Origin of the sequence: Pseudomonas sp. CFBP 13602, assembly GCF_014842725.1 — a bacterium.
Classification (GTDB): domain Bacteria; phylum Pseudomonadota; class Gammaproteobacteria; order Pseudomonadales; family Pseudomonadaceae; genus Aquipseudomonas; species Aquipseudomonas baltica.
The window spans coordinates 401,753-459,423 of the sequence record NZ_JACYVT010000001.1 but is presented as its reverse complement, the minus strand read 5'-3'; the positions used below and the strand labels follow the sequence as shown (position 1 = coordinate 459,423).

General features: G+C 57.8%; 44 protein-coding genes (2 of these 44 running past the window's edge). 24 read left to right on the top strand and 20 right to left on the bottom strand.

Annotation, left to right across the window (positions count from 1 at the left end):
- Positions 1-569 carry the 3' portion of a hypothetical protein gene (locus tag IFU31_RS01915; RefSeq protein ID WP_192102116.1) on the top strand. Its footprint begins 1,096 nt before the window's first position, so 569 of the gene's 1,665 nt are visible here — the last part of the coding sequence; the start codon falls outside the window, past its left edge; it ends in the stop codon at positions 567-569.
- 87 nt (positions 570-656) lie between these two features.
- On the opposite strand, the gene IFU31_RS01910 is transcribed toward IFU31_RS01915, so the two are convergent.
- Positions 657-1,745, bottom strand: coding sequence for an acyltransferase family protein (locus IFU31_RS01910; RefSeq protein ID WP_192102115.1), 1,089 nt, complete (start codon positions 1,743-1,745; stop codon positions 657-659).
- A gap of 488 nt (positions 1,746-2,233) precedes the next feature.
- Here IFU31_RS01910 and IFU31_RS01905 point away from each other — a divergent pair, with 488 nt between their 5' ends.
- Positions 2,234-2,920, top strand: coding sequence for an acyltransferase family protein (locus tag IFU31_RS01905; RefSeq protein WP_342345276.1), 687 nt, complete (start codon positions 2,234-2,236; stop codon positions 2,918-2,920).
- Positions 2,921-2,989: 69 nt separating this feature from the next.
- Here the strand turns inward: IFU31_RS01905 and IFU31_RS01900 are convergent, their stop codons facing one another.
- The gene (locus IFU31_RS01900; protein WP_192102113.1) at positions 2,990-4,084 is read right to left on the bottom strand and encodes an FkbM family methyltransferase; all 1,095 of its coding nucleotides are present in this window, start codon (positions 4,082-4,084) and stop codon (positions 2,990-2,992) included.
- A 799-nt stretch (positions 4,085-4,883) separates the two neighbouring features.
- Here IFU31_RS01900 and IFU31_RS01895 point away from each other — a divergent pair.
- Complete coding sequence (locus IFU31_RS01895; RefSeq protein WP_192102112.1) at positions 4,884-6,227, top strand: WcbI family polysaccharide biosynthesis putative acetyltransferase; 1,344 nt, start codon at positions 4,884-4,886, stop codon at positions 6,225-6,227.
- Between the two features lie 48 nt (positions 6,228-6,275).
- Here the strand turns inward: IFU31_RS01895 and IFU31_RS01890 are convergent, their stop codons facing one another.
- From IFU31_RS01890 to IFU31_RS01850, 9 genes are all read right to left on the bottom strand, one after another.
- Entirely contained in the window at positions 6,276-8,390 is a 2,115-nt protein-coding gene (locus IFU31_RS01890; RefSeq protein WP_197979551.1) for a GSCFA domain-containing protein, read from the bottom strand.
- A gap of 206 nt (positions 8,391-8,596) precedes the next feature.
- Positions 8,597-9,274, bottom strand: a complete 678-nt coding sequence (locus tag IFU31_RS01885) for a DUF4214 domain-containing protein (RefSeq protein ID WP_192102111.1) — start codon at positions 9,272-9,274, stop codon at positions 8,597-8,599.
- 15 nt (positions 9,275-9,289) lie between these two features.
- Positions 9,290-10,414: a glycosyltransferase family 4 protein gene (locus tag IFU31_RS01880; protein WP_192102110.1), complete on the bottom strand. Its 1,125-nt coding sequence runs from the start codon at positions 10,412-10,414 to the stop codon at positions 9,290-9,292.
- The gene (locus tag IFU31_RS01875) at positions 10,411-11,715 is read right to left on the bottom strand and encodes a glycosyltransferase (RefSeq protein WP_192102109.1); all 1,305 of its coding nucleotides are present in this window, start codon (positions 11,713-11,715) and stop codon (positions 10,411-10,413) included. The genes IFU31_RS01880 and IFU31_RS01875 overlap by 4 nt, the downstream gene beginning before the upstream one ends.
- 65 nt (positions 11,716-11,780) lie before the next feature.
- On the bottom strand, positions 11,781-13,613 hold the full coding sequence (locus tag IFU31_RS01870) for a glycosyltransferase (protein WP_192102108.1): 1,833 nt from the start codon (positions 13,611-13,613) through the stop codon (positions 11,781-11,783).
- A 40-nt stretch (positions 13,614-13,653) separates the two neighbouring features.
- Positions 13,654-16,032 (bottom strand): glycosyltransferase family 2 protein, encoded by a 2,379-nt coding sequence (locus tag IFU31_RS01865; protein ID WP_192102107.1) that lies wholly within the window; start codon positions 16,030-16,032, stop codon positions 13,654-13,656.
- On the bottom strand, positions 16,029-18,386 hold the full coding sequence (locus IFU31_RS01860; protein ID WP_192102277.1) for a glycosyltransferase family 2 protein: 2,358 nt from the start codon (positions 18,384-18,386) through the stop codon (positions 16,029-16,031). The genes IFU31_RS01865 and IFU31_RS01860 overlap by 4 nt, the downstream gene beginning before the upstream one ends.
- A 150-nt stretch (positions 18,387-18,536) precedes the next feature.
- Complete coding sequence (locus IFU31_RS01855) at positions 18,537-20,051, bottom strand: DUF4214 domain-containing protein (RefSeq protein ID WP_122478364.1); 1,515 nt, start codon at positions 20,049-20,051, stop codon at positions 18,537-18,539.
- A 17-nt stretch (positions 20,052-20,068) separates the two neighbouring features.
- Positions 20,069-20,887, bottom strand: a complete 819-nt coding sequence (locus tag IFU31_RS01850) for a hypothetical protein (protein WP_163007613.1) — start codon at positions 20,885-20,887, stop codon at positions 20,069-20,071.
- A 728-nt stretch (positions 20,888-21,615) separates the two neighbouring features.
- Here IFU31_RS01850 and IFU31_RS01845 point away from each other — a divergent pair.
- The 13 genes from IFU31_RS01845 (at position 21,616) to IFU31_RS01785 (ending at position 37,835) form a co-directional block, all read left to right on the top strand.
- On the top strand, positions 21,616-23,439 hold the full coding sequence (locus tag IFU31_RS01845) for a type I secretion system permease/ATPase (protein WP_192102106.1): 1,824 nt from the start codon (positions 21,616-21,618) through the stop codon (positions 23,437-23,439).
- Between the two features lie 58 nt (positions 23,440-23,497).
- Positions 23,498-24,778 carry an HlyD family type I secretion periplasmic adaptor subunit gene (locus IFU31_RS01840; RefSeq protein WP_197979569.1) on the top strand — a complete coding sequence of 427 codons (1,281 nt, stop codon included), beginning with the start codon at positions 23,498-23,500 and terminating at the stop codon, positions 24,776-24,778.
- Positions 24,775-26,193 carry a TolC family outer membrane protein gene (locus IFU31_RS01835; protein ID WP_342345275.1) on the top strand — a complete coding sequence of 473 codons (1,419 nt, stop codon included), beginning with the start codon at positions 24,775-24,777 and terminating at the stop codon, positions 26,191-26,193. Before IFU31_RS01840 ends, IFU31_RS01835 begins: the two co-directional genes overlap by 4 nt.
- Before the next feature lie 297 nt (positions 26,194-26,490).
- Positions 26,491-27,522 carry a GDP-mannose 4,6-dehydratase gene (gene gmd / locus IFU31_RS01830; protein ID WP_122714154.1) on the top strand — a complete coding sequence of 344 codons (1,032 nt, stop codon included), beginning with the start codon at positions 26,491-26,493 and terminating at the stop codon, positions 27,520-27,522.
- Positions 27,522-28,418 (top strand): GDP-mannose 4,6-dehydratase, encoded by an 897-nt coding sequence (locus tag IFU31_RS01825; RefSeq protein ID WP_192102104.1) that lies wholly within the window; start codon positions 27,522-27,524, stop codon positions 28,416-28,418. The genes gmd and IFU31_RS01825 overlap by 1 nt, the downstream gene beginning before the upstream one ends.
- Complete coding sequence (locus tag IFU31_RS01820; protein ID WP_192102103.1) at positions 28,419-29,564, top strand: glycosyltransferase family 4 protein; 1,146 nt, start codon at positions 28,419-28,421, stop codon at positions 29,562-29,564.
- Complete coding sequence (locus tag IFU31_RS01815) at positions 29,561-30,676, top strand: glycosyltransferase family 4 protein (protein ID WP_192102102.1); 1,116 nt, start codon at positions 29,561-29,563, stop codon at positions 30,674-30,676. Before IFU31_RS01820 ends, IFU31_RS01815 begins: the two co-directional genes overlap by 4 nt.
- A gap of 24 nt (positions 30,677-30,700) precedes the next feature.
- Entirely contained in the window at positions 30,701-31,672 is a 972-nt protein-coding gene (locus IFU31_RS01810; RefSeq protein ID WP_192102101.1) for a UDP-glucose 4-epimerase family protein, read from the top strand.
- Positions 31,669-32,679 carry an MraY family glycosyltransferase gene (locus tag IFU31_RS01805; protein ID WP_192102100.1) on the top strand — a complete coding sequence of 337 codons (1,011 nt, stop codon included), beginning with the start codon at positions 31,669-31,671 and terminating at the stop codon, positions 32,677-32,679. The genes IFU31_RS01810 and IFU31_RS01805 overlap by 4 nt, the downstream gene beginning before the upstream one ends.
- Positions 32,680-32,779: 100 nt before the next feature.
- On the top strand, positions 32,780-34,780 hold the full coding sequence (locus tag IFU31_RS01800) for a polysaccharide biosynthesis protein (RefSeq protein WP_192102099.1): 2,001 nt from the start codon (positions 32,780-32,782) through the stop codon (positions 34,778-34,780).
- A 446-nt stretch (positions 34,781-35,226) separates the two neighbouring features.
- Positions 35,227-36,123 (top strand): glycosyltransferase family 2 protein, encoded by an 897-nt coding sequence (locus IFU31_RS01795; RefSeq protein WP_192056208.1) that lies wholly within the window; start codon positions 35,227-35,229, stop codon positions 36,121-36,123.
- Positions 36,124-36,139: 16 nt separating this feature from the next.
- On the top strand, positions 36,140-36,775 hold the full coding sequence (locus tag IFU31_RS01790) for a CatB-related O-acetyltransferase (protein WP_192102098.1): 636 nt from the start codon (positions 36,140-36,142) through the stop codon (positions 36,773-36,775).
- A 169-nt stretch (positions 36,776-36,944) separates the two neighbouring features.
- Positions 36,945-37,835 carry a glycosyltransferase gene (locus IFU31_RS01785; RefSeq protein WP_192102097.1) on the top strand — a complete coding sequence of 297 codons (891 nt, stop codon included), beginning with the start codon at positions 36,945-36,947 and terminating at the stop codon, positions 37,833-37,835.
- A gap of 327 nt (positions 37,836-38,162) precedes the next feature.
- Here the strand turns inward: IFU31_RS01785 and IFU31_RS01780 are convergent, their stop codons facing one another.
- On the bottom strand, positions 38,163-39,368 hold the full coding sequence (locus IFU31_RS01780) for an O-antigen ligase family protein (protein ID WP_192047217.1): 1,206 nt from the start codon (positions 39,366-39,368) through the stop codon (positions 38,163-38,165).
- A 298-nt stretch (positions 39,369-39,666) separates the two neighbouring features.
- On the opposite strand from IFU31_RS01780, the gene IFU31_RS01775 reads away from it, so the two are divergent.
- On the top strand, positions 39,667-39,990 hold the full coding sequence (locus IFU31_RS01775) for a ComEA family DNA-binding protein (RefSeq protein ID WP_122478336.1): 324 nt from the start codon (positions 39,667-39,669) through the stop codon (positions 39,988-39,990).
- Positions 39,991-40,005: 15 nt separating this feature from the next.
- On the opposite strand, the gene IFU31_RS01770 is transcribed toward IFU31_RS01775, so the two are convergent.
- Positions 40,006-41,286: a glycosyltransferase gene (locus IFU31_RS01770; RefSeq protein WP_192102096.1), complete on the bottom strand. Its 1,281-nt coding sequence runs from the start codon at positions 41,284-41,286 to the stop codon at positions 40,006-40,008.
- 449 nt (positions 41,287-41,735) lie between these two features.
- Between IFU31_RS01770 and IFU31_RS01765 the strand changes: the two genes are divergently transcribed.
- From IFU31_RS01765 to IFU31_RS01735, 7 genes are all read left to right on the top strand, one after another.
- Positions 41,736-42,197, top strand: coding sequence for a histidine kinase (locus IFU31_RS01765; RefSeq protein ID WP_192056215.1), 462 nt, complete (start codon positions 41,736-41,738; stop codon positions 42,195-42,197).
- Positions 42,198-42,385: 188 nt separating this feature from the next.
- Positions 42,386-43,681: an MFS transporter gene (locus tag IFU31_RS01760; RefSeq protein WP_122478330.1), complete on the top strand. Its 1,296-nt coding sequence runs from the start codon at positions 42,386-42,388 to the stop codon at positions 43,679-43,681.
- Positions 43,682-43,949: 268 nt separating this feature from the next.
- Entirely contained in the window at positions 43,950-44,948 is a 999-nt protein-coding gene (locus IFU31_RS01755) for a 2-dehydro-3-deoxygalactonokinase (protein ID WP_122478327.1), read from the top strand.
- 1 nt (position 44,949) lies between these two features.
- Entirely contained in the window at positions 44,950-45,573 is a 624-nt protein-coding gene (locus tag IFU31_RS01750; protein ID WP_122478325.1) for a 2-dehydro-3-deoxy-6-phosphogalactonate aldolase, read from the top strand.
- 173 nt (positions 45,574-45,746) lie between these two features.
- Positions 45,747-46,895 (top strand): galactonate dehydratase, encoded by a 1,149-nt coding sequence (gene dgoD / locus IFU31_RS01745; RefSeq protein WP_122478323.1) that lies wholly within the window; start codon positions 45,747-45,749, stop codon positions 46,893-46,895.
- Between the two features lie 98 nt (positions 46,896-46,993).
- Complete coding sequence (locus tag IFU31_RS01740; RefSeq protein WP_122478321.1) at positions 46,994-48,304, top strand: MFS transporter; 1,311 nt, start codon at positions 46,994-46,996, stop codon at positions 48,302-48,304.
- A 58-nt stretch (positions 48,305-48,362) separates the two neighbouring features.
- The gene (locus IFU31_RS01735) at positions 48,363-49,154 is read left to right on the top strand and encodes an IclR family transcriptional regulator (protein WP_192057186.1); all 792 of its coding nucleotides are present in this window, start codon (positions 48,363-48,365) and stop codon (positions 49,152-49,154) included.
- 564 nt (positions 49,155-49,718) lie between these two features.
- Here IFU31_RS01735 and IFU31_RS01730 read toward each other — a convergent pair.
- The 7 genes from IFU31_RS01730 to IFU31_RS01700 form a co-directional block, all read right to left on the bottom strand.
- A complete protein-coding gene (locus tag IFU31_RS01730; RefSeq protein ID WP_185793475.1) occupies positions 49,719-50,210 on the bottom strand; it encodes an REP-associated tyrosine transposase in 492 nt (163 codons plus the stop codon).
- Positions 50,211-50,735: 525 nt separating this feature from the next.
- Positions 50,736-51,563, bottom strand: a complete 828-nt coding sequence (gene efeO / locus IFU31_RS01725) for an iron uptake system protein EfeO (RefSeq protein ID WP_192102095.1) — start codon at positions 51,561-51,563, stop codon at positions 50,736-50,738.
- A 27-nt stretch (positions 51,564-51,590) separates the two neighbouring features.
- Positions 51,591-52,904: an iron uptake transporter deferrochelatase/peroxidase subunit gene (gene efeB, locus IFU31_RS01720; protein ID WP_192102094.1), complete on the bottom strand. Its 1,314-nt coding sequence runs from the start codon at positions 52,902-52,904 to the stop codon at positions 51,591-51,593.
- A gap of 296 nt (positions 52,905-53,200) precedes the next feature.
- Positions 53,201-54,394, bottom strand: coding sequence for an iron uptake system protein EfeO (gene efeO, locus IFU31_RS01715; RefSeq protein WP_192102093.1), 1,194 nt, complete (start codon positions 54,392-54,394; stop codon positions 53,201-53,203).
- A 7-nt stretch (positions 54,395-54,401) separates the two neighbouring features.
- Positions 54,402-55,244 carry an iron uptake transporter permease EfeU gene (gene efeU, locus IFU31_RS01710; protein ID WP_122476866.1) on the bottom strand — a complete coding sequence of 281 codons (843 nt, stop codon included), beginning with the start codon at positions 55,242-55,244 and terminating at the stop codon, positions 54,402-54,404.
- Positions 55,245-55,349: 105 nt separating this feature from the next.
- Complete coding sequence (locus IFU31_RS01705; RefSeq protein WP_192102092.1) at positions 55,350-56,276, bottom strand: hypothetical protein; 927 nt, start codon at positions 56,274-56,276, stop codon at positions 55,350-55,352.
- Between the two features lie 111 nt (positions 56,277-56,387).
- Positions 56,388-57,671, bottom strand: partial view of a dermonecrotic toxin domain-containing protein gene (locus IFU31_RS01700; protein ID WP_192102091.1) — the 3' end only. The gene runs 2,772 nt beyond the window's last position; only the last 1,284 of its 4,056 coding nucleotides appear in the window; its start codon lies beyond the right edge, outside the window — the gene reads right to left on this strand; it ends in the stop codon at positions 56,388-56,390.

The window sequence follows — 57,671 nt, the reverse complement described above, 5'->3', positions numbered from 1 at the left end:
TCACATGGGCCTGTGTCATCAAGGTGAATGAAAGAAGCCTTTGGTTCTTCGTTTACACCTTCTTTCCAGGCGCGAAAGCGTTGAACGTGGTGAGTGCCTACCAGATCTTCCTAATGTTCCCACTGACCGTCGTCGTGACCGTGTACCTCGCGCGATTGCTTCCGCGGTTGCCAGTGTCGATTCTCTGCATTTTGGGCACAATGCTGATTGTCGAAGAAATGAACCGAGCCTACATCCATCTTGATCGGAAAGTAGAACTGGCCAAAGTCGCAAATCTGACTCCAGCACCGGCCACCTGCAAGGTGTTCTACGTCAGTGGATGGCCACGACAGGAATCAGTGATCGACAATATCTACGCTCACAACGTCAGCGCGATGCTGATAGCGGAGCTCTTGAGAATGCCCACGATCAATGGTTTCGCCTCGTTCAATCCGCCGGACTGGAACCTGGCGTATCCGAATAACAACGACTACGATCAGCGCGTCCGGACATACCTGCAAAACCACGCGATTACCGATGTGTGCAAGCTCGATCTGGCTACCAAACAATGGTCACCCGTGCCGCAGTGACCCGCTAATGGCTCTCTCACCGCGGCCCAGGCCCCGGTGAGACACCTGTAACGCCATCAATACTTCTCAAGCTGTCTTCATGCCCCGTCAGGGCAGGGGCCTTGCTTCACGTGCTCTCAAGAACCGCTGCGCAGGTCGTTCCAGGAATCTGTGGCTCAGCATGCTCAGTACGATCAGCACAGCGAAGAACAGCAGCATGACCCAGCCTTGATAGAACACAGCGCGCGCAAAACCCAGCTTGTCTGCCGTCAGAGCGAACACAATCTGCAGCGGAAAGTGAATCAGATAGGACGCATAGCTGATATCTCCAAGTACTGCGCCTGAGCGAAGCAGGTTGGGCCAGTAGCGCCCGATACCTGCAAGGGCTGCGATCAAGAGTGGGAAGCCGACGCACATGACGAAATACGTGTTCACGTTATCGCTAAAGCTTAGCTGATACACCCAAGCAGCAGCGCATGCCGCTGATACCAACGCCGTGCTCCGCCCCGGTCCAGCGTGACGCTCCAACCATTGCAAGCTGATGTAGGTCAGCCCGCCTACATAGAAACACAGCAGACCGCTGCCTTGCTTGTAGTAGTCAGGGTACAGATAGGCGCCAAGCGCACACATGAGCACTGCCAAGGGCAGCAAAAACCGCCCAGTCAGGCAGATCAGGAAGAAGGTGGCATACAGCAGCACCTCTACCGACACGGACCAGATTGGCGCGTTGAAGGACCAGCCCTTTTCAAAGCCCCAGGCGGGGGCAAGGAAAACGTTCAGGATCGCGTGATAGGCATCGTTGGCCTGATAGACGAACGAGCTCGAGTGCATCGAGCCGTAGATCACCTGAAGGGCAGCTACGACCACGAAGGTCACGATATGAAGCGGGTAGAGCCGGCTGAACCGGTCCAGAGCAAAACTATTTACCGTGATGGACTTTTCCAAGATTTTTTTAGCGAACAGCCAGAAAAAAACGAATCCCGAGATCGAGAAAAACAGCTGAACCGCCAGGCCTCCATGACCATAAAGCCCTTTGAAGGTGGCAAAAAAAGGCTGTTGTGCAGCAACGAATGCAGAGGGATCATCGGCGACATAGAAAAAATGCTGCCAATGCCAGAACACGACACACAGCGCGGCGAGGCCTCGGAGGGTGTCTAGAGTGTAAAGACGGGCGGCTGAAGGGGGACTGGCGGTCATGGAAGCGTCGACTGTTGGGTGGGAATAATAAGGATAGGCTCGGCAGCCAACTTTACGACCTGATAAACACTCGCACGTGGCGAGGTTGCAAAGTAATCTGCCAAGAGGCGAATGCTAACAGATCTAACAAGAGGCTGCCGCGTTTCGTTGCTATAGCAGCACAGATAGGGTATAAGGCCCAACTTCGACCAACTTAGAGATGAAAAATGGGGATTTTGAGACTGATATTGGCCATGCTTGTGGTACTTGGCCATATGGATATCAATTTCCTGGGGCTGCACCTTGCCGTGAGTGCTGTTGTAGTTTTTTACATATTGGCAGGGCATGTCGTCGCCAAGTTGTGGAGCCGACAAGATAATCTAGTATTGACTGAGCGTGCCAGTTGGTTCTATCGAGATAGATTTTTGAGGATCTATCCCCTTTATCTAGCAGCGCTGACCATGTCAGTAGTTCTATGGTAGCTAGGGGCAAAATCTATTTTTCTGGCCGTGAACCCATCGCTTTGGGCATGGCTTTCAAATGTGTTGATCGTGCCTTTGAATTTTTACATGTTCACAGGGGTGAACGATTTCATGCTGGTTCCTCCGGCATGGTCATTGGGGGCCGAGATACAGTTCTATATTCTATTGCCTTTCTTGCTCAGCAGTCGCAATGCCGCGTGGGCATTCAGCCTCGTAACCTTTGGCTGCTACCTAGGTGCTCAGTTAGGGCTGTTGAATGCCGATTTTTATGGGTATCGCTTGCTGGCTGGGGTAGGCTTCATATTCATGCTAGGCGTGCTCGCGCACCGGGAAGATCCGGTTTCCCGGACAGGTGTAGGCCTGGCGTGGGCCGGAAGCGCTGGATATGTGAGTTTCTTAGCCCTGACTGGTCATTCGGCAGCATTTAATCTGGACGTTGCGCTTGGCATAACCGTTGGACTGCCTTCGCTTCTGCTGTTCCTAAAATTTCCAAAGTTTGGAACGTTAGGGGCAGTTCAACGGTACGCGGGGGAGATGTTTTATGGTGTTTTTTTATTCCATTTTCCTGTGATCTGGTTATTGCAGATGTTGGGTCTCTATTCTAAGTCCAATGCATGGTTAGTCATTCTCATTTCGGCCGCAATAGCGTGGGGCTGTCATGCTGCTATTGAGCGGCCTATATGGAGAAGGCTGCGTCCGATTGCACAAAAATAAACCTAGATCAATACTGCATCCGGTCCGGAATTACCGAGGAGTCTCTTCAGCTAATTCAGCCACCCGTTGCTATTTGTTAAAACAGCTTTTGACCCATCGCAAAGGCGCGGTCAAACGCCAACTGGTCGACTGGTAGACGGCGTCTAGGCTGGCTTGGTGATGCGACTTGAGCCGCTCCAGCTCGGGTGGGGGCGGCAACGCGGATGCGGAGTTGCCAAAGCGTGTGTTGATCCAGACTTGAGTGCCATCCAAGTAGGTGAGAGCGCTTAAGTCAATGTCGCTGCCGGGACGAAATTTGCACGGTTTTTCATAGAGAAGCTTCCAACCATTATCGTGCAGCAGATCGATGATGCCGCCTTCAAGAGCCCTGCTGTGAGTCGCCACTAGCAGCACTTTGACCTTGCGTTGCAGTGCATCCAGGGAAGCACGTATAGATCTCAGTTCGAACCCTTGGATATCCATATGCATGAAATCGACCGACTCCAGCTCGGTCAATACGGAATCAATCGTGTAGGTGTCAATCTCTTGGGCATCGACTGTTATCCCTCGGTAGTCTTTGCTACTCCCATCCTCTATAGGCGATGCACCCCAGTCGAAGACGCTCTGAGAACCAAAGGAAACCTTTCCTACGGTGTCGGATATGGCGCCGTGGATGCACCGCACGTCTACGTAGCTATCTTGATCGCCTGCCGCTCCCGCAGAAACCTCATCAGGAAGGGGAAGACCATTGTCCGCAAGGTTCGTACGCAGCAGCGTGTGACGCTGCAGGTCAGCCTCCACAGCTAAAAGACAGATCTTCCTGATGCCATGCCGCAAGGCAGCCTTTGCACCAAAAACAAGCCAGGGCCCGTAGCCAGCTCCCAGTTCCACGATGGTGAACGAATCCTTCGCTCGTTCCAAAGCGTAGATAACTGCCAGGTACTCGATAGCCTCGGCATGCAGGGCATCGTCTGGAAACGGTATAGCCCCCAGTGCATGTTCGGCCGGATGGCTCTCGATCCCGAAATAGGAAAGGCGTGTGCGAACGCCGGAAAAGTCGGTGTAGAAGCCTGCGCAAGGGACGGCGTCAGGGCTACGATATTTTTCAAACGCTTGCAGGTCACTCAGTGGCACGCCCAGGTAGACCTGATTGTCCGAGATAGCGTCGCGTAAAGATTTTTCCATGTGAAGTCCGCCTGTAATGAATGATCCTATTCATCCACTCGCATTGACGCGAGAAAGCTGGCCCAGGGATTCTGTTGTTAAGTGGATAGAAGGTCAATCGTTTTCCAAACTATGTTTGCGTTTCTTGGCCGGGCATTAACAGCTTTCCCAGCTGCATGGGCGTGACAATCACTTGAAGATCAGCATTACGGGGCTGGGTCTGCACGCTGTTCAGACTAAGAAGTATAGAGCAGGCAGAAGAATAATTAGCGACGACATGACAAATCACTAACACATGGAAAAATCTCCTGGCCCGTTCGCGCCTATCATATGGAGGCAAAATCTTAGGCCCTATATGTGTAAAGTACATCGCTTTATCGTGTTGTTTGAAGGGAGTATCTCTGCGATATAGATGTAGTTGATTAGAGTATTAGCACTCAAGGAAGCGTAATTGCCCAGATTCAACGTCCACATGAAAAGCTGATTATTAATAAACCGCGTCGATATCAAGATATGATGACTGAGTCTCCTCTGTTCAAGGTGCACAGATGATCTGGTTCGGTCTTTAGTAGGAAATATCAAACGATCTGTCAAGGACGACCTTGATGGCACCATCGCTGGCGGTGAAGAAATCATTGTTTCTTTTCTGCAAACTTTGTATTACAGTGGGTGCGCTATTTAGAGCAAGGTCAAATCGTGAGATCGAATTCAGGGAGGGGTGTGCTGATGAGAGTATACCGGATATAAGGCCGCGATCTCGGATTTGACAAAGGTTAAGACTCGACTAGAGTTGAACCAATTGGCAAGGTGGGGAAAAGTTATGATTGGAATTGAAGCTATAATTAAAGCCTTATATTCGGGGATACTAGGACGAGAAATAGGTTTTGAGGAGTTGGAAGTACGGTTGAAATCAGATTCTATTCGCTTTGCGGAAGTTGATTATCTAAATAGATTAACTGCAGAATTAGTTGATTCTGAAGAATTTCAAATCAAGCGAGGGCTGAATCCGAGCGTTTATAATGTTCAGCCACCCGACATCTACTATGCTTACAAATTTTTCTTGGGCAGGCTGCCGGAAGGTGATGCCATTTACGAAGATAAGATGAGCTTTAAAAATGTCGAGCAACTATTAAGTGTTCTTGTCAGGTCTGAGGAGTTTATAGGTAATCTAATTCTGAAAGATGTGATATCGGTCCGTAGGAAGCCTGCAGGGTTTGCTTTGGATGTTATGGAAAAAATCTCGGTTGGACAGAAGAATATTATTGTATTGAGCGGTTGCCAAGGAAAGCAAATAGCTGATTATTTTCAAATAAAGACTGGAATAAAAACAGTACCTAATGTCTATCTAGGTAACAAGGAGTTAGTAAATTTCATACGGACTCAAGGAGATAGCTATCGAGGTATGCTGGCAAGCTATGACCTGATTTACACGCAGAAAAAAGAAGTATTTGATGTGCTGCAATCATATGCTGAATTGGCCTCTAAAGTAAGACTCATGCCAATCATAGAGCATGCCGGATTTCAGCCAGATCAAGTGTATGTTTTCAACGATTTAAGTCAAGAATTTGTCATAGGGCCGCTGGGTGAATACCAATCTCTAATCGTAGTTGCATCCTTTTACGCTGGTTACAGCGAGGGTCAGTGCAAGAATTTCTTCTGCAGCAGGGTTTATGCAGAATTGGGTTACAGTGAGCTTCAAAGAGACTCGCTAGAGTGTCTGCGTTTGATCGGTCTCGATATGGGCTATGCCATGGATGGTCTGATCGATAGATGGAATAAGTCAGGCAAGTGGATGAGAACTATAAATCACCCGTACAAGCATGTACTTGGAGATATGGTAGACCAAGCTCTCATGAAAGAAAGCATTCTTATTGAGCAGGATATTGATCAGTATGTCGTAGATCACTTGGCATCAAACGTCGACTGGCCGTTGTATCCGGATTCGCTAGAAGATTCGGACTTCATAAGATTCAAAGTGCCAAGTGCGCTAACTGCCAAATCTAATGTTGCTCGTTTTTTAGATCTGGAAGAATTTATTGACGCGACTTACAGATCTCTGGGTGGAATCGATCTCTCAAATCTACGATTTAATCAGTTAGGGCGTAATATCGATTTACAATTGACTATCAATGCTTTAGTGCGAGTATGTCCTAAGAGAAAGTGATGACTGCATTTCCGCCATTCACAAGATGATGAATGGCGGAAATACAAATTATTCCAGATCTGAATCTAAAGCTTCTTCATCACATACTATGGCGTTGTTTTGCGCCGCCTCCCTTAGCATAGCGGAAGAGCATGTAGCTTCTTTTGGGGTTTCAACGTGAGAGTAATGTTGCATAAAAAGCCGCATTACGTGATTTACACCTTCTGGACGAACTGATCTCAAATCAGCTTCATAATAGGAACCTTTGTTGAAATTGCCGGTTATTATTTCATAAGAAGGGAAGTAATCGCAGATCTCATGCCGTCTTGTTATGTAATCTGCGGCCGCTCTAAGCGCTGACTTACTATACGTAGTAGAGACTAGCACGTGACGGTGTTCATACGTTGCAACTAGAGGCACAGGTGAAACCGTCAAAATTATTCTGCATTTCGGGTTCACAGTTTCGATGCGTGATATAAAGGCTTCAAGGTCGGCAATTACATCGTGCGTTTCGAAATTTACGAACTCATAGTGCTGTTCATCCATCCCGCCAGCGGCAACGCCTGGAGCCAATGGGAATACTGCTCCGTCTTCGAGACGCCTCCAAGCTTCTGTGAGCCCTAATGTGAATACGAATATATCCACATTTTCAAACATTGTTCGAACGTGACCCAAGTGCTCTTCTCTGGCGGAAACGACCTCAGCAACTGTCGAGTATCCATTAGGTTTTACGAGAGGACGAAACGGGTCAACGTAATTTCCGTCCTTAGACTTCCATGCTTGGTCGAGGGGGGTGAATTCACCATATGCGCGATCAAAGAGTTGTAGCAGTTGTCTTGATGTATAAATGTTTCCATAACGAGCTGAGAAAACACCATAATTTAGCTCTGTTAGGCTTTCTGCATCATAGCCCTGATCTTCACCGTTTTCAGGCACGTAGTACGTGAAGCCGCTTTTAGATAGTGTCTTGGATATGTGCTGGGCAAAGCAACTTCCGGCAGTGGCAACTTTGTCTTGCCGCGTAAGTGAAAATCTAGATTTAACTACCGGATCTACATCGTTGCTTTCGACCTTCTCTACGGCACGGCGCCATAGCTGATGTGACTGGATTTTGGTATATGGATTGAAACCGGATGTTAAAACATCTAAAGCGTGCTTGTTGTGGCTGAAAAAATTAGTCTGTGTCAAATATTCTTTAAGATGCTTGAATTGATCAGAATCCAAGCGAAATGCGGTTAATGAATTGACCTCGTAAGTAGCGTAATGATCAAAGGACTGCGATACGAATTGCGTTAGAGACAATGTTGGAACGGGTCGCTGTGAAGTTCCCAGATGCTTTGCCTGCTTGAACAGCAGGCTACCTTCAAGGTTATGGAGTCTAGCTATCTCTGGATACACGGGCCAGCAGGGATGATCGGCTAGATGGTCAATGAGGTAGGTTTCGATGCTTGGAATAAAGCTAACGTTCGCATCTAAAAGTATTTTTCGGGCAACATCTCCTAGTACTGAAAGCTTCGGGTGATTTAAGGAATGCATGAAGCAGCCTTTGGATTTCCAGCGGGCTAACATTCCTTCCATGGTGAACGCCATCTGGTGTCCACGCGTGACAAGGAACTGATCAGAGGAAGCGCCATGGTCATAATAGCCCAGAAATTTGTAAATATCTGGGTGGTAAAGCGATACAGCCTGCTCCTTGCTTAAGCCTTGTTGCCAACACCAAAAGGCAATCATGGAATGATACTCGCCCATCGGGCCACCTAAGTGCGTGCCGTTGTTTTTTTTGACATATCCCATGTCAGGATGGAACGACGTGTAGCTGATTCCGGGTACGTAGCGAAGCTTGGACTCAATGCAGGGATAAAGCTCAATAAGGCGGGTTGTAAATAAATCAGAATCTAAGTGCTGCAGGATAATGTAGTCACATTCAGCTGCGAGGATATTTATCTCCAAGTTTCCTGTTTGCAATCCCTCAGTGTTTTGTGCGTTCAGTTCTATCGCGACTGCCGAAGAGCAAGAGCTCATGGCGTTAATAAGGGTCGCAATTGATACTGCCTGACAGTTCCCTATAATCAGAAACTTTGATCGTGCGGAGGACTCGAACGCTACACTCGAGTAAGTGCGGCGAAAATACTCTTTTGAACGTGTCAGTGTGCGAACAAGTTTGTCTTCGCTCTCGATGGCCATGTGGTCGGCTACGATACCCTCCGACTCAGGGTTTCTACCCAGATAGCGTAGGAAGGACGCAATAACGAATTCCCTTGATATAGCCATTGTGACTCCCTCCAAATTCTTTACTTAAGTGGTATGCATGCCTAGGAGCAATCTTGATCATGTAGTGGTACAAAGCGATTACATACCGTGAGTAACAACCTGTCGCTTCACCATCAATCTTAACTTCTATTTTGTTCGAACGAACTGAAATCAGTGCCGTGAAGGTCCGCAAGAACTAGATTAGGAGTGCGTTTTCGCTTGAACTCTTCGGAACGCATCATATCAAAAACGAACTGGTACCTCGCGCCTCCCTCAAATCGACCGTTACGAAGTGAGTTCAGGAAGCCTTCAGGATCCGGAATGCGCCCTAGCACGAGCAGGTATGATAATGCGATGAACGTATTATCTGGAAGGTGCTCAATTGATTTCAAGATTTCTTTTGCTACAAGAGCAATATTTTGATCACCAGGTTCATCTTCCTGCGCTTTGAGGTATTGCCTAATAGAAAGTGATGAAAGCACCTTATCCTCAGTCTTACTAGCGACGCCAGGTGTTAATATGCCATCTAATAAATTGAATATCCCGTTCTCTAGGAGGCTACCGCTGGCAAGGTCAGTTAACGACAATGTGCATTGTGACTTAGGCATATCACTCAGATGAAGCTGAAAAGAAAATCCGCAGTGTTCTGGGGCGAGCCCTGCCGCGTGAACATCTGGTCTAGACAGATTTGCTTCAACCTCTCTTATGTTAAGTTCATTAATCTTAACTAAAAGAATTTGTTTCGTCAGCTGGCTATTATAAATCCAGCCGGTAAATAACCCTGAGCTGAAAGTATCGACAATACCAAAAAAAGACATAATATGACCGCCTGTTTATTGCAGTTTTGAGCAAATGGAGAATACCTGTGCGCCGTAAGCGTCCCAGCTTTTACTATCGAGATATTTTTTTAGGTTTTCATTCCAATCGTCGGCGGTAGTGCAACCCATGTCCAACACGCTGGTAAGTTTATCTTCAAATATGCTGTAGTCACAGGGGTCGAAGTACCAAGCAAATTCGCGGCCGGCTTCCATGATGCTGGAAGAGCAGGAGGCTAAGACCGGCGTGCCACAAGACAAACCTTCTAATACAGGCAATCCGAAGCCTTCATATAGCGATGGAAACAGTAATAGAGACGCTTTGTTAAGAAGATCCCATTTGAGTTTTTCGCTTACGTAAGGTAGTCGAATAATCTTGCCGCTCTTTACATATTCATGTAGTTCATATTTAGCGATAAGCTCATCGAATGATATAAGCCAGCCATCTTTTCCGCAGAAAACGAATGAGTAGCTATTTAGTTGACCCAAGTTTAGTGAAATGTATTTTAGAGCAAGTTCGATGTTCTTTCTTGGCTCAATTGTACCCATTACCAACACAAACCTGTCGACGCCCTCTTCGGCAGGGGCTGTCAGTTTGCTTTTCTTAGGCAATGAAGCCCCGAGTTCTACAACATAGATATTTTTTGGGTCTGGTTGCAGATAAGTCTTTACATCATACGCGGTGGAATTGGATACACATATAAGTGCATCGGATAACTCGGCGTCTCGAATGATTGTAGTGCCATGGTGTCGAATAGTGTCGGCGTGATGGTACTCTGGGGATGTTATGAATACCAAGTCGTGGATAATCTGCGCATGTTTATCGAAAAAGAAGCGAGTCATGACATTCGGAAATAGCCCAACCGACATCTCGACTTCGTTCAGTCTAGATAGAAGCGGTTTTAGGTATATTTTCTCATTCGCTAGTGCATGCAATGTCAGGCCACTTTCCGCACTGATCAATCGATTAATAATGTGTTTTGGAATTATGTAGTCATCCCAAAAAAACTCTACGTCGTTCCGCTTAAGTCCGTGTTTGACCAGCTCAAGAGCGACTTTTGGTATTCCTGTATAAGAGAGTTCCTGTAGTGGGGAAATATCCATGAATATTGTCGGGCTTACAGCCTTATTGATTTTCATCATTTAGACCCTACTGCAGTAAGTACAAGTTTTGAAACGGCTTCAAATGAATAGTTGTTGATTATTGCTTTTCGGCATTGTTCTGCCATATTAGCTTTGGTCTTTGGAGCTAGCTGTCTCGCTCTTACTAATGCCCTCAAGATATCAAGTTCCGAGCAGTCATGCCATTGGAAACCCCAAGTGGAGGCATCGGAGGACGTCAAATGAGTTATTTCGGTGGGTATCGATGGGATAATTATCGAATTTTCTTCGCTAATATAATCACTCATTGCCGTGTTATCGGTTGTGATAGGTACAATGCCTGCCGCCATTGCTTCTTGTAGTGGCAGGTTTTGACCTTCGGCGCGCGACGGACTCATATAGAAGTCGAACAGGCTGAAGAACTCAAACTTTAATGGCTCTGGGATATAATCAGTAGTAAAGTAAATTCCATGCGCATCAAGTGCATGACTATCACCTAAGAACCAGCGGAGTATCTCGTACACTCTTTCGTTTTTCTCAGGGCTTGTAAATTTTAAAATGAGTATTGTATTTGGATTGTCGTGATGAAATGCATGAAATGCTTTAATAAGTTTTTTTAGATTTTTGCGGTTGTCGTGTGGATTGAGTATTTGTAGAAATGCCAAGCCACCGTTACTTTTTACACGCTGTATAACATGCGTCAGATCTGTTGGCCGGTTGTCTAGCGAGTGCTGAGAGTACATGAATCCGTGATTCCTGATACTTACTGGCCAGCACTTGATTTGATTTTTTTTGATTTTGTCCAGCCGTGAGCTATATTCTTCTACTCCACTGCTGAGCAGATGTCTCGCCGGCACTTCGCATGGTGCAGGAATAACATGTATGTTTTTGATGTTGTGTTGTTGTAAAACATTCTGCGTGAAACTGCAGCCTACCCAGACTTGATCAAAAGCCTTAAGCATCCTTAGGTCGTCACTGCACGGTAGAACTGGATCTGACGCGTACTTGGACTTTATCTTATCAAATTCCCAGGCGATGTGTGCAATATTTAAAAAGCCACCTGCAGTTCTTAGATACTGTGTGGGTTTGAATGCAATATGGACTTTTTTGCTACTAAAGCTATTAAATGCCGTCTCTTTGAGATTGAAGTCTCTATATATTTCAGGGTGTTTTAGGTCTATCCATGGCTGACCTTGGCTGTCAAACATGCTACAAAACTTGTCGCGAACGGCTCTGTAGGAGTAATGCGCTCTGCCTGGTTCTACGACATTCTTCACTCCGGACGCGTCGGCAATTTCCGAGCTGATCGCAAAGATATATTTCTGCTGAGTTTCTGATTTCATTCGATAGTTTCCGCAGCTTATGTCTATTTTTCAAGGATCAGGAGTGACACTATGCCTGACCCGCGCTAATTACTGTTTGATGTAAATTGCTGCAAGCTACTCAAATGAATGCGATACCTAGTACCTACCGCTTCCGGGGAGAACAGTTCATAGAGCTTACTGGTTCGATCACTACTCACGCAGGTTGCTGCCCTATGAGCTATCAAAGCATCTCTCATCGCCGCTGCCGCGTGCGTTACATCTGGCTCACCCCAAAAGTTATCCGCGCTCTCAACGTAATCACTTGCCGATGTACTGACGAGTGTATACGCAATGTGGTACCCACCAAGCTGTCGGCAGAAATCGATATTCCCGCCGTAATCTGTTGCCACAACATTGATACCGACAAGATATGCTTCCGCTATTCCACGTCCAAAACCTTCTGCCTTATGCAAGGACACGAAGCAATCGCAGACACTGTAGAGGTTCAATACCTCTGCTTTAGTCAGCATTGAGTCAAAGATCAATATCCTCGGGTCTGATTTCGTTGCCATTACTATTTTTTGCCAAGCTTCACTTTTTGCGTTAGGCCGCATACATTTAATCAGCAGCCGTACCGAGTCGTTCTCAGGAGGAAATGCTTCTGCAAAAGCCTTAAGTATCGCTTCTGGATTCTTTCTCTGAATAAAAGAATTTCCGTCAAATGAGAATACAAATATGTATTTATCCTGAGGCAAATTCCATTTTATGCGATCCCTGATAGCGATAAATTCGTCCGGGAGTTTCACTGCCATTGGCATGTATCGAACTGGCTTGATCGTGGCGGCTTGCGCGGCCCTTTGAATGTGACGACTGGAGGCCCATACTTCATCAACTAAACTGAAGCAATGGTTCCAAGCATTCGGCCAAATGTGAAGTTCCCACGGCCAGTAGCCAATAGTGTATCTCCCCTCGAAAATACTACTACCTTTCTCGAGATAAAGTCGAAGATGTTCTAAAGCTGTAAGGCAGATCAAGTTTGTTGCATACACCGGCGTTTGAGTAACCCAGTGTTCGACACTGCGATCGGCTTGACGTATTTCTGCACCAGGCTGGAAGTCTATAATAGTGAAAGGTACCCCGGCGGCGGATAGTGCATGGGCTGCCATCCGCACGTCCTCACCTATTCCGAGTTCGCCGAATGCGTATCCGATCAGATTTACCCCGTAAGGTAGTTTTTCAGGCAGGCACTTCAGCTTGGCAGGTGGCCAAGCCCTCGGTACCGTTTGCAGTAACAAGGGAAGGGATGTCTCAACCATGCCTTGATTTATAAGCCATTCTTCGTATAACAACACACCGGTACTGGTGGCGAGGTCAAAGAGGCTGCTTAGGTCGCTTCGGCTGGAATAGACTAATGATCCAAATCGGGAGCTGAATAGCTTATTAGAATCCAACCAAAAGCGTTTTTCGTGAAGCGTAACGTCCTCTGCGGTTAAGCCCAACTCTCCCATTCCCCCTTGAAGCCAGTACCAGGATAGGGCACGGAGCTGATCTTTTTCAGTTTCAAGCTTCGAATCGATACCTAGGTCCTTCCGTTCCTCTATAGCGAGGTGTAGAAGGCGCGTAATGCCTCCTGACCATCTCGTCGATGGAACGTCAGCACATTTCGCAAGCTCACTCCAAAATTCTGAAAGTTCTTGTAGTGCAATGTATTCCCGGCGTCCATGGACCACTATCCACGCAAGAAAATGCCGCCTGCTTTCCTCGTCGGACAGCGTATAGCGGGGAAGTAGATCCTCACTTCTTAACTGAAGTATCGCCAGAAAAAGTGCATAGAACTTGCTTGCGCCAGCCACTTCAAGACTTGGTATCGTGGACGAATAAGTTTCGCAGGCCCCTTTACCATCTGCCGCAGTCTTGAGGATTTCAGCTATTGCCATGTTCATTCCTTTAGCAAGATCTTATATTCGCGAGGTTCAATCATTTGGGTGCAGTCATGCTGCCAACCATGGGCTCGTTGGTACGCGCGCGAAGCGGCCGGGGTGGCATCGCCAACCCGCCATAAGGACCTGAAAGATAATCGTGCGACATCCCTGGATGATACGCGGGGTCCGCTGCGCCTCCTGCCGTCCATCGCGCGACGAAGTTATCCTGCTCACGCTTGGCGCGAGCCCGGCGGTCGATTGATACGTCTTTCCCACGGCTTGCCGACTCCGCATGTATGAGCAGGGCAAAGGCGTCCCATATCAGTCTTCCTCCCGCTGCCTGTACACGCAGGCACAAATCGACATCGTTGAAAGCGATAGGGAAAGTTCCTTCCTCCATTCCGCAATGTTCCAGGTACAAAGCGGTTGCCATCAACATACAAGCCCCGGTGACGCTGCTGGAGCGATGGGATAGCTGGTTAAGTCCTAGATAGCCCGCATCGCTGGCGTTCAGATGATTACCGGCGTGGGCTGCCAATCCGTTGATCCCGATGATTACGCCTCCATGCTGGACCATTCCATTGGCCCACAGAAGCTTCGCGCCGACGACATCCACGCTCGGCCGCACGACTTGGCTCACCAGTTCTTTCAACCAGTCATCCCCAAGGATCTCGATGTCGTTATTGAGCAGACAGACGAACTCCCCAGTCGCTATCTCTGCCGCGCGGTTGTTCACGGCTGGGTAGTTGAAGGGGAAGGGATGCGGCAGTATTACCACCCCGCGATTCTCCAGCTCAGCCAGGTACGTCAGGGTGGCGGGATCACTCGACTCATTGTCGATGATGATGACTTCCAGATTCGGATAATCAGTTTGGCGCAACACCCCCTCGACACAGGTGCGCAGCAACTTAACCTGATCCCGAGTAGGAATCATGATCGAGACTCTAGGCAATACTGCCGGCAACGGCCAACGAGCTCTGAGCAGGCCTGGGAAACCTGCAATGGATTCCACCAAAGCGCCTTTGGACATCGAGTCGACCAGCCAGGACATGGCGGCTTCTCGTCGCTCGCAGCGTGGTGCATCCACAGGTGTTACCGGACGAGCCGTATGCCGGTGGTAAATCACTTTAGGAATGTGCGTGACTTCGAGCGCGTCGCGCTCCGTTATCAGCGCCACGCCTGCCAGCAGTGAATGCCAGTCCAGCGATGAAGTATTCAACCCCGTGAGGGCGGCATCTGCAGCACGCTCAAGGAGGCGTGCGCCGAATATGGCACCAGCGGAGAACAGATCGGCGCCTATGAACAGATCAACATCCCATACGGGTTTGAGCCATGGAGATGAACGTGCGCCCGTTGGGCTGTCGCAGTCGCAGTCCCCGTATGCCCATGCAGTGTCGCCCTCCAGCAGTGGTACAAGATAATCAAGAGCATACGGGGCAAGCCGATCACCGGCGCTGACCGGAATGACAGTGTCACAGCCTTGATCCATCAGGCGATGGAGTCCACTGAGTATGTCCGATTCAGCGACTACTTCCACCGCTTTGATTTGATGGCTTTGCTGGCTGAGGCTGAGTCTGGACAGCCCCTCCAGTTCTGCATCGCCGTTGCTGAGGATGAGCGCGCCGCATGTAAGGCCGAGCCCAGCACTGGCTGGCCGGGGTTGCTGGAACACCTCGAACCATTCCGGGTAATGATGGAAGCCTGCGCTCTTGGGCAAAATCAGCTCTTGATGACGGGCAACTTCCGCCAGCAACGCGAGCTTTGGATTGTCTTCGATGGTCGAGGTATGGCTGCGCAACAACGCTTCCAAGCCTTCCGGCCAGCAGCACAACGTCAGCGGGCTACCGGATAGCGGCTCACCCAAATCATTTTGCACGTGCAGCGTATGAGCTTTGCCGTCAGCGAGTGTCCAGGGTAGATCCAGTTCGAATCCATGATTACGACTGGCCTTGTACGCCAAGGCATGATGAAGCCGATCCGCCTGAGCACTGACCAGTACATTCGTCCCTTCGCGGACATGGATAGTGACGGAGCGGTTTGGATCGGCGGCATCGAATGCCCAGCCACTTATTCTCAAACCTCCGGTGTGCCAGACCTGAGACGCGGCGGGAGCCGGCTCGGAAGGCATTGCTGCAGGGAGTTGGATGGTGCCTGCCAACCATTCGGACTGATTGGCAACGCGTGCCGTAATCACGTTGCCAGTACTCAACCAACTCTCGCGAAGTTGAATGGCGAAGCCGTTGAACTGATCACCTGCTTCCGCGTCTGGACAGAACTCGTTGGCTCGTACAAATGCCACGCTACTGCCGTCCACATGGATCTCCACCACCAGTTTCAGATCCGGTTTAGCAGCATCCATCGCCCAGCCTTGTAGCACATCACCATAGAGCCCGGTGAGTCGCCCGCGAATAGTGGTTGTATTCTGATCGTTCATAGTTCTGTCAGGCTCGAAGCCTCTGTCCTTGATCTATCCAGCTGCGCGGGCGCGCAGGAGGTGGATTCGCTGATGGCATTTGCTCGCATTGAGTGAAGCGGTATGTCATGCAAGGCAGCCATCCGTATGCAGTGCGCATCGGGGAGTAGGCCAGTATCCAGAGTGGCAAGCACTTTACATCCGCTAAGCGTCACCCACGTTGCCCGCTCGAACCCAGGGGAAGGAGTCAAGCCTTGCACCGCTCCTGTGGCAAGTAGGGTTTTCAATGCTGGAGTATCGCCTTCTACACAGAAAATAGTGGACGAAGCGGCCCTGCGGAACTGTCTAGCAACTTGAATCCATCTCTCAAGCATTGCCGGTTGCGACAGATCGTCTGCGATGAGCATCCGCTGTGCTGGCTTCTCGACTATTGAGGGTCTATGCGTGGGGTTGCAGTTCGCCGCTCCAACGGACGCAGTGAGGCCGACTGTGTCGAACGTTTGCGTCAGATCGGCGGGCAACACCGGGCCCCCTGCGTAAATGTAATTTGCTACCCCGTTTTTGATCAGGGACGTTAGATGGCCAAACAGTACCTTGCCGTCTTTAGGAAGGGTGTAATCGATGACCAACGCCAAGGGCTTCATCGGAGCTGAGAGTGTCGCAACAATGCCGGTGGCCCCCTGTCTGTAGACGAGACTCAACGCAGAGTTTTGTGGCGAGTCCGGCTGCACATGAACCGCCATGGCTGAACTGCAGATGATTGCTTCGCTTTTCAGCCAGTTGCACAGGCTGCCGAAGCGCGCTCTTTGCAGAGCGTTTCGAGCCGGCCGCAATGGATCCCGTTTGCAGAACGCGTCATAGTCCGCCTCGGCAGTGGGGAAGCGTTTGCGCAATATGGCGTTGTTGTAGGCAACCCTTAGTTGTTTTTCTTCCTTGAAAGATACCCCGCCTTTATGGGCCACGAAGACGTTGGGCGCACCAAGATGGCGGAAGCCATGCTGACGCGCTCGCAGACACCAGTCCGTTTCTTCGCCATAACCCCGGCTGAGGTGCACTTCGTCCAGGTAGCCCACCGCATCCAGTGCGCTGCGTTTTATGTAGAGGCAGAAGCCGCATCCTGTCTCCAACTCTACCGCTGGACTGTTGACGGTGCGCGCCAGTTCGTCGAGTTCGGCGTGTTCGGAGGCTGTCGGCATTGGCGCGCTGATACGGCTGAATGGAAAGCTCATCAGTTCGCCGTTGTTGGTGAACGGCGTCACCGAAGCGATATCGGCTGCTGTATAGGCCTTGTCACGCAGACGGTCCAGCCAGTTGCCGTGTACGCGCGTGTCGGCATTTAGCCAGACCACATCTTGCAGGCCACTGAGTGCCATTCCGCGATTCATGTTTCGGATGAAACCGAGATTCACCGGGTTCTGGATCAGCTTGATCTTGCCTTTGCTTGCCAGAATCTTGAGCGCTTTATGCAATGCCGGAACTGGGGTCGCGTCATCCAGTACCACGATTCTGTGGGGAGTGCGGTTCAATTTGCGGGCTGCAATCGCACTGTTGATGCACTCCAGGGTTTCCTCGAGGCCGTCATACACGGGAATCAATACATCGACTGGCTGCGTTGCGCCCGCTCCCTCAAGTGCCGGGGGGGGAACGAAGGTAGGCATCGCCGAAACAGGGCTGCCCAACAAGGCTGCCCCTGTCCCGAACCGTACCTGCACCGCCGGCGTTGGGTTGGGGACCTTGATTCGGATGCCGCCGTGAGTGGAAGGAAGGCCGACAGCTGTGAGCAACGGGTGTGCCAGATTCGCCGTAACACTCATCGCCTGGCCGTTGGCTTCGAGGTGCAGGGTAGGGGCCGTTTGCGGATCTCTCAGGTCGACTGCCCAGCCCTGGATTTCCTTGTCATCAGGATTGAAGCGAACTACGCCGACAGTGGACGCAGTATCGGGCTGGGCGAGCAGCAACTTGAGGACGAACGAGAGCTCGGCTGCTTCAGTGATATCAGGAAGGTGAGCAAGGATAGACGCGCGCAGATCCTGAGGTGATTCTGATTGGCTGCGAGCTTGCCACAGGGTCATCCGCAACGAGGCATCGTTGGGGTTTTTCTGCCAAGCCGCACTCAGGTATTTCTTCGCGGTTTCAGGTTGGTTCTGGAGCAGAATGCATCGGCCGACCAACGCATGTACGTCTGGTCGATGGGGTAGGAGATGAGCTGCGTTACTTAGAAAAATAAATGCCAGCTGAGGATCGTGCGACAACGCATCGATACCTTTCCAGATCAGAGCCTCCGGTCGGTATTCGGATGTCTGCATGGCGCGCTCCAGCGCTACAGCGGCGAGGTCATGCTCATTGGCCTGACGGTGGCGGTGAAAAATGTCCATGAGCGTTTCTCGCTCACGATCAAGGTTTCTGGACATGGGCTGTTCGATTCGCCATTCAAAATAAAAAGAAGGGCGACCCTAAAGTCGCCCCTTTTTTTCAGAACACGCCCAGCCTTTCAGCTGGACGTATCTTCAACTCGGCAGGGTGAGTTACACCGCGCCGTGCAGTACTACAACGTTGTCGATGTGAGCGATCGCTTCCTGCGAACCGATGATGCCGATGGCAACGTCAGCCTGAGTAGCGCCGTTGGCCAGAGCCTCGACCCAACCTGCTTTACCAGCAACGTCGGCTGCAGCCTGATCTTCGGTACGGCCCAGTGCTTTGACGTACAGGTCGTTCAGGAAGTTGTCAGTCGACTTCTCAGCAGCTTCGGACGAACCGAGGATGCCTGCAGCCACTTCGGCACGGCTTGCACCGTTGACCAGTTGACCGACCCAAGCGGACAAGCCGTCTTCGCCTGCATCACGGCCCAGAGCGGCAGTGTACAGAGCTTGGACGAATTCGCCGTTGCCGCTGTCTTGGGCGATGGCTTCTTGCGAAGTTGCAATGCCGGTGACAACGTCTACGAGCGAACCACCGCTGGCCAACACGCTCAGCCAGTTTTGAGCGCCAGCGGCGTCTTCACCGATGTTGCGGCCCAGCAGGGCACCGTACAGGGTGTCGATGAACGCGGTGTTGTCACCATCGGTGTACTCGCCAGAGTTCAGGAAGTTCTGAGCAATGGTGTTCAACGAAGTACCTTCGTTGACCTGAGTAGTCCACTGTTTGGCGCCAGCAACGTCGGCGTCACGGCCGAGGATACCGTCGTACAGACGCAGTGCAGCAGCTTCGGCTTCGTTGTGAGCCAGCGCAACGGTGCTGATGACGCCAGCGGTGTCGGTGAAGCTCAAGAACTCGGCGTTGGTGATGGCCGCGGTTTGACCCAGACCTTGAGCGCCGTTCAGCGTGACGTTGAAGTTGTTGCCTGTAACGAAGCTGTAGTTGGCGGAAGAACCTTCCAACTGAACGACGTCATAGCCAGCGCCGGTGTTCACTACGTCAGAGTGGTTTACGCCGCTCAGAACGATGGTGTCATTGCCGGTACCGGTGGTGATGACGTTGTTGCCCAGGCCAGCGACTACGGTGTTGTTGCCGTTGCCAGTGGTGATGACGTCGTTACCGAAGCCAGCGTCGATGTAGGTGTTCTGATCGCCAGTTACGGTGATGATGTCGTCGCCGTTGCCGGTTTTGACCAGGAATTCAACAGCAGTAGCAGGATCAGCGGCAACAGCGGCGGCTGCGATGCTGAATGCGCTGAAAGTCGACACTTCTTCAGCCGGAGCTACTGGAGCTACAGGAGCAGCAGCAACAGGGTTGAAAGTGACGTTCAGGTTGGCATTGCTGTCCAGTACGAACGCTTTGGCCGAGGCCAGCGAATCAGGAATGGCCAAGGTAACGGTGTCGCCAGTACGGCCAGCGACAGTACCGGTTACGACTTCAGCAGCAGCAGTCTGACCAGTTGGAGTCAGAGGAGCCGAAACGCCATCCCAGCTAGCCAGGTTGACGGTGGCAGCTGTTTCCAAGCTCAGCAGGGTGCTGATCGCGGCCGCGGTAGCGGACGAGAAGTTGGTACCGGTCAGGGTGGTCTGGAACGATTCGGACGAAATAGGGCTGTCGTATTGCATGTGTAATTCCTGTTACTTCAGGCCATCTGGCCCGTGCTGCTGATTTTCTGCTTCAATGCAGAGTTTTCCCACGGAGACTTATTGCGGGGAGCGTTCATCTTCGTGACGGGATCTATGGAGAGATGCAGCGCCACCAGAGGCTCGGTGCCTGTGGGGCCATACATCATCTGGTTGGCCACGACGAGTTGCGGCGAGGAGCCGGAGAACACGATGTGGCCAGACAATTCGTAGAGGCAGCGGTTGGGACCGACCAAACTGAAGCCTGCCGAAATAAGCGGAGAGGCTTTGCCGCGTGTCCCGGTGAAGGTGCCGGCAGCCACGTTGGGGCTTGGGCCCGAACCGGCGACTGTTGAGGTGTAGACGAGATCCACGCCTTCTGGCTTGTTTTCCCAGATGACGCAAAAACCTTCCAGGCGTTTCGTGCCGTCATGCTCACCCACCCACCCTTTGGTGGATTCAACGTCGCCTGCGCCCTGGAGGTGCGCGATGAGCTTGAGCGTGGCGGGGGAGGCTGTTGCCGCGAGTGCCGGGCTGGGCTCTGGGGTCGCAACGACAGAGAAATTGCGCATGATGGCAGGAGAGGTGTCTATACGGTCGATGCGCAGATCTATCGGATCAATTTCAGCATCGAACATGTGATATTCGGTGATCAGAACAGTGGCCACACCACTTTTGACACGGGCAACTATTGTATCGCCCAAGTGTGTAAGCATGTTCTTGCTCACACCCTCAGCCGGGAAGAAGTCGATGGACCCTTTGCCCAAAGGCGCTTGTTGTAGTGCGATGCAAACAGGCTTGTCTGCAGGGGGCTGCGAAGCATAACGAAAGATGTACATTCCAGGCTCTAGCAGGGTGACCCGCGAGCTGATCTTCAATCCATCTAGTGCATGCGAAGGCAGTGACATGAAATTCCGATTTCCTGTTGGCTTGAACACACTGTGCCATTGAGAAATGACAATCCCGAAACAATAACGTGGCCAGTGGCGGCGTCCCTTCGAGCGAGAATGATTGAGCCAGAGAGGGGAGGTTGTCAATCGTCGCGTGAAAAAAATCTTACATTCCCGATCAAGCCACCCTTGGAGGGGTTGGCTGGGGGGACTAGCTTGGGGCAAGTGGTTTACAAGTAGCCACGTGGCCACTGTGGAGACGCGATAAAAATCTACTACAAAACCTTCAAAATCAAAGGCTTAGGACAACTAAGCATTTGTAATATTTAATTACGACAAATTTCAGTCGCAATATTAGTGGCACTAAGCTATTACCTACGGCCGCATCGGAATCTTCCACTTGACAGACCATAATTGATCGGATCTACGGCGATGGTTTAAATCTGGATTTTAGTTCCGATCCGTGAAGCGGTCCGTGGGGAGCCCAAAGTTTCATGCACAAACTGAATAAAAAATTAAGAAAAAAACCGTAGTGCTGCACCGTCCGGTTCCATATGCTGCCCATGTTTTGACCCGCACTACTGGCCTCATAATGGGGGTCGCGGCAGAACCTCCTATCAAACGGAAGCGAGTGGTACACTGCGCATCGTTTTCGCCATTTTTTCAGTACGGATACTATGAGTCGGTCACACGAGAATAATCTGCAAGCGGCTTTAAAGGCCTGTAAAACCAGCTTCCTCTCGGTAGGTTTCTTCAGTTTCTTCGTCAATGCGTTGATGCTGGTTCCAACCTTCTACATGATCCAGGTGTCCGGCAGGGTGGTTCCTGCCAGCAGCAATTCAACGTTGTTGATGCTCACACTGATCCTCACCATTCTCATGATCACTATGGGTTCGCTCGAGTGGGTGCGCTCGAGAATCATGGTGCGCATCAGCAACCGGCTCGACGTCCTTCTGAGTCGGGATGTGTACCGGGCCAGTTTCAAGCGCGCGCTGAATAGTGGGGGGATGGATGCCACGGCCCAGTCGTTGAATGACCTGACGTCGCTCCGCCAGTTTTTGACCGGGCCCGGCTTGTTTGCGTTCTTCGATGCTCCCTGGTTTCCGATCTACACCGCCGTAATGTTCCTTTTCCATCCGTGGTTCGGCTGGATGACCGTGGCGTCAGGTCTGGTTCTGGTCGTGCTGGCGTTCGTCAATCACCGGTACACGGCGAACACCCTTGCCGCGGCCAACAAGGAAAGCGTCAGCTCCAACGTCACGACCAACAAGACATTGCGCAATGCGGAAGTCATCGAGTCCATGGGGATGCTTGAAACCCTCATGAACAGATGGGCGGTTCGTCAGCGCAAGGTGCTGATGCTGCAGTCGGAGGCGAGTGACAAGGGCGGGACCATTACCTCGATTTCCAAGACGTTCCGCAATTGGGCCCAATCGATCATGCTGGGTATCGGCGCCTATCTGGTGATCACTCATCAGGTGACACCGGGCCTGATGATGGCGGGCTCCTTGCTGCTGGGCCGTGCGCTGTCTCCCATCGACCAGATGATCGGCAGCTGGAAAGGGTTCATCGCTGCGAAGGTTCAGTACGGCCGTCTCAGCGACGTACTGAACAAACTCAACGCAGAACCGGAGCGCATGCCGCTTCCGGCGCCGCAAGGGCACATTCAGGTCGAGAATCTGGTTGTAGCGCCCCCGGGAGCCAAGGCTCCGGTGATCCGCAATATCAGCTTCGTTGCACCTGCCGGATCGATTGTCGGCATCGTCGGGCCGAGCGCGGCGGGCAAGTCGACATTGGTGCGCGCCTTGATGGGCATCTGGCCGACGCAGCACGGTGTGGTTCGACTCGATGGTGCTGATATCAGCAGTTGGGACAAGCACGAGCTTGGGCCCTATGTGGGTTATCTGCCTCAGGACATCGAGCTTTTCGAGGGCACCATCAGCGACAACATCTCCCGTTTTGAAAAAATCATCCCTGAAAAGGTGGTACAGGCCGCGCAGACAGCTGGCGTCCACGAGATGGTGCTGATGCTCCCCGACGGCTATGACACCGTGATCGGTAGCGATGGCATCAACCTTTCGGGCGGTCAGCGTCAGCGAATTGGTCTGGCCCGTGCCATCTACGGCAATCCGCGGCTTATCGTGCTCGATGAGCCTAACTCCAACCTCGACGAGGTGGGTGAGCGCGCGCTCAGCGTTGCATTGCAGAAGATCAAGGAGACAGGCGCCACCGTCTTCATCGTCTCCCATCGACCCAATATCCTTTCGCGGCTCGACCGCATATTGGTGATGTCCAACGGGACGATTTCTCTCTATGGCGAGCGTGACAAGGTCATTGCCGAGCTCGCAGCTCAACAGGCAAAAGGTCAGGCCCGTGTTGCCCAGCCCGGCCCAGGCCCAGGCGCGAACGGTGCGACAGCGCCCGCTGCGCCTAATCCGCCGGCACCTCCTGCAGGCCCAGGCGCGCAGGCGCCCGCTGCTTCCGCACCTAACGGCGCTTGAAAGGAATTCATCAGTGACCAGCAAGGCTATTACGACGTTCGATCACAACTTCGATGACATGCCCACGTCCGATCGCGGCATCAGGCGCATTGGCATGACTATCGTGTTTGTCACCTTTGGCATCTTCGGTACATGGGCTGCGGTAGCACCGTTGGGAAACTCAGTGCACGGCGTGGGAAATGTCACCGTGCAGAGCTATCGCAAGACCGTTCAGCATCTGGAGGGCGGTATCGTCAAGGAGCTGCTCGCCCGCGACGGTGACATGGTCAAGCAGGGTGATCCACTGATCGTGCTCGACGAAGGACAGCTGAGCAGCGAGTACGAGTCGACCCGCAATCAGTTGATCGTAGCTCGCTACAAGGAAGCGCGTTTGCGTGCAGAGCGCGACGGCTTGCAAGCCATCCCGCCCGTGGTCCTGACGGGCACGGATTCGGAGCGGGCGCAGGAAGCGCTGGCCGGTGAGCAGCAGGTGTTCAGTGCTCGACACGATTCGCGGCTGAGTGAGATTTCGGTGCAGCGCGAACGTATCAGTCAGTTGAAACAGCAAATCTTGGGTCTGCAGGACATGATCAGGACGAAGCAGAACCTGGAGAAGTCCTATAGCGGCGAGATCGTCCAGCTTAAGGATCTGCTCTCTCAAGGCTTCGTTGACAATCAGCGTTTGCTGGAACAGCAGCGCCGCTTGGACATGCTCAAGACGGAAGTGGCCGACCACCAGTCCACTATTGTGAAAACCCGCCTGCAGATCAGCGAAACGGAAATGCAGATCGTGCAGTTGAACAAGAAATTCAGCTCGGACGTGGCCAATGAGCTCTCGGGCGTGCAGGCGCAGGTGTTCGACCTGCAAGAGAAGGAGAGCGCATTGAGCGATCGCCTGTCTCGTGTAGTCATTCGGGCGCCAGAGAGTGGCATGGTGCTCGACATGAAAGTGCACACGGTAGGCGGCGTTGTCAGTGCTGCCACTCCACTGCTGGATATCGTGCCAGCGTCTGCCGAGCTCATCGTCGAGGCACACGTTGCACCGAACGATATCGACCGCCTCTCGTTGGGCAAGAAAGCCGACATCCGCTTCAGTGCGTTCAACAGCACCACCACGCCTGTGATTGAGGGCGAGGTGACGCGTATTTCGGCTGACGCCCTGAAAGACGAACGCTCGGGTGAGCCCTACTATCTGGTGCGAGTGAAGGTTTCCGATGATGGCATGAAGAAGCTCGGCGATCGCAAGTTGCAACCGGGGATGCCTGCTGAGGTGCTGATCAATGCCGGTGACCGCACCATGCTCGAGTATCTGCTCAAGCCCGCTCAGAACATGTTCGCCACGTCGATGATCGAGGAGTGACTGTGTCGCGTTTGTTACCTGGTGTGATGTTGAGCATGTTGGCGTTGCAAGCCGTTGGCGCCGAACCGCTGGTTCCCAACGATGTCCCGCCCAAGCCAGCGGTGTCGGCTTCGACCTACGCACTGGACCTGGCCGGGCTGTACCGTGAGGCGCGTCTTGAAGACCCGCGGGTGCTGGCGGCCTACGCGCGGGCGCGGTCTGCTTCCGAGCAGCAGCGCGAAGCTTTGGGCGGCTTGCTGCCGCAGTTGTCGGCGCAGAGCAATTTCAACCGGATTTTGCGCAAGGACGACGCCGCGCGGGAAATCTACGACAACAAGAGCTATTCCCTGAGCCTGACTCAATACCTCTACAACAAGACCGCTTGGGAGGGTTGGCAGAAGGCCAAGAGCGTTACGGCGCAGAAGGGCGCCCAGGCCGAAGATTCCCACGCCGAGGCCACGGTGGATCTGGCCAAGCGATACTTCATCGCGTTGGCCGCCGATGACGAGCTGGAGCTGGTGCAGGCCGAGCGGCGGGCGACTCAGAAGAACCTTGATCGGATCAACATGCTCTACGAGCGGCAGATGGCCAAGATCACCGATCAGCTCGACCTCAAAGCGCGGGTCGATGCCTTGGCGGCCCAGGAAGTGGATGCCCGCAATCAGGTGCAGGTCAGTCGTGAGGCTTTGTCCGAGATTGTCGGCCGGCGAATCGACGAGCGGTTGAGTCGGGTGCGCAACGACGTGGCGTTGCAGGCGCCGACTGTGCCGCTGGCCAATTTTGTGTCCCAGGCCATGGATGCCAACCCCTTGCTCAAGGCCTACCAGAGTGGCGCCGAGGCCGCCGATGCGGCGGTGCGCGAAGGCAAGGGCGGGCACTATCCGCAACTGAGTGTGAGCCTGAGCGCTCAGCAGAGCGACGTCGGCTACGACAATACCTTGACGCCTCGCAGCGACAGCTATGTGGCAACCCTGGGGGTGAGGGTGCCTATCTACAGCGGTGGTTCCACCTCGGCGCGGGTTCGGGGTTTGTACGATGACCAACTGGCTGCCGAGCAGGAACTTGAAGGTGTGCGCCGGCAGGTGGTGAAGGAAACGACTACTTCCTACCTTACCGCCCAGGCCAGTGTGGAAAAGATACGCGCGAACAAGAACGCATTGTCTTCGGCGCAACAGTCGAGCGTGGCGGCGCAGAAGGCGTTTGCCTATGGCGTGGTGAATGCGGTGGATGTATTGACCAGTGTGCAGAATGAGTTCAAGGCGCGCAGGGATTTGTTGAGGTCGCAGTACGACTTCATTACCAATCTGTTCATGTTGAATCGTTGGAGTGGCAAGTTGAACCAAGAGAGTGTCGACAGTGTCAACGTCTGGCTCAGCCCCGAGCCGGAACAAGGTTTGCCTGGCGGTGATGTTGCCAAGGTGAAAACCAAGCCCTGATTGATGTTGTATCGTCGATGTAACAACTCTGTAGGAGCGGTCTGTGGCCGCGAACGGAACACTGCGATACATCAGTCAGTCCTTGGTGTTCTTTTCGCGGCCACGGACCGCTCCTACGGGATGCGAGCAGCGTGCGGTCTTCGGCTCGCGCCGGTGTCGGAGGCTGGGCTGGGCTTGCGGGTATATGTATACTCCGCGCTTTGATAATTCGAGCGCCGGTGCTTTGCGCTGCCGCAAGCGTTGTTCGGTTTCTCTTTACACTGCCTAGTCGGCACTAAATGGAGTTGGTTAATTCGCATGAAAGCTATTGTCACTGGTATCACTGGTCAAGATGGCGCCTACCTGGCGGAACTGCTGCTGGAAAAGGGCTACACCGTATACGGCACTTACCGCCGTACCAGCTCCGTCAACTTCTGGCGTATCGAAGAGCTGGGTATCCAGAACAACCCTAACCTGCACCTGGTCGAGTACGACCTGACCGACCTGTCCGCCAGCATCCGTTTGCTGCAGACCACCGAAGCCACCGAGGTCTACAACCTCGCTGCGCAGAGCTTCGTTGGTGTCTCGTTCGAGCAGCCGCTGACCACCGCCGAAATCACCGGCCTGGGCGCTGTCAACCTGCTGGAAGCCATTCGCATCGTCAACCCGAAGGCGCGCTTCTACCAGGCTTCGACTTCCGAGATGTTCGGCAAGGTGCAGGCCATTCCTCAGATCGAGGAAACCCCGTTCTACCCGCGCAGCCCCTACGGTGTGGCCAAGCTGTACGCCCACTGGATGACCATCAACTACCGCGAGTCGTACGGCATCTTCGCTACCAGCGGCATCCTGTTCAACCACGAGTCGCCTCTGCGCGGCCGTGAGTTCGTGACCCGCAAGATCACCGACACCGTCGCCAAGATCAAGCTGGGCCTGCAGGAAACCCTGGAGCTGGGCAACATCGACGCCAAGCGCGATTGGGGTTTCGCCAAGGAATACGTCGAAGGTATGTGGCGCATGCTGCAGGCCGACGAGCCGGACACCTTCGTGTTGGCCACCAACCGTACCGAAACCGTGCGTGACTTCGTCACCATGGCCTTCAAGGCCGTGGACATCGAGATCAAGTGGCAGGGCGAAGCTGAATCCGAGCAGGGCCTGTGTGCCAAGACCGGCAAGGTGCTGGTTTCGGTCAATCCGAAGTTCTACCGCCCAACCGAAGTTGACCTGCTGATCGGCAACCCGGCCAAGGCCAAGGCCGTATTGGGCTGGGAACCGAAGACCTCGCTGGAAGAGCTGTGCCGGATGATGGTCGAGGCTGACCTGCGCCGCAACGAGAAAGGGTTTTCGTTCTGATGGCTAATGTCGGCAAACGCGCATTGATCACTGGTATCCAGGGTTTCACCGGCCGCTACATGGCCGCCGAGTTGCAGGCCCATGGGTATGAAGTCATCGGCTTGGGCAGTCAGCCGTCGGAGGAGCCAGGTTACTACCAGGCCGATCTGAACGATGCGCCCAGGCTCAGTGCGTTGCTGGCAGAGCTGCAGCCCGATTACGTGGTTCACCTCGCCGCACTGGCGTTCGTGGGCCATGGCGTGGCTGATGCGTTCTATCAGGTCAACCTGATTGGTACGCGCAACCTGCTCGAAGCGGTCGCCGCTTCGGGCAAGGCGCCTGAATGTGTATTGCTGGCCAGTAGCGCCAATGTGTACGGCAATGCATCCGAAGGCATGCTGGACGAAGGCACGGCCCCCGCGCCGGCCAACGATTACGCCGTCAGCAAGCTGGCCATGGAATACATGGCCAGCTTGTGGCAAAACCGCTTGCCCATTGTCGTCACCCGGCCGTTCAACTACACCGGGGTGGGGCAGGCGGACAATTTTCTGTTGCCCAAGATCGTCTCGCACTTCCGCCGCAAGGCCGGGGTGATCGAGTTGGGCAACCTCGACGTGTGGCGCGATTTCAGCGACGTACGCGCGCTGGTCGCCGCATACCGTGGGCTGCTGGAAAACAAGCCCTTGGGGCAGACCGTCAATGTCAGCTCGGGTGTCACCCATTCGCTGCGTGAAGTGATCGAGTTGTGCGAAAGCATCACCGGCCATTCCATCCGTGTGGAAGTGAACCCCGCATTCGTGCGCGCCAACGAAGTGAAGACGCTGTGCGGTGACAATACCCGCCTGCGTTCGCTGGTGGGCGACTGGCAGACCCCGCCGTTACGCGACACCCTGCAATGGATGTTGGCTGCCCAATAAATGAAGGTCGTCCTTTCCGTCGAGCCTGTGCGCTTTCCGCTGACGGGCATTGGGCGTTATACCTATGAGCTGGCGCGCCGCCTGCAGAGCAGTCCGGAAATAACCGACCTGCAGTTCTTTGCCGGGCGCAGCTTCTTGCCGGCGCTGCCGAGTGCGGCGGACGCGTCCGGCAGCGGCTACAGCCTCAAGCGAGCAGTGCAGAAGAACTTTCTGGCCATCGAGGCCTATCGTCTGCTGATGCCATTGCTCAAGGCGCGTGCCCTGAAAGGGCATGGCGATTATCTGTATCACAGCCCCAATTATTACCTGCCGCCGTTCAAGGGGCCGCGCATTGCGACCTTTCACGACTTGTCGCCGTTTACCTGGTCCCAGTGTCACGCGCCACAGCTGGCGCGCTACCTGCAGAAAGAGCTGCGGCTGACCTTGAAACGTGCGGACCGCCTGATCACCGATTCCGAATTTACCCGGCGCGAACTGGCCGCGTATTTCGATTGGCCTCTCGAGCGGATCGATACCGTGCCGCTGGCCAGTTCGCCGGAGTTTCATCCGCGCAGCGCGGCGCAAACCGCTGAAGTGCTCGGGCGCTACGGGTTGAGCCACGAAGGCTACAGCCTGTTCGCCGGCACCATCGAGCCGCGCAAGAACATCGAGACGCTGCTCACGGCCTACGAAACGCTGCCGCTGGCCACGCGCCAACGCTGGCCGTTGATCCTGGCCGGCTACCGAGGCTGGCAGAACGAGGCGATCTTTGCGCGCATCGAGTCGGCGCAGCGCCAGGGCTGGGCGCGCTATCTGGGCTTCGTGCCGGCCGAGGACTTGCCGGTGCTGTTCGCGGGCGCGCGGTTGTTTGCCTTTCCGTCGTTGTACGAGGGGTTTGGCCTGCCGGTGCTGGAGTCGATGAGTTCGGGCGTGCCGGTGGTCTGTGCCAACAACTCGTCCCTGTTGGAAGTGGCGGGCGAGGCGGCGCTGATGTGCGAGGCGATGGATATCGAAACCCTGGCGCAGCACATGGCCAAGGCGCTGGAAGACGACCCATGGCGCGCCGAGGCTCGGCAACGTGGTCTGGCCCACGCCGACGGATTCTCCTGGGACCGTTGTGCGGCGCAGACGTTGATATCCTATCGCCGCACGTTGGAAAGCCGATGATCAAGGTGCTGCACTTCTTCAAGACGTACTTCCCCGACTCCATGGGCGGTATCGAGCAGGTCATCTTTCAGTTGGCAGAGGGATGTGCCGCAGGCGGTGTGCAATCCGAAGTGTTGTACCTCAGCGAGCGCGGCGCGGCGCGTGGCGAACGGGTGGGGCACCATGTGGCCCACCGTGCCAAGCTCGATTTGCACGTGGCCTCGACCGGGTTTTCCTGGTCGGCGCTGGGCGATTTCAAGGAGTTGGCCAGCCAGGCGGATCTGATTCACTACCACTTCCCCTGGCCGTTCATGGACCTGGTGCATTTTGCCAGCCGCACCGGCAAGCCGTCGGTGGTCAGTTATCACTCCGATATCATCAAGCAGAAGACCCTGCTCAAGTTGTATCAGCCGTTGATGAATCGCTTCCTCGGGTCCATGGACCGCATCGTCGTGTCTTCACCCGACTACGCGGCCAGCAGCCCGGTGCTGCAGCGCTTCACCGAAAAGTTGTCAGTCATTCCGTTCGGCCTCGATCCCGCCACATACCCCACGCCGTCTGCCGAGCGCCTGGCGCATTGGCAGGCCCGCTTTCCCGGTAAGTTCTTTCTTTTCGTCGGCGCGCTGCGCTACTACAAGGGTCTGAACTACTTGCTCGATGCTGCCAAGGCGACCGGCTTGCCGGTGGTGATTCTTGGGGGTGGCCATCTGGAAGCTGAGCTCAAGGCCTATGCCCAGCAGCTTGAAGTGAGCAATGTGCATTTTCTCGGCGGCTTGCCCGATGAAGACAAGGCGGCGCTGCTGACCCTGTGCCACGCCTTCGTGTTTCCGTCGCACCTGCGTTCCGAGTCGTTCGGCATTTCGCTGCTTGAAGGCGCCATGTATGGCAAGCCGATGATTTCGTGCGACATCGGCAGCGGCATGAGCTACATCAACCGGGCCGGTGAAACCGGGCTGGTGATTCCCCCGCGCGATCCCCAGGCGCTGGCGGCGGCCATGCAGACACTGTGGAACGATGAAGCCCTAGCCAGTGCCATGGGCGCCGCCGCGGCGCGTCGCTTCCAGCAGGTGTTCACCGCGCAGGGGATGGCGGACAGTTATGTGCAGTTGTATCACGACGTATTGCAGCGTTAATCCATTCGACCAAGGTGCTCGCCCATGATCTCGAAAGCTGTTTTGGTAACTGGCGCGTCGGGTTTTGTCGGTGCCGCCGTCGCGGCTCGGCTGGTGCGGCTGGGCTGCCCGATCACCCGCGCCGCCGTGCGCCGCGCCTACACAAAACTGCCCATTGGGGTGGAAGGCTGCGTGGTGCCCACGCTGGCCGCCGACACCGACTGGACCAGCGCGCTCGCCGGCATTGACAGTGTGGTGCACGCCGCTGCGCGTGTGCACGTGATGCGCGAGTCGCACGCCGATCCCTTGGCCGAATTTCGCCGGGTGAATGTCGAAGGCACGCTGAACCTTGCCCGCCAGGCGGCGCAGGCCGGGGTGCGGCGCTTTGTTTTCATCAGTTCGATCAAGGTCAATGGCGAGGCCACCGAGCCGGGGCAGCCGTTTCGTGCCGACGACGAGCCGTCTCCGCGTGATGCCTACGGCATTTCTAAGCTTGAAGCGGAAGTGGGCTTGCGAGCATTGGCAGCAAGCACCGGCATGGAGGTGGTGATCATTCGCCCGGTGCTGGTGTACGGGCCAGGCGTGCGCGCGAATTTCCAGACGCTGCTGCGTCTGGTGAGCAGTGGTGTGCCGCTGCCTTTCGGCAAGACCAACAACCGTCGCAGCCTGGTGGCGCTGGACAATCTGGCGGATCTGGTGTGCACCTGCCTGGAACATCCGGCTGCGTCGAATCAAACCTTTCTGGTCAGTGATGGCGAGCCGGTGTCCACTGCGAACCTGGTGCGCGCCATGGCCGCGGCGATGGGCAAGCAGCCGCGGCTGCTCGATGTGCCATTGCCGTGGATGAGCCGCGTGGCGAATGCCTTGGGGCAGGGTGCAGTGACGCAACGGCTGTTTGATTCCCTGGAAGTCGACATCGACAAGAATCGCCAATTGCTGGGCTGGCAGCCGCCCACCTCCATGGCCGACGCGCTGGCCGCCACGGCGCGGCCCTACGTGGCAGCGCGCCGTCGATGAGCCTGCTGGTATGGCTGCTGGTCGTGCTGGTGCTTGCCTATGGGCTGACCTTCGCTTTGCGTCGCTACGCGCTGGCGCGCAGCCTGATGGACGTGCCCAACGCGCGCAGTTCCCACACGGTGCCGACCCCGCGCGGCGGTGGCGTGGCGATCGTACTGGTGTTCCTGGCCGCCATCAGCGGGCTGGCGCTTTGGGGGATGCTCGAAAGCCGTGTCTGGCTGGCCCTGTTCAGCAGTGGGGCGCTGGTGGCCGTGGTGGGTTTTCTCGATGATCACAATCACATCGCTGCACGTTGGCGCCTGCTCGGGCATTTCGCAGCGGGCGGCTGGGCCCTGCTGTGCCTGGGCGGCATGCCTGGCGTGATCGGTGCGATCGACGGGCTTGCCGCGTTGTGGTGGTTATTCGGCCTGTTGTACCTGGTGTGGATGCTCAACCTCTACAACTTCATGGACGGCATCGACGGTATCGCCAGTGTCGAGGCCATCTGCGTGTGTGCCGGGGCCTGTTTGATCTATGCGCTTGGCGGGCATGCACAGCTGATGTGGCTGCCGGCCGTGCTGGCGGCGGCGGTGTCGGGCTTTCTGCTGTGGAACTGGCCGCCGGCGAAGATCTTCATGGGCGATGCGGGCAGCGGTTTTCTTGGGCTGGTGCTGGCGGTGCTGTCGGTTCAGGCAGCGTGGATCGAGCCGGCTTACTTCTGGGGGTGGGTGATCCTTCTGGGTGTGTTCATCGTCGATGCCACGTTCACCTTGCTGCGGCGTTTGCTGCGGGGCGACAAGGTCTATCAGGCTCATCGAAGCCACGCCTATCAGTACGCCTCGCGGGTCTACGAGCGTCATCTGCCGGTGACCCTGGCGACGGCGTCGATCACGCTGGGCTGGCTGTTACCCTGGGCCATTGCCGTGACGGTTTTCGGTCTGAGCCCCGTTCTAGGCACCTTTATTGCGTACATCCCTTTGTTGTGGCTGGCTTTTCGTTATCATGCGGGGGAATTGGAACGCGCATGAAATTGCGTTCGCTCACTGGTGCATTCGGCTGATCGCACTTAAGGTTACGTAGTTGCTACAACCGACCGTCACGGTCTGGGGCCATACGGGTCGAATACTGATGGATAGAATACGTACACGCTTGCTGGGTTTGCCACGTCGCCAGAAGCGTATGTTGCAAGTGGTCGCGGACATCGTGCTGGTCTGGGTCGCGCTGTGGATGGCCTTTCTGGTGCGCCTGGGCATCGAGGACATGTACAACCCGATCCGCGAGCACGAATGGTTGTTCGTGGCCGCGCCGTTCGTGGCCATACCGCTGTTCATTCGTTTCGGCATGTATCGCGCGGTGATGCGCTACTTCGGCAACGATGCACTGGTGGCCATCGTCAAGGCGGTCAGCCTGTCGGCGCTGATCCTGGCGGTGGTGGTGTATTGGTACAGCAACCACCAGACGGTGGTGCCGCGCTCGATCATCTTCAATTATTGGTGGATCAGCCTGGTCATCATCGGCGGCCTGCGCCTGGCCATGCGCCAATACTTCATGGGCGACTGGTTCAACGCCGTGCACAACGTGCCGTTCGCCGGGCGTGACGACCGCTTGACCAAGGTGGCGGTGTACGGTGCCGGTGTTGCAGGCAACCAGCTGGTTGCCGCACTGCGCATGGGCCGGGTGATGCGTCCGGTGGCGTTCATCGACGACGACCCGAGCATATCCGACCGGGTGATTGCCGGCATTCAGGTGTTCAAGCCCAAGCATATCCAGCGAATGATCGATCTGACCGGCGCCGAGGAGCTGTTGCTGGCGCTGCCGTCGACGTCGCGCTCGCGGCGTCGCGAAATTCTCAGTTTCCTCGAAGGCTTTCCGCTGCACGTGCGCAGTGTGCCCAACTTCACCGCGCTGGCCAGTGGTGAGGTGAAGGTCGACGACATTCAGGAAGTCGACATTGCCGACCTGCTCGGGCGCGATTCGGTGCCTGCGCAGGATGACCTGCTGGAGCACTGCATTGCTGGCAAGTCGGTGCTGGTGACCGGGGCAGGGGGGTCGATCGGCTCCGAGCTCTGCCGTCAGATTCTTGGCCTTGAGCCGGCGCTGCTGATTCTCCTGGATCATGGCGAATTCAATCTGTACACCATCAGCGGCGAGCTGGAGCAGCGTGCTGCCCGTGAAGGGTTGCACGTGCAGATGCTGCCGACCCTGGGCACGGTGCGCGACCAGGCCAAGCTGCTCGAGGTGATGACCACCTGGAAGGTGGATACGGTGTACCACGCGGCGGCCTACAAGCATGTGCCGATGGTGGAACACAACATTGCCGAGGGTGTACGCAACAACGTGCTGGGTACGCTGAACTGCGCCCAGGCGGCGTTGCAGGCGGGGGTGGCCAACTTCGTGTTGATCTCCACCGACAAGGCGGTGCGCCCCACCAATGTGATGGGCAGCACCAAGCGCCTGGCGGAGATGACCCTGCAGGCGCTGAGCCGTGAAGTGGCGCCGGTGTTGTTCGGCGACCCGGCCAACGTGGCGCGGGTGAACAAGACACGCTTCACCATGGTGCGCTTCGGCAATGTGCTCGGCTCGTCGGGGTCGGTGATTCCGTTGTTTCACAAGCAGATCAAGTCGGGCGGGCCGGTGACGGTGACCCATCCGAACATCACCCGCTATTTCATGACCATTCCGGAGGCTGCGCAGTTGGTCATCCAAGCGGGGTCGATGGGGCGCGGCGGTGAAGTGTTCGTGCTGGATATGGGCGAGCCGGTGAAGATCATCGACCTGGCGCAGAAGATGATTCACTTGTCGGGCTTGAGCATTCGGTCCGAGCAGAATCCCCAGGGGGATATCGGCATCGAGTTCACTGGGCTGCGGCCGGGTGAGAAGCTGTATGAGGAATTGCTGATCGGCAACAACGTGGTGGCTACCCGTCATCCGATGATCATGAGCGCCCATGAGGATCATTTGCCATGGGAAGCCCTCAAGGGCGAGCTGACCGGTTTGCTGCGGGCACTGGATGACACGGATTTCGACCGGGTCCGCGAGATATTGCAGAAAGCCGTGAGCGGCTACGCGCCCGAAGGCGAGATCGTCGATTGGCTGCACATCCAACAGCACCGCGGCACCCCCGACTGATCCGGCGTCTTGCAAACTCGCTCCCCCGTAGGAGCGGCCAGTGGCCGCGAAGGCCGCCCCGCATTTCGCCTGACCCACCGCGCGGACCTTTTCGCGGCCGATGACCGCTCCTACGGTGGGTTGCCCGATCTGCCGACACCCCGTAGGAGCGGCCAGTGGCCGCGAAGACCGCCCCGCATTTCGCCTGACCCACCGCGCGGACCTTTTCGCGGCCAATGACCGCTCCTACGGAGGGTTGCCCGATCTGCCGACACCCCGTAGGAGCGGCCAGTGGCCGCGAAGGCCGCCCCGCATTTCGCCTGACCCACCACGCGGACCTTTTCGCGGCCAATGACCGCTCCTACGGTGGGGGGGCATGGATTGGTCGACAATCGGGTACGGATCGCCCATCATGCAGCGCTGCCGATATCAGGCCGTACATACCCGAATTAGTCGTTGCCCATAAAATGACCGACATACTTTCCGAACCTGCCGTTCGAGCCGACGTAGCGGATTTGCCCCTCGTTTCGATCGTGGCGCCGTGCTACAACGCTGAAAATTTCCTCGAAGAAGCGTTGGCCAGCATCTTCGCCCAGGACTATCCGAATTTCGAAGTGATCATCGTCGACGACGGTTCCAGTGACCGCAGCATCGAGATGCTCACCGCGCTGCAGGCGACCTACGACTTCCAGTTGCTGCGGCAAACCAACCAGGGTGTCAGCGCCGCGCTGAATTTCGGCCTGCAGCACGCCCGCGGCAAATACGTATCCACGCCGGATCTGGACGACATCATGCTCGCCCACTCTCTGCGCGTACGTGTCGATTACCTGGAGCAGAACCCTGAAGTCGGCGCGGTAGGTGCATTGATCACCTACATGGACACCCAGGGCAACGCCCTCAAGGACCAGACACACACGCGCATCCGCCGCATGGATTTCGCCGACATCCTCGCCAATGCCCGGGTCTGCGGCGCGCCAGTGTCGTTGTACCGCATGGACGTGCTGCGCAAGGCCAAGTTCTACGACCCGGCGATCAAGGTCCAGGATTTCCAGATCACCCTGCGCATTGCCGAACAGGGCGTCGAGATCCATATGCTGCCGGTGATCGTGACCCGCTACCGGCGCCATCCGCACAACTTGTCGCGCCGCTACAAGACCTTGTTCGAAGCCGACATGCGCGCCATCGAGCCCTATCGCGGGCACCCCGGCTATGAGCGCGGCCGCGCCAAACTGGTCAACAAGGCGTTGAAATACGCGGTGGTGGAAGACAAGAAGGATGCGCTGCGACTGCTGCGCTCCATCCCGCTCAAGCTATGGGATCGCACCACGTTTCGCCGTCTCAAGCGTCTGGTGCTGCATTGGTAAGTAAGGAAGTGCGTCGATGAAGTGGTGGGACCGGTTGAAGAAAAGGAAGGTTCGCAAGCACCTCGGGCAGTTCGAGAAGCTGTTTCGCGGGCCCGAGCGAATCCGCATGCGCTACCCCCAGTATGCAATCGGGGTGGGCACCTACGGCATTCCCGACGTGCAGGAGTTCGGTGACGACACCACCTTGAAGGTCGGCAACTACACCTCGATCGCCGAAGGCGTGAAGATTCTGCTCGGCGGTGGCCACCGCACCGATTGGGTGTCGTGCTTTCCGTTTCCGTTGATCATCGACGAGGTCAAGGACGTGCCGGGCGCGGCGCCTACCAAAGGCGACGTGATCATCGGCAGCGACTGCTGGCTGTGCGCCAATGTGTTGATTCTGTCCGGTGTGACGGTTGGCCATGGTGCAGTGGTTGCAGCCGGCGCGGTGGTGACCAAGGACATACCGCCCTATGCCGTGGTGGGCGGCAACCCGTGTCGGTTCATCAAGTGGCGTTTCGAAGAACGCGTGCGGGACGCCTTGCTGGCGTCGGCGTGGTGGGACTGGCCTGTTGCCGAAGTCAAAGCCGTGGCCCACCTGCTGTGCAGCGACGACCTCGAGGCGTTTCTGACCTATGCCCGCAATCGCCAGCCAACAGCCGTGGCTGGATGAAGTGGTTGGAAGTGTCACGCGCTTGCCAGCGTTGCAAGCAAGGCCTGACCTCCATTGAGGTCACGCATTGTTACAATGCGAATGGCCCTGGCGATTGGCTCGGCCGCTCGTCGTACCTAGAGTGCCTACCTTCGCGTAGGCACGGCATCACTTTTTCAGAGCAGCGAATATGAACACGTCCACCTCCGACAATCGAAAGCAGCCCCTGGTGTCGGTGATCATCGCCTCGTACAACCATGCGCCGTATATCGAGGCCTCGATCGGCAGCGTGCTGGCGCAGACCTACGCCAACATCGAGTTGCTGGTGGTGGACGATGGTTCGACCGATGGCAGCGTTGAGCTGCTGCGCAAGCTCAGTGCCGAGCATGGTTTCGATCTGCGCGTGCAGGAGAACAAGGGGCTGTCGCGGACGCTGAACGAGTCGGTGGCCCGTTGCCAGGGCAGCCTGGTGGTGCCGTTCGGATCGGACGACGTGATGTTCGCCCATCGTATCGCCACCCAAGTGGCGTACATGGAAGACAAGCCCGAGGTGGGTATCTGCTCGGCCAATACCGAGATCATTGATGCGACCGGCAAGGTGATGTGCGAGCGTGAACAGCGCAAGCGCAACGAGCCGTTCCGCCGGCTGGATTTCGACGACATGTTCATGGACCGCAAGCCGGGGCCGACTGCCGCCACGCTGATGTTCCGTCGCGAGGCGCTGGAGAAGGTGGGTGGATTCGATCCGGAGATTCGCCTTGAGGATGTCTATATCGAGTTGGCAGTGACCCGCGCGGGTTATTTCATCGATGTACTGGGTGAGCCCCTGGCGCAGTACCGCAAGCATGCGACCAACACCTACAAGAATGGCCGCTTCATGGTCGAGAACGTGCTCAAGACCTACGCCGTGTACCGCGAGCACCCGGCGTACGAGCAGGTGCGCTGGCGTTTTCTCAATTCGATGTTCCTGAAGTATGCGCGCAAGGACAAGGGCCTGAGCAGAGAGCTGCTGGGCATGATTCCGCTCAGGGCCTGGAACAGGAAGACCCTGCGCGGCATGCTCCGTATGGTGTTCAGCTGAAATCCGCGTAGACGTTTTCGCGGCCGATGACCGCTCCTACGGGACGTCGGATTCTCCGTAGGAGCGGTCCGTGGCCGCGAAGGGCGCACCGCAGTGCATCAGGCAATACGCGTAACCCTTTTCGCGGCCGATGACCGCTCCTACGGGGCGTCGGATTCTCCGTAGGAGCGGCCCGTGGCCGCGAAAGGCGCGCTGCGTTACAGCAGGCAATCCGCGTAGACGTTTTCGCGGCCGATGACCGCTCCTACGGGACGTCGGATTCTGCGTAGGAGCGGCCCGTGGCCGCGAAAGGCGCACTGCGTTGCATCAGGCAATCCGTAATGTCACTCAAACGGCCTTGGCAGGGCGGCTGAGGCGGTTGCCCCAGTGGCATAGCCATTGCGCATACACCAGCGCCATCGGAATCCAGATCAGGAACCAGTGCTCCTTGGGGCGGGACATGAAGGCGCTGCCTTCGGTCAGCCCCGACGCAAACCCGAACACCAGCCAGGTTGCGGCCAACACCACCTGCGGTTCCCGCCGATTCATCCAGCAGAAGCGCATGGCCAGACCATACAGCACCATCCACAGACTCAGCCCTGCAACGCCGCCGATGTACAGCACGCCCAGTTCGATATTGTGCGGGTCGGCCAAGGTGTACGGCAGGCCAGGTATGACGATGGTCATCTCCGAATCGTAGCCGCGCCCCAACCACGGGTTCTCGCCGATCTGACGCAGTGACTCCATCCAGATTTCCGGCCGGTACGACGCCCCGCGCGAGGTCAGCACATCGGGCATTACCACGTACAGCGCTGCGATCCCCAGCAGTGCAATGGCAATTGCCAGCCCGCCGCGTTTCTTGTTTCCCGCCGCCATCAGCCACAGCAATGCCGCCGCCATGCCGATGATCGGCGTCCGCGAACCCGTGGCGATCAAGGTTACGCCCAGTACCGCCAGGCACCCCAGCGCCAACGGGTTCCACGGATTGCGTCCGATGTACCAGGTGGCTAGCCAGACACTGGCAAAGGCGCCGAACACATGGGCGCTGAGCAGAGGGTTGTAGAGCGCGCCATACCCATCCAGACGGCTGCCCAGGGACGCGCCTTGCACGCCATAGAAATAGATCAACGACAAACCCGCCGCTGCCGTGGCGATCACTGCCGCTGCACGGGTGAGTTGCGCCAGTCGCGCGGGCACCTTCAGCGCGATCAGGCCAGCCGAGAGCAGCACCATGGCGATGTAGAGCGGCCGCTTGAACAGCGAGCCGAAGTCTTCGCCGTCTGCGGCCCAACTGACACTGAGCAGGATGTAGGCGCTGAAGGCCACGAAGGCAAGGAACATCGGGTTGCGCACCAGCGCCTTGAACGGACCCGGCTGCAATGCCAGGGCGAGCAGGGTGGGCACCGCCAGGAAGATGTAGAACAGCTTGTGATACAGAGAGCGATCCCATGCCCAGAACATGCCGGTCATGATGACCAACCAGCCGATGGGGAGCACATAGGCGTTCAGCACGTGCACCGTACGCTCGCGCACGGAAGTACTCTGGGATTGCATGAGAGGTTGTCTGTCCATAGGCCTTGGCAGTGAAGTGTTTGGGGGCGGGTGGATTGTACGTGGATGTGACTTTGCATCAACACAGAAGGTCCGAACGCCGAAAAATCCTACGGGCTGGTGCAGCTCACATACCTACTTACACATGCCCTCAATCCGTCAGGCGCCCGCGCAGGCCGGGGCAGGGCCGGTGCGACACGTCGTGCAACAGGGTGGCACTGGAACATCTGCGATGCGGGGCTAGGGTTGGCAGGCGGCTCGGGAATGCCGCACTTCTCATTCAAGTCATGGAGCATAAGCAATGCGCAAGATCCTCCTTCCTGCACTGGCGCTGGCATTCTTCGCCAGCACCGCGGTGCCCATTCTAAGCTCGCCAGTTATGGCCGCGCCTGCCGCCTCGGTATCGGTTGCCCATCCGGGGCTGCCGGGCAGGGTCAACCTCAATACGGCCGACGCTGAAACCCTCAAGAAGGAACTCTCCGGGGTCGGCCTGACCAAGGCGACCGCCATCGTCAAGCACCGACAGACCTACGGGCCATTCGACTCGGTGGAAGAACTGCTGGAGGTTACGGGTATCGGCAAGGCTTTGCTGGATCGCAACCGCGACAAGCTGGTCGTCAATTGACGATCGGTCACAGGCTCAGCTGGAGCTGACCAGACGCAGTTTGAACCGGTCGGGAATCACCGCCTCGACGATATCGGCAGCCCGCTGTGTGCCGCCCATCAGGTGGATGGCATCGGCCAGGTTCTCCAGGTCGGGCCATTGGTTCTCCAGCAGATGACGCATGTGTTCCGCCAACTCCCGGCTGCTGCAATGCCGGCTGGCGTGCACGCCGGAACCGCTGTAGGCCACCCGCGCCGCAACGCCTGGCTGGTCGGCGGCGATGGGCAAGGCCAGGATCGGCGTTTCTGCCACGACGGCTTCGAGCACGATGTCGAGGTCGCCGTGGGTCACCAGCACGTCGGCATACTGCAACAGCATGGGCTGGTCGGCAAAATCCGTGACCCAGGTTGCGCCGTGTCGCAGCAGTTGATCGCTTTGCCGATGACTCAGCCCACCGCAATGCATGACCAGCAGTTGGGCATCGAGCAACTTGCAGGCCTGGGCAATGCGTTTGAACAGGCTCATGCGGTTGCCGTGGAGCCGGCCCAAGGTTGCGAAGACGAAAGGCCGAGCATTGTCCAACGTGTAGGGCAGGTGGTTGGTCTCATCGGACACCCGGCGCAGGGGGCCGACCTCATGGAACCATGGCGGCAGGTTGGGCCGCGGAAAGTCGAACTCCAGCACCGTTTGGCTGATTTGCGCGAGCGGCGACAGGCATTGATGCAGGCCCTCGCGGACGCTCAGCCCAAGTGCGGCGGACTGACGGGCAATGGCTTTGCGCAATGGCTTCATGACCCAGTCATGCCGGCGCTCGGCGCGCGCATACCGCTCGATGGCGTCTTCGCCGCGCTCGTAGGGGTAGGGCAATACGGCCAACGGTACGGTTATGTCCTCGCGGTTGACCGGCAATGCGCAGGCGACGGACACGAACGGCAGGCCAAGCGACTCTGCCACCAGCCCGCCCGCTGCTTCCATCTGGTCGCACAGCACGGCGTCGATGCGTTCTTCGCGCAGAGCGTTGGGCAACTCTTCACAGAGCATCTGCGTGACTTGCGCCATATCGGCATAGGTACGCCGCTGGCCAAGCAAAGTGTCGACATTGGCTGCCAGTGCAAGGCTTTTCGCCAGGCTTCCGGCAGGAAAGCGTTCCTGGCCGACGCTGCGGAATTTGACCCTGTTGCAATGCAATAGATGACGTGCGTCGGGTTGGTGGAAGAACGTGACGCTGTGTCCGCGGTCGATCAGCTCCATTGCCAGGTTTTCAAGCGGTTGAAAGTGGCTCGGCAGGGGTGGAGCGATGATGGCAAAGCGGATCATTGTCGACTCCCGCGCGTTCAGGTGAACACAATGCGTCAGGTCCTCTCTCAACGGCAAGCGGGGCCTGCCGTACGCTGATGCAGCTAGCGTGAATCAGGGGAGGGTTCGAAGCTATGAGCGCAGGTCCTTGCCGCTCGTTCCGTGTTGTCACCGGAAATGTATCTGGAAACGGCGCTAACCGTCGGAAATATGCTGGGTAAACTTTAAGTAATAAAGAATTAAAGCATTACAAAACATCAGCTTGCAGACAATCTCAAATGTAGTTTGTGATTTATCGTCAAACGCTCGACGTTTTCCGTTTCGAACTGTCGTTTGGGAGAGTAAGCTTGCCGGCGGGCCACCCCCTGGGGGTGATGATCATTGGAAGCCGCGGGTTGAATTGCACCCGCTGTAGTGGCTTGGCGAGGCGGGTAAGGGATCGTCCTGCGCCGACGCCTGGGAAGTGGATGATGGCTGACAAGAGATTGCGGATTCTGATTGCCGACGAGTTGGACCAGCAGGCGGTGCAGATCGAACGAACGCTCAACAACCTGGGCTACTTCAGGGTGGTGCCGGTGGGTTCGCTCGACGAACTGCTGACCATGGTGCAAAGCGCTTACGAGCCTTTCGATCTGTTGATTGCCAACACTGACATGGCTGTGCGGTCGGGTGTCGATCTGCCGCGGTTCTGCAAGAACAGTGAGCACGTTCGCCATGCGTTGCTGTATGAGAGCCAGAAGCGGATCGAAACCGAACTGGCCGACCCTGGCGGTGAGCGGTTGAGCACCAGCGTCACGCAGCTGCCGGACCGCGACGCGCTGCAGACCTTCATGGCCATTGTCGAATCGCCCAAGGCGCCGCCGGAGCATCGCGTTCGCGTGATCGGCGATGGCATCCGCGTACGCAAGTCGCTCAGCTCACCGCCGCTGTAGGAGCCCTCGGGGTCCGCCAACCGGGCATTGCGGTGTATCTGCCAGTCTGCGGCGTTCCTTTCGCGGCCGATGACCGCTCCTACGGGATAGGCACCTCATAGCGCCTGCCACGCCTGACGGTTTTTGCTATCCTGCGCGCCTTTGACAGGCGCGAGGATACGCGCCGTCGGCCACCAGCGGACTTGCCCATGCCTGCCGATAGCTCTGCCCAGCCATTGCTGCTCAACCGCAGCGACCACAAGACCCTCGGTCTGGCGGCCCTCGGTGGCGCGCTGGAAATCTACGATTTCATCATCTTCGTATTCTTCGCCCTGACCCTCAGCCAGCTGTTCTTCCCGCCGCAGATGCCCGAGTGGCTGCGCCTGTTGCAGAGCTTCGGTATCTTCGTGACCGGCTATCTGGCCCGCCCGTTGGGCGGCATCCTGATGGCGCATTTCGCCGATCGTCTGGGGCGCAAGCGTGTGTTCAGCCTGAGCATCCTGATGATGGCGGTGCCCTGCCTGCTGATCGGCATGATGCCCACCTATGCGCAGATCGGTTACTTCGCGCCGCTGCTGCTGCTGGCCCTGCGCATTCTGCAGGGCGCTGCCGTCGGGGGCGAGGTGCCCAGCGCCTGGGTGTTCGTGGCCGAGCACGTGCCGCTGAGAAGACGCGGCTATGCCTTGGGGTTTCTCCAGGCGGGGCTGACCTTTGGCTATCTGCTCGGCGCATTGACTGCCACTGTGCTGGCGCGGGTGTACACCCCGCAGGAAATCCTCGATTGGGCGTGGCGTTTGCCCTTCCTGCTGGGCGGCGTATTTGGCGTGGTCGGTGTGTGGCTGCGCCGACTGCTCAGCGAAACACCGGTGTTTCTGGCCATGCGCGCGCGCAGTGAGCAGGTCAGCGAATTCTCCCTGCGTACCGTGCTGCGTGAGCACCGCGCTTCGCTGATCCCTGCGGTATTGCTGACGTGTGTGCTGACTTCGGCGGTGGTGGTGCTGGTGGTGATCACGCCGACGGTGATGCAGCAGCGCTTTGGCCTGGATGCACGGCACACCTTTGCGCTGAGTAGCCTGGGTATCGTCTTCCTCAACGTTGGCTGCGTGTTGGCTGGCCTGCTGGTCGATCGCATCGGCGCCTGGCGTGCGCTGGTCCTTTATAGCGTGCTGCTGCCGCTGGGCATCACCGCGCTCTATGCCAGCCTGGTTGCCGGGGTCGGCAGTCTTGCCGTGGCCTATGCGCTGGCTGGTCTGGGGTGTGGAGTGGTGGGTGTGGTGCCGTCGCTGATGGTCGGCCTGTTTCCCGCCAAGGTGCGTGTATCGGGCATTTCGTTTACCTACAACATCGCGTATGCGCTGTGGGCGAGTACCACGCCGCTGCTGCTGATCGCCTTGATGCCGTGGAGCCCGTGGGTCTGTGTGGGCTATTGCGTGGTGATGGGTGCGGTCGGTGTCGGCACCGCCTGGCTCTTCGGCAGACGCCGACCTCTTCAGGCCTACGCCTGACCTCAAACGAACCGGCCACCAGGCCGGTTTTTTTATGCCTCGATCCCGGTTCCCATGTGGAGCGGGCTCTGCCCGCGAATGAGGCGCTGCGGTCTGACAGATACACGGCGGGGCATTCTTCGCGGGCAGAGCCCGCTCCCACAGGAATGATGTGAATAATTCCCTATATGTGGGATTGATAATTATATATTGAGATTATCGTTCAAATGGATTTATAGTCGGCCATCACACACCGCCACTCACTACCAAAAACAAACAAGGTGAAGCGATGCAGCCGCAACTCGTTGCACTCGATTGGGGAACCAGTTCCCTGCGAGCCTATCTGCTCGGCCCTGATGGCCACGTACTCGACCAGCGTTCGCTGGATCGGGGCATCATGCAGTTGTCCAACACCCCCCGTAGCATTTGCGGCGAACAGACCAGCGATGGTTTCGAGCTGACCTTCGATGAAGCCTGCGGCGACTGGCTCGACGCTTTTCCTGACGTTGCCGTGATCGCCTGCGGCATGGTCGGCAGCGCCCAGGGTTGGCACGAGGTGCCGTATTGCCAGAGCCCGGCGCAGGCCGCCGATGTCGCAGCCGGCATGGCTCGCGTGCGTACCCTCAGGGGTATCTGCGTGCATCTGGTGCCCGGCGTGCTGCAACGTTCGGCACTGCCCAACGTCATGCGCGGCGAGGAAACCCAGATCTTCGGCCTGCTGCAGTCGCTGCCTTCGGGTGAGCGCGACCAGACCTTGCTGATCGGCCTGCCTGGCAGCCATTCGAAGTGGGCGAGGGTGGTCGAGCAGCGCATCGAGCATTTCGACACCTTCATGACCGGCGAGCTGTTCGCCGCAGCCAGTGCCCACACCATTCTCGGCCGCACGCAGAAGCGCAGTGCGTCGTTCGACAGCGCGGCGTTCGAGCGCGGTGTAGCCGTGGCGATGTCGCGCGAGGGCAGCATCGGCGTGCTGTCGACCATGTTCAGCGCGCGCAGCCTTGGCCTCACCGGCCAATTGGCGAGCAGTGAACAAGCGGACTATCTGTCTGGCCTGATGATTGGCCACGAGCTGCGCGCCCTGGCCGAAATGCTGCGTCAGCGCAGCGGGCAGGAATCGCTGCCGGCTGTGGTCCTGATCGGCAGCAGTGCGTTGTGCCAGCGCTATCGGCAGGCATTGGCCTTGTGTGGCTTCAACAGCGTCAGCCTGGCCGAACAGGCCACCGAACGCGGTCTCTGGAGCCTGGCGCTGGCCGCCGGGCTCGTCGCTCAACAGTTCCAAGAGGTTTGACATGCTCAAGCAAGCAATGGCCCAGAACGGGCTGATCGCCATTTTGCGCGGCCTGCGCCCCGAAGAGTCGGTGGCCATCGGCGAGGTGCTGTACAGCGCCGGGTTTCGCATCATCGAGGTGCCGCTCAACTCTCCGCAGCCTTTCGACAGCATTCGGCTGTTGCGCAACAGTTTGCCCGCCGATTGCCTGATCGGTGCCGGAACGGTGCTGTCTGCCGAGCAGGTGCTTCAGGTCAAGGCGGCGGGAGGGCAACTGATCGTCATGCCGCACAGCGATCCTGCAGTGCTCAAGGCGGCCAAGGAAGCCGAGATGTTCCTGGCGCCGGGCGTGCTGACACCGACCGAAGCGTTCGCCGCGCTGGCCGCCGGTGCCGACGTGTTGAAACTGTTCCCGGCCGAGTCGCTGACGCCGGCCGTGGTCAAGGCGCTGTTGGCGGTGCTGCCCAAAGGGACGGCGCTGGTACCGGTGGGAGGCATCAGCCCGGACAACATGCAGCCGTTTCTCGACGCCGGCGTTGCCGGGTTTGGCCTGGGTTCGGGCCTGTTCAAGCCAGGCATGACGGTGCAGCAGGTGGCTGATAACGCAAAGGCGTACGTCCAGGCCTGGCAGTCGCTGAAAGGTTGACACGCTGTGCGCCCCTGTAGGAGCGGTCATCGGCCGCGAAGAGGGCGCCGCGCAGTGACTGATCCACCGCGTCGCCCGGTTCGCGGCCACGGACCGCTCCTACGAAATCGATACGGGCGGTAACGGCAACATTTACAGACGCTCGAGCGTCCATCGAACAAGAGAGACAACAGATGAAAATCACCAAACTCACGACCTTCATCGTTCCACCGCGCTGGTGCTTCCTCAAGGTCGAGACCGACGAGGGTGTGGTCGGCTGGGGCGAGCCCGTGGTCGAAGGCCGCGCGCACACCGTGGCTGCCGCCGTTGACGAATTATCCGACTACCTGATCGGCAAGGACCCACGCAATATCGAAGACATCTGGACCGTGCTGTACCGCGGCGGTTTCTACCGTGGCGGCGCCATCCACATGAGCGCCCTGGCCGGTATCGATCAGGCGCTGTGGGATATCAAGGGCAAGGCCCTGGGCGTTTCGGTCAGCGACCTGCTCGGCGGGCAGGTACGCGATCGGATCCGGGTGTACTCGTGGATTGGCGGCGACCGCCCGGCCGACACGGCGCGCGCGGCGAGCGAGGCGGTGGCTCGTGGTTTCACTGCGGTGAAGATGAACGGCACGGAGGAACTGCAGTTTCTCGACACGTTCGACAAGGTCGATCGCGCCCTGGCCAGCGTTGCGGCCGTGCGTGATGCGGTAGGGCCGAACGTGGGCATTGGCGTCGACTTCCATGGCCGGGTGCACAAGCCCATGGCCAAGGTGCTGATGAAGGAGCTGGACCAGTTCAAGCTGATGTTCATCGAAGAGCCGGTGTTGAGCGAGAACTACGAAGCGCTCAAGGAGCTGGCGCCGTTGACCAGTACGCCGATCGCACTCGGTGAGCGTTTGTACTCGCGTTGGGACTTCAAGCGGATTCTCAGTGAAGGCTATGTGGACATCATCCAGCCCGATGCCTCGCATGCCGGGGGCATCACCGAGACCCGCAAGATCGCCAACATGGCCGAGGCCTATGACGTAGCGCTGGCCTTGCATTGCCCGTTGGGGCCGATCGCGCTGGCGGCGTGCCTGCAGCTGGATGCGGTTTGCTACAACGCCTTCATCCAGGAGCAGAGCCTGGGCATCCACTACAACGAAAGCAACGATCTGCTCGACTATGTCACCCACCCCGAGGTGTTCGATTACGACAATGGGTTCGTGAAGATTCCGAACGGGCCGGGACTGGGAATCGAGATCAACGAGGAGTACGTGCGGGAGCGCGCAGAGATCGGCCATCGCTGGCGCAACCCGATCTGGCGCCATGCCGACGGCAGCTTCGCGGAGTGGTGATTCACCGCTGATACCGCGGCGCGGCCTTCGCGGGTAGCAAGCTCGCCGCCCGCCCTGTCGCCGCATCACCCCTCTACAAATACAATAAGAGGCACCCCATGCATACCCAATCCACTACCGCCGCGCCGGCGCTGGCGACGCCCAGCCGCAAGCGCTTTTTCATCATGGTGCTGTTGTTCATCACCGTGGTGATCAACTACCTGGACCGCAGCAACCTGTCCATCGCCGCACCGGCGCTGACCAGCGACCTGGGCATCGATCCGGTGCACGTCGGCCTGATTTTCTCGGCATTCGGCTGGACCTACGCCGCCATGCAGATCCCCGGCGGCTGGCTGGTCGACCGCGTTCCGCCACGCATCCTCTACAGCGTGGCCCTGGCGTTGTGGTCCATTGCCACCGTCATGCTCGGCTTTGCCGGCAGTTTCATCGCCCTGTTCGTGCTGCGCATGGCCGTGGGCGCGCTGGAAGCGCCGGCGTACCCGATCAACAGCCGCGTGGTGACGACCTGGTTTCCCGAGCGCGAACGTGCCACCGCCATCGGCTTCTACACCTCGGGCCAATTCGTCGGCCTGGCCTTCCTCACCCCGGTACTGGCCTGGCTGCAACACGAATTCGGCTGGCACATGGTGTTCGTCAGCACCGGTCTGGTGGGCATTGTCTGGGCAGTGATCTGGTACGCGGTGTATCGCGAGCCGCGCGATTTCAAAGGCGCCAACGCGGCCGAAATCCAGCTCATCAGCGACGGCGGCGGCTTGGTCGACATGCAGAAATCGGCGCGCCAGGCCAAGGCCGGTTTCAGCTGGACCGACCTGGGCATCGTGTTGAGCAAGCGCAAACTCTGGGGTATCTACCTGGGCCAGTATTGCCTCAACTCGACCTTGTGGTTCTTCCTGACCTGGTTCCCGACTTACCTGGTGAAATACCGCGGCATGGATTTCATCAAATCGGGCATGCTCGCCTCGTTGCCGTTCCTGGCCGCTTTTGTCGGCGTGCTGTGCTCGGGGTTCTTTTCCGACTGGCTGATCCGTCGCGGTGCCAGCATCGGCCTGGCGCGCAAGCTGCCGATCATCGGCGGCCTGCTGATCTCGACGTGCATCATCGGCGCCAACTACGTCGATTCGACCCCGCTGGTCATCGCTTGCCTGGCGCTGGCCTTTTTCGGCAACGGCCTGGCGTCGATCACCTGGTCGCTGGTTTCGACCCTGGCCCCTGCGCGGTTACTGGGGCTGACGGGCGGGGTGTTCAACTTCATCGGCAACCTGTCGGCGATCACCACACCGATCGCCATCGGCTTCCTGGCGACCGGCGACTCGTTCGCGCCCGCGATCACTTACATTGCGGTCACGGCGCTGGTCGGGGCGTTGTCCTACATTCTGCTGGTGGGCAAGGTCGAGCGGATCGAGCTTTGACCCGATTGCGAGCAGGCGAACATAATGCGCCTGCTTTTACCTGACGCGAAGGTTGACCATGCAGGACGACATGCCCCCCGCCGCACCGACCGGCACCCAGACCCTGCTCCGCGGGCTGGCAGTGATCCAGGCCGTGGCCGGCGGCGCCCGTGATCTGAAAGAGATCGCACGGCGCATCGGCACCACGCGCAGCACCACCCACCGGCTGGTCAGTTGCCTGGTGGACGAGCGCTACTTGCGGGTGCTGCCCCAGGCGGGCTATCTGCTCGGGCCGCGGCTGATCGAGCTGGGCTTCCAGGCGCGGGACGAAGTGCCACTGGTGATGTTGGCCAGCCCTTGGCTGGATGAACTGTCGGCGCGAACCGGCGATACCATTCACCTGGCGATTCGCGACGGCGACGAGGTGCTGTACCTGCACAAGACCCCAGGGCGCAATGGCCCGGAGATGCGTTCGCGGGTAGGTCATCGCATGCCGCTGGCGCGCACCGGCATCGGCAAGGCGCTGATGCTCGACGCCGAGGCGGCCGAATGGCAGAGGCTGTTCGAACGGGGGGAGGCCGTTGCGGCGGAATCCGCCCTGTGGCCCGACCACCCGCAACTCACCTGGCCCCAGTTCCAGGCCCGTATGCAAACCTATGTAACGGGCCGCTATGCGTTCGACCTGGAAGACAACGAACCATCGATTCGCTGCGTGGCTGCACCCATCCGCGATGCCAGCGGACAAATCGTGGCCGCGATCAGTGTCGCCAGTACGCTGCCTTACATGCCTGTGGAGAAGATGGAATCCCTGGTTCCTGTGGTCCAGAAAGCCGCTCACGCCATCTCCGCAGAACTCGGCGCTAGGGTGTAACCCCAGACGCTGCAGCGCTCTTTTCGCGGCCACGGACCGCTCCTACGCAGGGTTCGAGTCCGCCGTAGGAGCGGTCATCGGCCGCGAAAGGGGCGCCGCGGTGTGTCTGGGAGACTGCAGCGCTATTTTCGCGGCCACGGACCGCTCCTACGCAGGGTTCGAGGACGCCGTAGGAGCGGTCATCGGCCGCGAAGGGGCGCCGCGGTGTGTCTGGGAGACCGTAGCGCTGCGTTCGCGGCCACGGACCGCTCCTACGCAGGGTTCGAGGGCGCCGTAGGAGCGGTCATCGGCCGCGAAGGGGGCGCCGCGGTGTGTCTGGGAGACCGTAGCGCCTTTTCGCGGCCACGGACCGCTCCTACGCAAGGTTCGAGTCCGCCGTAGGAGCGGTCATCGGCCGCGAAGGGGGCGCCGCGGTGTGTCTGGAAGACCGCAGCGCTGCGTTCGCGGCCACGGACCGCTCCTACGCAGGGTTTGAGGGCGCCGTAGGAGCGGTCATCGGCCGCGAAGGGGGCGCCGCGGTGTGTCTGGAAGACTGCAGCGCCTTTTCGCGGCCACGGACCGCTCCTACGGGCGTGGGGTTGAGCTGGATGCCTGGTAACCCTGCAGCCAAATAGCATCCCACAAAGGGTAATCGCCGACCCTTTTGACCAATCCTGCGCGCAGCGGGTTGGCGACAATGTATCTGGCACTGGCGAGTAAATCCTCCTCCTGACGCAGCGCTCGGTCGTGGAAGCCTGCCTGCCACAATTGGCCTGTTCTTGCGCACCGTTCATTGATTGCCTTGCTCGAGCGCGATTTGACCTGACGCATCAGGCTTTCCAGCGATGCGTCCTCAAGTTGCATCAGCCAGTGGAGGTGATCGGGCATGACAACCCAAGCCAGCGATTGTGCCTGGTTCCAGCGCTGGGCATTCATCATCTCCCTGACTACGCACCGTCCCAGTTCGAAATCCCGGAACAGGGGCGTTCTATGTTTCACAACGGCAGTCAAAAGATAGATGCCGCCACGCTGAGAAAAGCGGCCCGTGCGTAACCTGCAATTTTTGTAGAGTGGCATGAGAGCCTCCGTCCATGGCGGAGGTTTGAATGTAGCGGGCAGTGACCAGGTGGGTGGGGCGGATTGATGTCTGTGTGTGTCCGCTACGGAGATCGAAATGACCGGTGATGAGTGTCAGGTTTGCACAGTGCCAGAAGCTTGAAGGAGCGGCGTGTAGCCGCGGATGAGATGCTGCGGGGGATCAGGGGTATTGCGTCGGTTTTTTCGCGGCCACGGACCGCTCCTACGCAGGGTTCGAGGGCGCCGTAGGAGCGGTCATCGGCCGCGAAGGGGGCGCCGCGGTGTGTCTGGGAGACCGCAGCGCTGCGTTCGCGGCCACGGACCGCTCCTACGCAGGGTTCGAGTCCGCCGTAGGAGCGGTCATCGGCCGCGAAGGGGCCTTGCGGTGTTTCTGATGTACGGGTGTGCGGGCTTCGCGGGCAGAGCCCGCTCCCACAAAAACAACCTCTGCAAAAAAACGCCCCTGACAAAAACGGCGCCCACAAAAAAGGGCCCTTGGAAGGGCCCTTATCACCAGCAGACGGCTCAGTTCAGGCCGAGTTTGCCGCGCAGGGTGGAGAGGTCTTCGGCGAGGGTGTTGACCGGGCCGATCAGTGCCTTGCGGTCGTTTTCCTTGACCTTGTCGTAGGTTTGGAAGCCGCCATCGGCAATGCGGTACTTGGCCAGGATCTTGTCGACGGTGGCGAAGTTCTTGTCTACCTTGGCTGCGAACGCCTTGTCCTGGCCTTCGATCTGTGGACGGAACAGGTCGACGATCTTCTTCGCGCCGTCGATGTTGCCCTGGAAATCATACAGGTCGGTATGGCTGTAACGGTCTTCCTCACCGGACACCTTGGTCGCGGCCACCTCTTCGAGCAGTGCGGCGGCACCGCCGACCACTTTCTCCGGCGGGAAGGTCAGCTCGGCGATACGGTTCTGCAAGTCCTTCACATCCTTGAGCAGACCGTCGGCCAATGCATCCAGGCCCTTGGTGGTATTTTCCGAGTACAGGCTGTATTCCAGGCGGTGAAAACCGGTGAAATCTTCCGCCTTCACACCGGCTTCATGGTCATCGACACGCGAATCGATCGACGCATCTAGGTCGCTGAACAGCTCGGCGATCGGCTCGATGGCCTCGTAGTGCACGCGGGTCGGCGCATACAGCTTCTTGGCGGTGGCCAGGTCGCCTTTCTTGATCGCGTCGGTGAACCTGGCGGTTTCCACGGCCAGTTGATCGACCTTCTCGGTCACGTAGATCTTGTAGTCCGAAACCGGCCCTACCAGGTCCAACGGCGACTGGGTCGCGGCAAAGGCCGACAGCGGAGCGTTGAACAGGCCAAGGGTCAGCAGCAGAGCGAGTGGCGTCTTTGTCATGAGTGGTTCCCCGGTTGTATCAAGTGGTCATGCAGTGGTGGTGAGGTTCTTGCTCGCAGCGAGCAGGCTGCGGCCGATGAAATCCTGGGCGCTGGTCACTCCTGGCAGGGTGAAGAAATAACCGCCGCCCACGGGCTTGAGATATTCCTCCAGCGGTTCGCCGTTGAGGCGGGTCTGCACGGTGATGAAGCCTTTTTCCAGATCCGCCTGGTAGCAGATGAACAGCAAGCCCATGTCCAGCTGGCCGTTCTTGTTCACCCCGTTCGAATAGTTGAAGGGTCGACGCAGGATGAGGTTCTGCTGCGACTCGGGGGTGCGCGGATTGGCCAGGCGAATGTGCGCGTCCAGCTTGGTCAGCTTGCCTTCGGGATCTTTGCCGTAGTCCGGCACATCGCTTTCCAGTCGGCCGTCCATGGGCGCACCGGTGGTTTTCACCCGGCCGAAGATATTCTCCTGCTCTTGCAGCGGCGTGCGGTCCCAGCGTTCGACGAAGTTGCGGATGATGCGCACCGCCTGATAACTGCCATGCTCGGCCCAGGTTGGCTCGTCGCTGCCAGGCTGCACCCATACCAGCGCATCCATCAGCCGGGTGTCGTTGGAGTCCGGGTTGGCCGAGCCGTCACGAAAGCCGAGGAAGTTGCGCGCGCTCTGTTCAGGCTCGCCAGGTTTGGCAGGCGCCTGCGGCGGCACCGTACCTTCCTGTTTCCATCGCACGAAAAGCAGGTCGGGCAGGTTCTTGACGATGTCGCGCAGGGCGTGGATGTTGCTGTCCGGGGTATTGGCACAGAACTGCAGGGTCAGGTCACCGTGGCATTGATCCGCTTCCAACGCATCGTTGGGGAAACCGACCATCCGCGACAGGCGTTTGGGCTTGGCATCGGCGAGGCCGAAGCGCTCGTCGAACAGTGACTCGCCCACCGACACGGTGATGGTCAGGTTGTCTGGCACCACCACCGGGCCAAGGATGCCCGAATCCACCGGCGGCAGCTTGGGGTCGACCTGCGCCACGGGGCCGCCAGCCATCAGGAAGCGGATGCGCTCGTCCAGGGTGCGGAAAAGGCGCTCCAGGTCTTCGCGATCACTGGCCAGTACATCGAATGCCACCAGCATGCCTGCGGCTGGCCGCGGTGTGACGATCCCGGTCTGGTGCACGCCCTGGTAGTCATGGCGGTCCTGGGTCTTTTCGCTTTTTGGCGCTTCGGTGACCTTGGCGGCGGGGGCGGCCATCGCCGGGCAGCTCAGGCCGGCGCCCGCCAGTGTCGCACCGGCGGCGCCCAGGCCCAGCAGCACGCGACGGCGCTGGGCGTCGATGGTCGGATTCGGATTGTCGGTGTTGCTCATGATCGTTTATCTCGTCGCTGTTTCATTCACTTCAACGTCTTTCGCACCGCAGGTACCGCCGACGCGGCTCGCGCCGCTGCTACAGAGATCGCGCTGCCAATGCGGCTTGGCGTAATCCCTGTAGCAGCGGCGCAAGCCGCGTCCGGGTTCAGCGCGGTCAGCCAGTTACACTGCAGGTACCGCCGACGCGGCTCGCGCCGCTGCTACAGAGATCGCACTGCCACTGCGGCTTGTCGTATCCCCGCGTCTGGGCTCAGCGCGGTCAGCCAGTTACACCGCAGGTGCCGCCGACGGGCCTACAGGGTGGAGAGGCCCAGCGCAGGGTCGATGCCGTCGAGGGCATCGGCCAGGGCCTTGGCCTGGGCAGCGATCTGCTGGCGTTGTTCGATGCTGACCGTCTCGTAGCTTTGATAGCCGTCGCCGCTGCGCAGGCTCGCCAACTGCATGGCCAACTCATCCGCCGCCTCGTCGATCCGCGGCAGCAACTCGGACGCGGACTTCGTCAACAGTGGACGCAGCAGGTCGACCACCTTGCGCGCACCCTCCAGATTGGCCGCGAAGCCATTCAGGTCGGTGTGGCTGTAGCGCTCCTCTTCACCCTGGCTACGAATGTCCGCCAACCCGTGCAGGTTGCGCGCAACGATGCTCACCAGTTGTTCGGGAGGCAATGGCTGCGCCAGCAGCTGGCGCCTCAGTTCAGTGACATCGCTGGCCAGTTTCTGCGCCACCGGCACCAGACCCTCCACGCTGTTCTGCTTGAACAGGCCGTACTCCAAGCGGTGGAAGCCACCGAAAGCCGTGTCCTGTTCGCGCTTCTCGTAGTAGTCGGCGCGGGCATTGATGGCATTGTCCAGTTCGGCCAGGCGTTGCGCGGCGGGCGCGATACGTTGATAGGCGGCTCGTGCCGGGGCGTACAAGCTGCGAGCCTGCGCCAGATCACCGGCGACAATGGCCTGGTTCAAGGCGTCCACGGCGCGAATCAGGGCGCTGCCCTGGGTTGCCAGGTACACCCGGTATTCCGACAGAGGGCCGACGAAAGCCACCATCGACGGCCGCGCCTTGGCTGCAGCATCGGACTCGGCCGTGGGCGTGACCTTCAAGGTGCCGCGCGGATTGCTGAGCAGGCCGCAGGTGATCTGATAATTCCCCGGCTGCAGGTTGGCGTTGATCACCTGGCTCAGGCCGGGCGCGATGTTCTCGCGCTCTTCGACCACCAGCACGCCATCGAGGATTTCCCATTCCACCGCCCGCTCGGAGCGGTTGACGATGCGAAAGCTGTTGCGCCCCGCGGCCACGGTGAGCGCGGCCGGCTCGCAGTTGTGCGGATGGATGTTCACCACGATCTCGTTCTGGGCGCTGGCCTGACGTTTGCTCGAAGCGACTTGCGACGCGTAGTAGAACAGGCCGCCGGCGGCGATCATCACGACCACCGACGCGGCGAGCGCCATACGCATCAGGCGCGGCGGGGCGCCATTGACTGGGTTGGACATGGAAGCCTTACTGATGAGTGGCGGGGGAGGAGTTGACCTGCGCCGGCGCGGCATGGGGCATGAAGAACGCCACCAGGGCCACCACCAGATAGATCAGGTATGCACCCAGGGTGCTGATCGTCGGTGCGTCCTGATAGCCGAACATGCCGGCCAGTACCGATCCGATCGGACCGTCCATGGGCAGGGTGGCGCTGATGTCGAAGACCACGCTCTGCAAGCTGTTCCAGACCCCTGCTTCATGCAGGGCCATGACCGAGTTGGCGAGAATGCCCGCCGCGACCACCAGAATGAACAAGCCGGTCCAGCGAAAGAACAGCGACAGGTTCAGGCGCATGCTGCCCGAATAGATGGCAAAGCCGATGGCCACTGCCAGCAGCAGGCCGAGCAGGGCGCCGATGGGCGCACCGGGACCTTCGCTCTGCTGGAACACGGCGAGTAGGAAAAATACGGTTTCCAGGCCTTCGCGGGCGACTGCGAAGAACACCATGGCGATCAGCGCGGCGACCTGGTGGCGAGAGCCAGTCAGGGCTTGGTCCAGGGCTGCCTGCAGCGAGTGCTTCACCGAGCGGGCGACCTTGCGCATCCAGAACACCATGGAGGTGAGGATGACCACGGCCACCAGGCCGATGAGCGCTTCGAACAATTCCTGTTGCTTCTGCGGGAATTCCGCGCTCATCAACTCAAGGCCGCCGCCCACCAGCAGGGCCAGGGCCGCTGCGAGGAAGACGCCGATCCAGACCGCTGGCATCCATTGACCGCGACCAGTCTGTTTCAGGTAGCTGGCGATGATGCCAACGATGAGCGCGGCTTCAATCCCTTCGCGCAGCATGATCAAGAATGGAACCAGCACTTCGCACCGTTCAACGAGTAATTAGGATGCTAACTTGTAACATAATGATACTCATTATTAAACAGCGTGCTTGATGTTTGCGCCGAATGGAAGCTGAACAAATCTTCAGGAAGAGGGCGGCGTGAAGACCTCCTGCCCCAGGCGGAAAACCAGCAGCGTGACTGAATCGGCATTGGCCAGAATCAGCTTCGAACGCACCTCGGGGTCGGTCCGGAAGGCCACGCGGGCATCGGCAAGGTGGGTCTTGCCTGTCAATTGCAGGACCGTTTTGCGCTGACGCCCATCGCTGGGACGAAAATCGCGTCGACCACTGGAACCCGGGCGAGTGAACAGTTTTGCAACCGGCGTACTCAAGGACAACCCTTCCTGGCGGATCTTGAGCAGGCTGCGCGCATACACCTGCGCCTGCCCATACATGCCGCCCAGGTCATCATAATGCTGGTGCAGCGGCAGAAAGGTGTCGAGGTAGGCCAGGTCCACGGTCTTGAGCACCTGATGGCTGAGCTCATGCAGCAGCGATGCGGCCTGATGGTGCGCATACAACTGCGCCTGGGTGCGTTCATGACTGGAATACATCATGGTCTCGATCGGCAGATCGAAGAATTTTTCCGTCAGGAATATGCGTTGCTGCGGATCGCCCTCCCAGACAAAGGCGTGGTTGCCCTCGTGGCCCTCCTCATTGAGCCCGTCCCAATAGCGGGGCGAGGAGTGTGGGTCCAGTGCATCGCTGGTCAGTGCGTCGAGCAACTGCACACAGCTGCTGCGCAGACGTTGCAGCATGGCCGGCGTGACGTCCACTTCGAACACGTCGGTCAGAATCTCCAGGGTCTGTGCCGGCAGCGGTACGTGGGGGGATTTCTGATTGAGATTTTGCAGCGCATTGCGCAGGCAATCGACCGCATGGGCATGGGCGCGCACGATCATCTGGTGATGACGAGGGTAGCGCTGGCGGATCTGATCGGTGCCTTCGGCCAAGGTGATGAATACGTCGGGAATGTTGATGTCGGTGATCCAGGTGTCGTAGTTGTCCATCAACGAATACCCGGCCCCCATCCGCGCGATCTCGAGATCGGCGTGCCACTTCTGCTGGCCATCCAGGGTGATGGTTGGCCCTTCACGTCCTTTGCTGACGATGTACCAACCTTACTCGGCGCGCTTGACCTCCATCACCCGGCCATCGACCACGGCATAGCGGTGCGCGAGGTCGGCGGTTTCATACATGTTGAGCAGGGCGTCGTAGTTGAGTCTGTTCAATGCCACATCGTTGGCTTCCAATGCGGCCAGTGCCGCACTCAGGCCGCCAAAGCGCCGGCCTGCCACCAGCGCCCTGGGTACGTGTTCGGCATTTTCGGCGGCCTGGATCTCGCGCTTGAAATGCTCGGCGCCACGGCGCGCGCCGACCACCGAAGCCAGGGCGGCAATGAAGTCGGCCAGGGCCTCACCCCAGCGCCTGCGTCCCATCGCCTTGACCGAATCGTTGAGCAGCTGTTGCGACTGATAAAGCGCCACCAGGGACCCGACGACGCTGGGTAGAATCATCGCACCTTGCTCGATGCCCAGTTTCACGATGTGACAGAAAGCATTCCAGCTCGCTTCTCCCGAGGACATGGTCTGCTGGCGTGCCAGCAGTTGGATGAGCTGGAGATTGTCTTCGAACAGATAGTACAGAGCGTTGCCCTGTTCTGGTTGATCGAGCAGGACGATGGCTGGCGGTTTGCCCAGTCTCTGACCGTCGTTGACTTCGGTGGTCCAGGGGATATGGGGCTCGGTGAATCCCGAGTGCTCATAGCGTGAATGAACGTCTTCAGGCAGTCGGCTCAGGATCTGTGCCTGAAGCGCGGTGTTGGTCTTGATCTGCTCCAGCAGCTGTACGCGCGATGCGTACTCGCGAATGGTCTCCGACTCGCCATAGCAGGTGTAGAGCACGACCGGACCACGGTCGGGTTGCACCGGCGCGATCAGGTACATGCCGCAGGCAATATCGGCTTTCATGCCCACGTCCGGGATCAAACCCAGCGGCCCGAGGGTGATCCGCTGACCGTTCAAGGGCTCGCGAGCCACACCGTCTGGCATCTCTACCACCTGAGCGATCATGTCGGTGGCCGCCGCACTGATCTTGCCCTGCATCTCCCGTTCGAGCGCGTTGCGCACCATCTGCGCCGGCAATGCCTTGACGAACAGCAAACGGCGCAAGGGGTAGTCTCCGGACTGCCTGGACAGCTTGGCGGCCAGCAGCTTGCGGTACTCGCCACCCACATCCGCATCCTTGACCACCTCGCGCACCTGGTGCGTCGTCGGTACATCCATGATCAACGAGGGCGGGTCGAGGCTGATGTGCATCTCGCTCGACACCGACCCGGAGAATTGGCTGATCGCCCATTCGGTCAGGGTTTTGGTCCGGCTGACGAGCGTACCGGTACCGAGCAT

What these genes read in the sequence shown, in the direction of transcription:
- IFU31_RS01860 (WP_192102277.1), bottom strand. Translation starts at nt 18,386, where the DNA reads ATGGACATTTTTCACCGCCACCGTCAGGCCAATGAGCATGACCTCGCC.
- IFU31_RS01875 (WP_192102109.1), bottom strand. Translation starts at nt 11,715, where the DNA reads ATGAAATCAGAAACTCAGCAGAAATATATCTTTGCGATCAGCTCGGAA.
- IFU31_RS01890 (WP_197979551.1), bottom strand. Translation starts at nt 8,390, where the DNA reads ATGGCCATCGAGAGCGAAGACAAACTTGTTCGCACACTGACACGTTCA.
- gmd (WP_122714154.1), top strand. Translation starts at nt 26,491, where the DNA reads ATGAAAGCTATTGTCACTGGTATCACTGGTCAAGATGGCGCCTACCTG.
- IFU31_RS01820 (WP_192102103.1), top strand. Translation starts at nt 28,419, where the DNA reads ATGAAGGTCGTCCTTTCCGTCGAGCCTGTGCGCTTTCCGCTGACGGGC.
- IFU31_RS01765 (WP_192056215.1), top strand. Translation starts at nt 41,736, where the DNA reads ATGGCTGACAAGAGATTGCGGATTCTGATTGCCGACGAGTTGGACCAG.
- IFU31_RS01810 (WP_192102101.1), top strand. Translation starts at nt 30,701, where the DNA reads ATGATCTCGAAAGCTGTTTTGGTAACTGGCGCGTCGGGTTTTGTCGGT.
- IFU31_RS01840 (WP_197979569.1), top strand. Translation starts at nt 23,498, where the DNA reads ATGCCCACGTCCGATCGCGGCATCAGGCGCATTGGCATGACTATCGTG.
- IFU31_RS01865 (WP_192102107.1), bottom strand. Translation starts at nt 16,032, where the DNA reads ATGAACGATCAGAATACAACCACTATTCGCGGGCGACTCACCGGGCTC.
- IFU31_RS01850 (WP_163007613.1), bottom strand. Translation starts at nt 20,887, where the DNA reads ATGTACATCTTTCGTTATGCTTCGCAGCCCCCTGCAGACAAGCCTGTT.
- IFU31_RS01740 (WP_122478321.1), top strand. Translation starts at nt 46,994, where the DNA reads ATGCATACCCAATCCACTACCGCCGCGCCGGCGCTGGCGACGCCCAGC.
- IFU31_RS01750 (WP_122478325.1), top strand. Translation starts at nt 44,950, where the DNA reads ATGCTCAAGCAAGCAATGGCCCAGAACGGGCTGATCGCCATTTTGCGC.
- IFU31_RS01845 (WP_192102106.1), top strand. Translation starts at nt 21,616, where the DNA reads ATGAGTCGGTCACACGAGAATAATCTGCAAGCGGCTTTAAAGGCCTGT.
- IFU31_RS01780 (WP_192047217.1), bottom strand. Translation starts at nt 39,368, where the DNA reads ATGCAATCCCAGAGTACTTCCGTGCGCGAGCGTACGGTGCACGTGCTG.
- IFU31_RS01770 (WP_192102096.1), bottom strand. Translation starts at nt 41,286, where the DNA reads ATGATCCGCTTTGCCATCATCGCTCCACCCCTGCCGAGCCACTTTCAA.
- IFU31_RS01885 (WP_192102111.1), bottom strand. Translation starts at nt 9,274, where the DNA reads ATGTCTTTTTTTGGTATTGTCGATACTTTCAGCTCAGGGTTATTTACC.
- IFU31_RS01825 (WP_192102104.1), top strand. Translation starts at nt 27,522, where the DNA reads ATGGCTAATGTCGGCAAACGCGCATTGATCACTGGTATCCAGGGTTTC.
- IFU31_RS01870 (WP_192102108.1), bottom strand. Translation starts at nt 13,613, where the DNA reads ATGGCAATAGCTGAAATCCTCAAGACTGCGGCAGATGGTAAAGGGGCC.
- IFU31_RS01730 (WP_185793475.1), bottom strand. Translation starts at nt 50,210, where the DNA reads ATGCCACTCTACAAAAATTGCAGGTTACGCACGGGCCGCTTTTCTCAG.
- IFU31_RS01800 (WP_192102099.1), top strand. Translation starts at nt 32,780, where the DNA reads ATGGATAGAATACGTACACGCTTGCTGGGTTTGCCACGTCGCCAGAAG.
- IFU31_RS01775 (WP_122478336.1), top strand. Translation starts at nt 39,667, where the DNA reads ATGCGCAAGATCCTCCTTCCTGCACTGGCGCTGGCATTCTTCGCCAGC.
- IFU31_RS01795 (WP_192056208.1), top strand. Translation starts at nt 35,227, where the DNA reads ATGACCGACATACTTTCCGAACCTGCCGTTCGAGCCGACGTAGCGGAT.
- IFU31_RS01880 (WP_192102110.1), bottom strand. Translation starts at nt 10,414, where the DNA reads ATGATGAAAATCAATAAGGCTGTAAGCCCGACAATATTCATGGATATT.
- IFU31_RS01895 (WP_192102112.1), top strand. Translation starts at nt 4,884, where the DNA reads ATGATTGGAATTGAAGCTATAATTAAAGCCTTATATTCGGGGATACTA.
- IFU31_RS01705 (WP_192102092.1), bottom strand. Translation starts at nt 56,276, where the DNA reads ATGGACAACTACGACACCTGGATCACCGACATCAACATTCCCGACGTA.
- efeO (WP_192102095.1), bottom strand. Translation starts at nt 51,563, where the DNA reads ATGACAAAGACGCCACTCGCTCTGCTGCTGACCCTTGGCCTGTTCAAC.
- IFU31_RS01790 (WP_192102098.1), top strand. Translation starts at nt 36,140, where the DNA reads ATGAAGTGGTGGGACCGGTTGAAGAAAAGGAAGGTTCGCAAGCACCTC.
- dgoD (WP_122478323.1), top strand. Translation starts at nt 45,747, where the DNA reads ATGAAAATCACCAAACTCACGACCTTCATCGTTCCACCGCGCTGGTGC.
- efeO (WP_192102093.1), bottom strand. Translation starts at nt 54,394, where the DNA reads ATGTCCAACCCAGTCAATGGCGCCCCGCCGCGCCTGATGCGTATGGCG.
- IFU31_RS01785 (WP_192102097.1), top strand. Translation starts at nt 36,945, where the DNA reads ATGAACACGTCCACCTCCGACAATCGAAAGCAGCCCCTGGTGTCGGTG.
- IFU31_RS01900 (WP_192102113.1), bottom strand. Translation starts at nt 4,084, where the DNA reads ATGGAAAAATCTTTACGCGACGCTATCTCGGACAATCAGGTCTACCTG.
- IFU31_RS01855 (WP_122478364.1), bottom strand. Translation starts at nt 20,051, where the DNA reads ATGCAATACGACAGCCCTATTTCGTCCGAATCGTTCCAGACCACCCTG.
- IFU31_RS01755 (WP_122478327.1), top strand. Translation starts at nt 43,950, where the DNA reads ATGCAGCCGCAACTCGTTGCACTCGATTGGGGAACCAGTTCCCTGCGA.
- IFU31_RS01805 (WP_192102100.1), top strand. Translation starts at nt 31,669, where the DNA reads ATGAGCCTGCTGGTATGGCTGCTGGTCGTGCTGGTGCTTGCCTATGGG.
- IFU31_RS01760 (WP_122478330.1), top strand. Translation starts at nt 42,386, where the DNA reads ATGCCTGCCGATAGCTCTGCCCAGCCATTGCTGCTCAACCGCAGCGAC.
- IFU31_RS01735 (WP_192057186.1), top strand. Translation starts at nt 48,363, where the DNA reads ATGCAGGACGACATGCCCCCCGCCGCACCGACCGGCACCCAGACCCTG.
- IFU31_RS01910 (WP_192102115.1), bottom strand. Translation starts at nt 1,745, where the DNA reads ATGACCGCCAGTCCCCCTTCAGCCGCCCGTCTTTACACTCTAGACACC.
- IFU31_RS01815 (WP_192102102.1), top strand. Translation starts at nt 29,561, where the DNA reads ATGATCAAGGTGCTGCACTTCTTCAAGACGTACTTCCCCGACTCCATG.
- efeB (WP_192102094.1), bottom strand. Translation starts at nt 52,904, where the DNA reads ATGAGCAACACCGACAATCCGAATCCGACCATCGACGCCCAGCGCCGT.